We start from the raw sequence: 57,671 nt of genomic DNA on the forward strand, positions 1-57,671 counted from the left end.
GAGACACTTAAAACCCTCATTGAAGCGGTGGTAACAAGTGAATCACCCGTTCTGGATACAACGCTTGTGCAACGCATCGCACGTATACACGGCTTCACTCGCGCTGGCAGACTGATACGTGAACGCGTAATGGAAATTGTGGATCAACACTATCACCTTGCAGCCGATCACTCAGGTGAAAACTTCGTCTGGCTGTCCGCTGAGCAACGTGCTGACTGGAATGCGTTTCGTTTGCCTGCCACGGATAACGACATTCGCCAGGTTGACGCGATCCCTAGTGAGGAATTGCGCGCACTGGCGCTGAGTATTAAAGGTGACAATAAGATACAGGAAATGACCCGCTCGCTTGGAATTAAGCGCCTGACCAGTCAGGCAAAAAAAAGGATTGAATCAATACTTAATGTTGTTTGAAGGTCAACCGTGTGGAAAACCACTTTTAGAGACTAATAGTCTGAAATATAGAGTCTTAATCGACCATTTTGAGACCGGATGTATTAAAGTCGATTTCTGACACCTCTTATCGTGGTTTTCCACATCACCAACATCGACCAGTTGGGCGTAATTAAGGAGTACTAACCTGCTCCCCGTATTTTCACACAGACTGCTGTTAGTTACTTCCGCTTTTGGCACAAAGCAGACGTTAAGACTTACAGCATCGGGAAACTTCTGGATGCCGCGTCAGCGGCATGGAGGCGCCAGATGAGGTTACATGTGTCTGTGGAGTCAAATGGCGCCGAAAGCCCGGCGTAGCCGGTTACCTGGCTATAAACTCTGCCACCCTACCCCCTGCCCTGATTAGCCTTAACCCGCTTACAGCAATGAAGAAGTAAAAGTAATCCCTTTTAACCCCGGTGAGCGGGCTTTACGGCGTTTACGACGTAAAGGGCGTGATTTCCGGGGCCTTAGTGGCGGCAGCTTGCTGCTGACGCTTAGGGGGATGTTCTTCAGTTATTTCAGCGACACCAGGGAACTTAACACGGTAGCTGGCAAAGCCATACCCGCTTAAAACATCACAGAAGCCTCTGTACGCGGTCGGAGTGGACCCGACAAGGCGACAGCCGCAGTCGGGGCGTATCTCCGCGTTAGTGCCGTCAGGCGCTTACGAGCGTATACCCCGGGATTACAGCAGCACGACTTACAGCGATGAAGAATAAATAGTTACAACACCCATCATTAAAAGCGACATCACTCCCGGCCTTCGGCCGGGGGCGGCGGCGCTTTTCAGTGGTGGGATGAGTTATGTAGTTACCGCTGTGCACGGAACTGAATAGTGGTCTGAGAGGGGCTCAGTGTTGCAGGACGGCGCCGGAGGTTTGTTTAAATGGTTAATTGAATGCTGTAACTAAAGTGTTTGCTGGTGCTGTGCCCGCCGTTTGCCGGCGGGAGGTACTTCTCGATTCTGAGCGGCGCGGGCGTTTGCGACCGCTGCCAGCGAAGGCCTCATTGAGACTGTCCACAGGACAGACGGCGAACAGGTTTTCCTTTGAGATGAAAGAGATTCAGATCTTTAAAAGAAGTACAGAGCAGGTATTTAAAGGGAACCATGCGGTCTGTAATTCTTTCGACGGGCACCCAGGAAACGTGTCGGGTGTAGCCTTGTGAATAGTTCCCTTGCAGTTAAATGTGTATAAGTAAAATCCGGTCAAAAAACCGGGGCCGGAGACCTGAAATTTCATCCACGGAAAGGAAAAATCAGGAGGTGGCCGTGGTGGCTGTTACAGGAATGGTCAGAAATCAGGCAACTGCAGAAGACGGGCGAGCGAAAGTCTCCGGCGTCGGCCGGATAAAAAAGTGGGAGGTTTATATGGGCTCGGGGTACGGCGCCAGGCGGGTATAGTTATTGCCCCGGGATATCAGCATTCGTTCCGTCACACGTCGCTCCACCTCACGCTTCAGCGCGTCATGATCGCCTCTGAAGCGGCCGGTGGCATATTCACGGGTCAGCTGCTGACGAACGCGCGTCTCTATATCCTTACGCTGGCGTGAAGCATCCCGGCGAGCTGTCGCTCGCTTCTGGCCATGTGATTTACGCTCAGCCTGGTAGCTACGAAAACGCTCGCGTACAAAACGCCAGGATTTAGCGATCAGCTCGTCCATTTCCAGTTGTGGCAGGCTCTGCTTTTTACGCTGTTTGTTTTCCCACTCCACACGGCTACGACGCGCGGCCACGACAGCGACATCTGACACATCCAGAGCCTGAAAAAGAGCCGGCGTGAACGTCATGTCGGTCGGGATGTTACAGCCAATCTGCGGGTCATATTCCGTGGTGTAGGTGATCAGGCACAACTCGGACATAAAGCGCAGCGCACGGGTCGCCCGCGAGATAGAGAGATTGCCACTTGCGGATTCCGTGGCCAGCCCGCACTCGATGGCCATATTGGTAATCGAGCGCTGCACGCGATTGGCCAGCGGATCATAATGGAAGCACATTGCCTGCAGGAGCGCGTCAATTGCACGTCGACGCAGTATAGGAGGCATGCGGCGGCGCTTACCCAGTGAGCGGGCAAAGGCAACATGGATTGAAAAATCAAAGGTAGCGGTGAAGCCTTCGGCTTTGGCCATCAGCTTACGACAGAACGGCAGTGTCTTTTTGCCTTCACGCGCCATAAAACGCGGCTCGGCATTTTTAACCTGAACGTAATGAAATGAGTTTTCTGAATTCTGGTCAGCCACCGCTTCCTGCGCTTATGTTGCACGGAAGGAGTGAGCACAGAAGGTCTTGAACTTTTCTGAGCATGAATCTATACTCCCTGCATAGAGCAACAGCTTCTATGCAGTTTTGAAAGGCCCCGTTAATCTTTTCGCTCCGCCAAGAATGAAGAAGATTATCGGGGTTTTTGCTTTTCTGGTTCCAGGTAAATTCCCCATCCGAACCAGTTCCCTGCCACCTTGCGGCGTGGCCAGCCAGAAATCTCTAAACGATCAGTAATCTAGCACTCAAAGCCGGATGGATCAAGAATGTGACGTCGTTACATCAATTCCAAGCTTCGCGGACTCCATTTCAATAAGCCTTTCAATCATTTCTGCCTGAGTAATTCCTTCACTCTCACACATGATTTGAAGCTGATTTTTAAGTGAATCGCGCACAAACACCCTCACCTCTTTGTGCGTCGTTTTTTTACGCGCAACAGCCTTCTGCTGCCGTTCTGCAGCAGAAAGTGGTTTCCCTTTTCTGTAGGGGCGTTTAGATGAGGAAGTAACTGCGTTTATGGCCTGTGACATCTCTGCCTCCTCAAGCATTTAACTAAATACCTGAACAAAGATACTACAGCTGGCCTGATGCGGCGAGTGGCTATGTTATTTTTTGTTATATAACCTAATCTCCGTTGGCGCGAAGTTCAGGTTAAAAAACGTAACGATTTTCAGTACGTACTCTGCCAGTCCGTTCCCTGTGCCCAGCGGGATGCCCAGTGGTTCAGGTAACTGTGGGCGACAACCGGGTCATCCCACACGACCAGCACATTCTCTGAATTCGAACGGTCCGCAGCCCGACTGAAATTGAAAGAGCCGACCTCGGTATTGCGTTTGTCTGCGACGATCACTTTGTCATGAAGGATCGTATATACGTCGACGGTGCGGACAGGGATACCCGCGCTGACCAGCACGTTCATGGCGGCCACGCTGGCTTTCCCGGTATTCGCCTTCTGGTCCAGTACTACCCTGATATCCACTCCACGCCGTTTTGCCGCAATAAGCGAGCGAGTCACCTCCGGCGACGTGAAGGAGTATCCCATCAGGCGGATTTCCTGCTGCGCTGAATCGATGGTCTTCAGGACCAGCTGCAGGGCCGTTCCTTCCGGGGAAAAGCCGGTCTCGATGGACGCGGCGTTGACTGCCGGCACTGGCGTGTAAAGCGCCAGACTGAGCAGTCCGGGCAACCACCACCGGCTGGCTGGGGTTTGACGGGTCGTTCTTTTTTCTATACTCATACGATTTCACTCCTGATGACATTCAGTGATGTCGTGTCGGTGCTTCAGAAAATCCCTCACACACCTGACCAGTTTCTCTGAATCCCGCTCCCGCAACAGCGGAATGCCGGCCTGGCGAAGTACCTCTTCCAGCAGAATATCCCGGCGTACCCGATGTTTTTTCAGGTGCGAGGCATCATCCAGTTCGACAGCGGCCACAATGGCAAAGGTCGTGATATCCACCACCACCACATCGCAGTGCCACTGTGAGGCCATCCGGAACAGCTGCCACCAGGTCCGGGAGCGAGGCCGGATATGAGGTGCCAGGCTGGCGATATCCGCCACCCGCACCTGCGGGCACAGAAGCCAGCGTTTCTGGTCGGTGTGCTTCAGCAACGCCCGGTAAAAATGCTGTTCCCGTGGCGTCATCAGCATGTCATTGCTCACCCAGGCCCGCTGACGACACAGTCGCTGTTCCGCCTCGGTGGTGCGAATACCCGCCGCTTTCAGTGCCTGCAGTACCGGAGAGGTCTTCCCCGTTGTTCGTCCCTTCACAAGCAAAACAAGAAAACCCAGCAGACCCAGTACTATGACGATGGCGCCCGTCATCATTAATATTTTTGCCATTCCGGGCCTCGCTTTATAACCATATCAATCCATATGTGTTTCTTTACTCTGTTCAGCATTCCACTCAGCCCTTCTGAAAGAATTTTCCCCGGAGATTTCTTTGCTGCAATAAAAAACCGCATATGAATTTCCTTAAATTTGTTTCAGCGCTATTGCCGCTGTCACAATAGCCTGCAGGGGATGCATCGGTAATTGATTGCTGTAATTTAGCCAGACACGACGTAAAACTTCTCCGTCTTTGATATAGTGCGGCCTTCGGCTTATTGACTCCTTATCAATACAAATGCCACGAAAAAGTGGCCTGGAACCGACTTTATAGAATTCATGCCGTTCTTCATTGCTCATTTTCATCACCAGTCGATTGAGATAGCGTGAAACCAGAGCAAATGAACGAAACGATGAAAAGTCACCGTTGAAATCCACGACACCACCTTTCAGTAATTTAAATTGCCCCGAAGTCATGACAAAAGCCCGGGAGGGTTTTACTGGTATCGTCCATGTCGCATGGTATTTGTATATCCCTCTCTCCTTTTCGATCCATGCCTCCCCTACAAAATCGACGTCTTCATTTAGTTCCCCGGAAAACATCACCTCTTTATATTTCCCTAAAAAATAGATGTCACCGACCCTCATATCTCTGACTTCACGCTGACACCATACGGGCATATGACAATAGCGCATTAAATCGCGAACAGTCTTCACAGCATCAAGCTTCATTAGTTCACCTTTTTAATTGGTCAATTCTTTTAATTGAATAACAAGCGTAACGAGCCAGCTCTTGTCAGTTCTGTTTATAACGGTATTTCCACGGCTGAACGGGATTCAGGCGTCGCCGGCAATCGCTCCCGATGAGTCTGATGCGCAGTCCCGTCAACGCTCAGTCCCTCTTCTGATGCACCAGGCATCTGCCGGCAACCGATCCAGCAACGCACGTCGGTATCTGTTCGGCACCCCCTGACCAGCCACGAGGTCAGCAATCAGGACCGATATGGCGGAAATCAACAGCACGTAGTGAAGGACGATGCCGGCCAGCTGCACAAGCTCTGTTGCGGGCATAGTTCGCAGGGCGGTCACCAGACGGATACCGTCCTGCGGAAATCCCCACACCAGAAGACCCGCACCTGCCAGTATCGCTGCTGGCGCATAAAGGCATCCCCGGGAGACAAGCCGGACCACCAGGTCGATAAGGTCACGCATCTGCTGGTGATAGGGGTTCGAGGTTCAATCGTGTAAAAAACCACGTTAAGGCAATAATTCATTGTTTGAATTGAAATTTAATGGCCTCAACTCTCCCTTCAGAATATTTTCCGGCAGCGTGAACGTATAATGTCCCAGCATGTTGATATGACCGTACATCAGTGGCGACAGGCGTGAGATATGCTCGTCTTCCGGGATCTCACCAGCGCTGCGCAAATGTGATAGCGCTTCCTGCATATAAAGCGTGTTCCACAATACAACTGCGTTAGTGACAAGCCCCAGCGCACCCAGTTGATCCTCCTGCCCCTCACGGTAACGTTTTCTAATCTCACCACGTTGGCCGTAACAGATCGCCCTTGCCACGGCGTGACGGCCTTCTCCCCGGTTAAGCTGAGTCAGTATCCTGCGACGATATTCTTCATCATCAATGTAGTTGAGGAGGTACAGCGTCTTGTTGACCCGTCCCACCTCCATAATCGCCTGCGCCAGCCCTGACGGACGGGAACTTTTTAAAAGCGAGCCCACAAGTTCTGAGGCGTGGACTGTACCCAGCTTCAGAGAACCGGAAACCCTCATCATTTCATCCCATTGGGTTTCTATCTTTGACAGTTCAACGCATCCCCGCGCCAGCTCATCCAGTACCCCGTAGTTCGCATTTTTATCTGCACGCCAAAATACCGCCTCACCGGCATCTGCCAGGCGGGGCGAAAACTGGTAGCCCAGCAGCCAGAACAGGCCAAAGATAATGTCGCTGGACCCTCCAGTGTCCGTCATAATCTCCACCGGATTCAGCCCCGTCTGCTGCTCCAGAAGCCCTTCCAGCACAAAGATAGAGTCACGCAACGTACCGGGGATAACGATGCCGTGAAAGCCGGAATACTGGTCAGAAACAAAATTGTACCAGGTGATCCCACGCCCTGAGCCAAAGTATTTTCTGTTAGGGCCAGAGTTCAGCGTTTTTACAGGAGTGACAAAGCGCATCCCATCTGCAGAAGCCACTTCTCCGCCGCCCCAGCGCTCAGACAGTTCCAGCGTGGACTGAAAATCGACCAACCGGGCATTAGCGCTGACCAGCGTTTCAGCCCGAATGTAGTTTTGTTTTACCCAGCTCAGACGGTGGCGGGTCAGTGCCGGAATACTGTGTTTGATCAGCGGTTCATGTCCGATATTGCAGGCTTCAGCGAGCAGTACGGCACACAGGCTGATGTTAAGATCCTGAGCACGGGCTTCAGACTCACTCACATGAGTGAATTCGCGGGTAAAACCAGTCCGGGCGTCAATTTCAAGCAGCAGCTCTGTCAGATCAACAGGGGGGACCAGCTGCCTGACGCGGCTGTTCAGAAGAATCAGCGGCTGCGGTTCTTCCAGTTTTTCCAGACTGCTGATGGTCAGGGACGGATATTTACCCTGATGACAGATGCTCACGGCAGCATTCAGCTCAAAGCGTGAGGCCACCGTTTTCCAGGTTTCGTCCAGTTCGGTTGCCAGCTGTTTAACGGCATTTCCACCATCGGTGGGGTGTCCAAGCGCCCGGCATACGGCGATCCGCTGAGCCTGCCATTCTTTCCCCTGAAGAAACTTCTGACGCGGATCGCCCCAGCGATCGCTGTTCTCCAGCCAGATATCGCGGCGACGCAGCGAATCCTGAAGGCGTTCCAGCAGGCACAATGAGTATCCTGCACGCTGTATCCGGCCTTCGGAGTCGTACACCAGACGTTTCCAGGGACCTGTAATGATCTGCTCAGGCGCATTCTCCAGGAGGCGTTTTTTCGAACCACTCAGTTCGGCCAGGTAATGTATGGCCGATAGCGTATTTTCGCCGGCAGGGGCAGACTGAAAATGTAAATCACGCAGCATCGCTGGCAGAAAGCGCTTAACCCGTCCATATTGCTCGACCATTTCATCCTGGAAATTTGTGTCCTGCGGGCGGGCAAGCTCATTGACTTTACCTACGGATTCCGCCAGCCGGTTCTTTGGTACGTGGCTGAAAATAGTCTGACGCAGCGCTGCGTCATCCATTTTATCATCCAGTAAAAGCGTACATGCATGTGCCAGAAGTAGCGCCGCGCGATCAAGATCTTTGAGCGTTCTGAGCCGTTTTTTCTGCCCGGTTTGCTTCGCTGAACGCGTGATATTGAGGATCAGCAGATCCAGAACATCGACAGCCTCATCGAGTGCCAAAATTTCCTGTGCTTTAACAAACGCGGTCAGGATGGCCAGCCGCCGTTCCTCCGGCATTCTGGCGATATATTTTACCGAAGCCATGCCAGCATAACGAGCCAGGTTGCGGAGTTGAATTGCAGGCAGCCCGGCAAAATTCAGCCGGGAAAACTCCAGGCTGCGCAGGCGTGTGTAGCGCTGAAGTGCGTCAGTAAAGGCCGGACCACTGACGTTGACGGGCCCTTTTCGTATCTGCTCCATCACGGAAACCCGCTGTCCTTCCGGTATGACAAGCAGACCGGCCAGTTGCTCAGTCTGCCAGCTGTCAGGTAATGCAGCCAGTCTGCGCCACAAACGCCTGCTTGCCCGCTCACGAATTTCGCCAATGAGCCTCGTCAGCGCTGAGGCTGCGGGCAACAATACTTTATTCTGGAGCAACCATGCCGTGGCAAAATCGAACATCAGACCGGGGCGCTCGTTACTGAGCCATGTGCGGATATAAAGCAGACGTTTCAGTCTGAACGACCAGGGGAAATCGCCAAAATCATGGTAGTCAGAGTGTTGCCTGATCAGCCTTTGATGCTCCCAACGGGTATTCTCTCTCTGGGCGTATCGGGCCATGATCTCAGGGCGATGAATGTTCAGCTGTAATGCAACGTAATTTCGGACGCCGGGAGGTATTTGCAAGGGATCGGTCTGGAAGGTTCCCAGAAAACGGGCCGTGGTTAGCTGAAGGGCAATCCCAAATCGGTTATGTTTCCCCCGGCGCTGATTAATAAAAACAAGATCGCGTTCATCAAGATGAAAATACCGGGCCAGCTGAACCTCGTTAGGCTCGGCGGCATACCGTCCGTAGTTTTCGGTCTGTTCACTGGTCAGAAAACCGTCACTCATCCCGCATCCTTTCGTAAGGGTATCGCTCTGCTCAAATTTTGATAGTCTCAGATATTATAAGTTTTGAGACCTTTTAAAGTGCGTGCTTACATGAGTATCAAAAATCGTGTTTTATGCTTTATGATACTACGCAGTATCAGTATCGATTTGTGAGACCAATATGGCATTACTGGGATATGCAAGGGTATCAACGAGCCATCAGAAACTGACGGCGCAGATCATGGAGCTGAAATCTTCAGGCGTCAGAGATGACCGGATTTTTACTGACATGATGTCGGGCGCCACGGACGAACGTGAAGGGTTACAACGGCTGCTTGCCCGTGCCGAAAAAGATGACATTATCATGTGTACCAAAATGGACCGGCTTGGCCGCAACACAGCGGATATGATCCACATTGTTGATGCCTGCTATAAAAAGGGAATAGCCATCCGGTTTCTGGAGAATGGACTGAGTACTGAAGGCACGATGGGTAAAATGGTCATTCAGATCCTTGCTGCCGTTGCTGAAGCTGAGCGGGAGCGGATCCTGGAGCGCACAAACGAAGGCCGGGTCATCGCCATGGCGGCAGGCGTCAGGTTTGGACGGAAACCTCATCACAAATCGGCCGCCGCACTGGAGCTTATCCGGCACGAAACGCCCATTAAACTGGTGATGGAGAAAACCGGCATATCCAGGGCCACCTATTTCAGGTTAAAAAAACTGGGCCCAGGCAGTTAACCCGACGCAGGCAGCGATTTTTTCCTGTGCCGGAAAGGGTTTCGCGGTTGATGCTGATGATCCCCTGCTTAAAAACAGAGTTAACATTGCCCACAATATTGCTGGTTTTGATGAGCCGTTAAAGGAGTTTTATGAATGGATGGATGTATCTGGTGATTGCCGGCATAGCCGAAGTCTTTTATGCCGCGTCAATGCTCCGGACTGAGGGATTTACCCGGATCTACCCCAGTATTTTTTGCCTGACATTTATCGGTGTGAGCATGTACTTTTTGTCCCTGGCAACACGGACTATTCCTGTAGGAACCGCTTATGCGGTCTGGGTCGGGATTGGTGCTTTAGGGACAGCAGCGTACGGAATAATTTACTTAAATGAAGATAAGGGCCTGTTACGCATTGCCTGTTTCGGACTGATTCTGGCGGGTATCATTGGCCTGAAAATTCTGGCAGGACACAAGCAGCTGTAGGTTCTCATCCATAAACAGAACTCCGGGGGCATTCTGATTTTAGACATCAGCATGCCTCTCCCTTTCCCCTTTTTGAAATGGGACATTACCCGCTACATTAATAACAGGCGAGAGAACCGACATAACCGGGGGCGGCCAGGAAAAGTTGCCATGATTGACAAAAAGACTGCTTTTTGTTTGTACCTGCATGATTAACGGTGCGAATTTTTTCGGCAAACTATAAATGCGGGCACCAGTGTGATGATAAGCACCTGAATAAATGCCGACGGTAATGAAGGTGGCCCTGTTGATTAATAAGTTTGCAGGGAAATAAAAATCCCCGTCATCACGGGGATTTTCCGGACCCGAATGCGTTACCGGGAAGGATGCGAAGGAGAAAAGCGCAGTATCAGCATACCCGCCAGTGCTGCCAGTACAGAGCCGGCAAGTACCCCCACCTTGACCTCGTCCACCAACAGGGGGCTTTCTGCAAACGCCAGGTTGCCGATAAACAGGCTCATGGTAAACCCTATTCCGCACAGGACCGATACGCCGTAAACCTGCAGCCAGGTACTTTTTTCAGGCCGTTTTGCCAGGCCCAGGCTGACGGCCAGCAGCGACAGGCCGAAAATGCCCGCCTGCTTGCCAACAAACAGGCCCAGCGCAACGCCGACCGGTACCGGCGACATCAGGTCATCAGCCGTCATACCGGAGAGCGCGACCCCCGCATTTGCGAAGCCAAACAGCGGCAGTATCAGAAACGTCACCCACGGATTGATGCCGTGCTCCAGCCGGGCAAGAGGGGATTGTTTATCCGGATCGGTTACCCGCAGCGGGATAAAGAGCGCCAGCAGGATACCCGCGATGGTGGCGTGCACCCCGGACTGAAGCATGAAAAACCACAGCACGCCCCCCGCCAGCAGATAGGGAAACAGCCGGGTAATCCCGGCACGGTTCATGATAAACAGCAGAGCAACCGTGACCGCCGCACCGGCCAGCATCAGAAACGAAATATTACTGGTATAGAAGAGCGCAATAATAGCCACTGCGCCCATGTCGTCCAGAATAGCCAGCGCCGACAGGAAAATTTTCAGCGAGGCAGGTACGCGACTGCCCAGCAGTGCCAGTACCCCGAGCGCAAAGGCAATGTCCGTGGCGGCAGGAATTGCCCAGCCAGCGAGGGTTTCATCGCTGCCCGCATTAAACCATACGTAAATGGCCGCAGGCACGGCCATCCCGCCCAGCGCGGCAAATCCCGGCAGCGCGCGCTGGCCCCAGGTGGCAAGCTGACCGGTGAGAAGCTCGCGCTTGATTTCCAGGCCGACCATCATGAAGAACACGGCCATCAGGGCGTCGTTTATCCAGTGCTCAACGGAGAGGCCGGCGGCGTTGTATTTCAGGAATACCTCATATCCCTCCCTGAGCGGAGAGTTAGCCACGATGATAGCGGCTGCTGAGGCGATGATGAGCACGATGCCGCCGGCTGCGGGCGAGCTGAAAAATGCAGATGGCACTTCTGACATCCTCTTTTTATTTCTGTCTGGGATTTCTGACACACTCCCTCCCTTTATTCAAAAAAAACAGGCCTTCCCCTGATATACAACCGCTGGTTATCAGAGGATAAGCCGGCTGAGCTACGCTGAAGATATAAAAAATACGATAATTAATTGCTGATAAATTAACGAATTAGCGTGACGTTAATTTTATCATAACGTCCGGCCCGCTTCAGGCGGAAGAGGTAAAGCCCTGTAAAGCTGCCGCAGGCAGGGGCATTTTTATCCGTCATCAGCCACACGCTCACAGCAGCCATGTGACGACAAAAAAACCCAGGGCAGTCATCAGAATGGAGCCGGTTACGTGTACCAGCAGTGAAGTAAACGCCCAGAAATAATTACCGGACTGCAGCTGTGAGAATATTTCCAGGGAAAACGTGGAAAACGTGGTCAGCCCACCGCACAGCCCGGTGATAACAAGTAATCGCCAGGCCGGATCCAGGTCAGGATGGCGCATGAACCAGGCCAGCGACGCACCAATGATAAATCCGCCCGCAAGGTTCACTACCAGCGTGCCCGGTGGCAGGTCAGGAAACAGGCTGTTCAGGCGTGCGCCAAGCAGCCAGCGGATCAGGCAGCCAGCGGATCCACCAATGATAATGGCCAGATAAGATTTCACGGGGTTTACCTCTGTGTCAGAGGGAGTATGCAGGCTGATGATACGGGGCGGCCTGACATACTCCCGGTTAAAGGGGAGTAATATCAGGCGTCATCAGCTTCTCAGGGGAAGCGGTTGGGTAAGGTGGAACGCCATCACCTCGCCGCAATTCTGGCCCGGTCACGGGCGTTAATCAAGCGGCTATCCACTGTTTTTGTGCGACTCCCCCTGCGGCGGGCATGAGGAGCCCGTTTTCAGGCTTGACCTGAAGAGCATTAAAAATTATCGTTTCGGCAGCATTTTATATCTGACTGTGAGTCATGCACATTACGCCACCCTGAGTTTCTCTTCGCCCGTCCTTTATCAGAGAGCCTGCCGCGACAGCCAGTCCGCGCCGGGTACCGTTCTCTCATATCCGTTACGGGACTGCCACCTTTCACGGTGAACCCGCGTGTACCTGCTTCAGGGACGCAGGCGCCGTGTCCGCAGCAGCCGGTACGGACACGTCGTGATTAATCGGCGGGCTGCAGCCCGCCTTCAGGGATATTCATGCGTCAGCTTTTTCGGTTTATGTTTCATCACGCCTCTCACCTTACGTTCGGTGCGATGCTGATGGCCATGTCCAGCTTTGGACAGACCTATTTTGTCTCACTTTACGGGCAGGATTTTCGTGAGGCCTTTGGGCTCACCGACGGCGGACTGGGCGGCCTGTACGCAATCGGAACGGTGATGAGCGCCATCACGCTGACCTGGGCCGGACGGCTGATTGACTACACCACGACCCGCCGCTTCACGCTGGCGGTCACCCTTTTGCTGCTCACGGCCTGCCTGCTGGTTTCCGGCGCACAGGCGGCGTGGATGCTGTGCATCGGGTTTTACTTTCTGCGCCTCGGCGGCCAGGGACTGATGGTGCATACTGCGCTGACCGCAACGGCGCGCCAGTTCCCCCTTGATGCAGGCAAGGCGCTCGGCGCCATCGCGCTGGGGCTCTCGCTGGCGCAGGCCGTTTTTCCTGTGATTGCGGTGCAGATAAGCGCGCTGACGGGATGGCGCGCTGCCTGGGGCATCAATGCCGGAATGCTTGTTGCCGGCGTGGGGGTCGCGCTGATGTTTTTGCCCCGCGGGAAAGAGAAGCCGCTGCGTACGTTCAGAAAGCGGGGTGAGGAGAAAGAAAAAGAGGCGCCGGTATGGCGAAACCGCAACCTGCTGCTGGCGCTGCCTGTCGTGCTGGCCTCCCCCTTTATCACCACCGGCTTCTTCTTCCACCAGGCGAGGCTGGCACAGGAGAAAGGCTGGGAGCTGTCGTGGGTGGCGGTATGGTTTATTGCCTATGCCATTACCCAGGCGGTATCGCTGCTGTCGTTTGGCCCGCTGATTGACCGGCTCTCACCACGCAGGCTGCTGCCGTGGTTTCTGATGCCACAGGCCCTGGCCATGCTGGCGCTATGGCTCAGCAACGGTCAGTGGGTGACGCCTTTTTACCTGATTATGACCGGCGTATCGTCGGCCATTGCCTCAACGCTTGCCACCGCGCTCTGGGTACAGCTGTTTGGTCCGGCGCAGCTGGCCAGGGTGCGCTCGGCGGTTGAGGCAGGGACGGTGATTGCCAGCGGGGCATCCCCGGTAATCATGGGCGTGCTGATAGATAACCATGTCACCCTGCATCTTCAGGCCCTGTTCTGCCTGGTCTACATTCTTGGCGCCAGCCTGCTGGCCACCGGTATCAGGACGGATGCGCCGCAATAACGCGCCTTTACCTTCATACCCGTCATCCTCTTTCCCCTGTGAAGGCGGGCCTGATATCAGGCCCGCCTGTTTCATCGCAGCATCAGCAGGGGCTGACGGCTTTCAGACAGCATTTCCGTGGTGTGGCTGCCAATAAAGAATCGCCGTAACCGGGAGTGCCCGCAGGCCCCCATTACCGTGAGGTCGATATCATGGGCGTCCGCGTAGCGGCACAGCGCCCCGGTTACGGACTCGTCTTCCAGCAGGCGTGTCTCGGTCGTGATACCGGCTTCCTGAAGAACAGCCTGCGCATCCTGCAGGGCTGACATGTCACCGTTGACCATCACGATATGACAGCTCAGGCCGTGCAGCAGCGGGCTGACCGTCAGGCGCGTCAGGTTTTTACGGCTCTCACTGCTGCCGTCGTACGCAAACATCACCCGCGCCGGCGGCGTAAACGTCTCCGGCACAATCAGCACCGGGTTTTTCTGCAGGCGAATGACGCTTTCCAGATGGCTGCCTACCTGATTCTGCGTCCCGCGGCGCCCCAGCACCATCAGCCGGACTTCGCCCAGCTCCGCCAGGATTTCGTCCAGTGCGCCGTGCTTTTGCAGCAGCTGTGCGTCCGGCTGTCCGGTCTGCTTCAGGAGCTCCGCACAGCCGGCCAGCACGGCCTTGCCCTGCGCCATCAGCAGCCGGCTGCGCTCACCCTCGACGCGGACCAGCGCTTCGGTCAGCTGCTCCCGGCTGTCAATACCAATGCTCCCGGTCAGGTCAGACACGGCGGGAGTCTCACTCTTTTCGAGCACGTGCAGCAGCGCCAGCGGCGCGCCAAGTTTACCGGCTGCCCAGGCAGCATACTCACAGACCGGCCGGGTTGACGGCGAGCCGTCAACGCAGGCAATAACGGTGTTATTCATGATGCTTTCTCCAGTAAATTAATGGCCACCCATCAGCTTTTCCACTTCTTCAGGCTTGTCATGCACTCCGAAGCGGTCAACGAGGGTGCGGGTCGCGTCATTCATACCCTTGATCTCCACTTCCGTGCCTTCGCGACGGAACTTGATAACCACCCGGTCCAGCGCGCTCACGGAGGTGATATCCCAGAAGTGGGCGTGCGTTACGTCAATCACCACGCGCTCCACCGCTTCACGGAAGTCGAAGTGGCTCATAAAGCGATCGGATGAGGCAAAGAATACCTGGCCGGCTACGGTATAGGTGCGGGTGTCGTCCTTCAGCTCAGAGGAGACCGCCATAAAGCGGGCGACCTTGGTGGCGAAGTTCAGCGAGGCAATCAGCACGCCGGTGAGCACGCCAAACGCCAGGTTATCGGTCGCCACCACCACCACCACGGTGGCCAGCATCACCACGCTGGTTGACAGCGGATGGCTGCGCAGGTTGCTGATGGAGCGCCAGGAGAAGGTGCCGATGGAGACCATGATCATCACCGCCACCAGAGCCGCCATGGGTATCCGGGACACCCAGTCGCGCAGGAACACCACCATCAGCAGCAGCACCACGCCGGCGGTGAGCGTGGAAAGCCGCCCGCGCCCGCCCGATTTGACGTTGATCACCGACTGGCCAATCATCGCGCAGCCCGCCATGCCGCCGATAAAGGAGGTGCAGATGTTGGCCACGCCCTGCGCCTTGCACTCGCGGTTTTTATCGCTCGGCGTGTCGGTCATGTCGTCCACGATGGTGGCGGTCATCATCGACTCCAGCAGCCCCACCACGGCAAGTCCTGCCGAGTACGGCAGAATAATCATCAGCGTGTCGAGGTTAAGCGGGATATCCGGGATCAGAAACACCGGCAGGCTGTCCGGCAGTTTGCCCATGTCACCCACGGTGCGCACGTCCAGGTGCAGCCACATGGAAATGGCGGTCAGCACGATGATGCAGACCAGCGGCGAGGGAATGGTTTTGTTCAGATACGGGAAGAGATAAATGATGCCCAGGCCCGCAGCGGTCAGGGCATAAACGTGCCAGGTGACGTTAGTCAGCTCCGGCAGCTGCGCCATAAATATCAGGATGGCCAGCGCGTTCACGAAACCGGTGACCACCGAGCGGGAGACGTAGCGCATCAGGCTGCCCAGCTTCAGGTAGCCGGCCGCCAGCTGCAGTACGCCGGTCAGCGCCGAGGCCGCCAGCAGATACTGCAGGCCGTGGTCTTTTACAAGCGTGATCAGCAGCAGCGCCATCGCACCGGTGGCGGACGATATCATTGCCGGACGGCCGCCGAGGAAGGCCATAACCAGGGGAATACAGAACGCAGAGTAGAGCCCGACCTGCGGGTCGACTCCGGCGATGATGGAAAAGGCGATCGCTTCGGGAATAAGCGCGAGCGCGACCACAATACCGGCAAGGACGTCACCACGGACGTTACCCAGCCAGTCCTTACGCGTCGAGGACAGCAGCATAGTCATTTCTCAGTTTTTGATTACGGTCAGCCCGTGAGGGCAAAAATTTTACGTACGAAAAAGCACATCCGCAGACGGGATGTTTTTGAGTGCGCGCCGAAGTTTATTCAGTGCGACAGAGGAGGGGTACGACTCAGGGTGGCGTAAGACGCATGGTGGTGTTTATCACTCCTTCACGGCTGACAGAGCAGCGCGGGTAATCAGAAAGACCGGATGAACAGACGTTCAGTACCGGCCACAAATGCCCGCCGGGCAGATGAACCACGGCAAAAAGCGCTTTTTACTCTACACGAATTGTTAACGGGGTCAACGCGCAGGGCAAAAACGCTGTTCATGGAATGCCGGTCAGGCGCATCCGGACGGAAAGTCCTTCTGCATGCTCAGGCTCGTCCGGCGTTCGCACATACATATGATTAAGTGAATATAAATTTGACGGAGAAAGTTTCACAGGTACACTCAGGTCAGTCACAATAAGGAGTCACCATGCCACCCGTGTCCCCCCTGCAGCTTTTTAAAAGCCTTTCCGACGAAACCCGACTCAGCCTCGTGCTGCTGCTACGCGAAAAAGGGGAGCTCTGCGTCTGTGAACTTACGTCCGTGCTGAAAGAAACTCAGCCCAAAATCTCACGGCATCTGGCTCTGCTGAGAGAAAACGGGCTGCTTACCGACCGGCGGGACGGAAAATGGATCCACTATCGTCTGTCGCCTCATATGCCGGCGTGGGCAGCGGCGGTTATCGAACAGGCTTATCTCTGCCAGCGGGATGATATCCGCCAGCTCAGCCGGCAGGCTGAACGCGATAACGCCACCACCAACGGCAAGCCTGTCTGCATTTAAAAATTTACCGGTATATATCTGGATTATCGAATATATTACGCATCGAAAATTTATCAGTCCGGTTTAACAGGCATTTGTATTCAATAGGAGCGGGTATGTTTCTGGCAGGTGCGATTTTCATCCTGACGCTGGTACTGGTCATCTGGCAGCCGAAGGGGCTGAGCATTGGCTGGAGTGCCGTCATCGGTGCGGCGCTGGCGCTGCTGACCGGCGTGGTGCACATCGGTGATATTCCGGTGGTCTGGCAGATTGTCTGGAACGCCACGGGCACGTTCATTGCGGTCATCATTATCAGCCTGCTGCTCGATGAGTCCGGCTTTTTTGAGTGGGCCGCGCTGCACGTTTCCCGCTGGGGAGGCGGCAGGGGCCGGCTGCTGTTCACGTATATCGTTCTGCTGGGTGCCGCAGTGGCGGCGCTGTTTGCCAATGACGGAGCCGCGCTAATTCTGACGCCGATCGTTATTGCCATGCTGCTGGCGCTGGGATTCACTCCCGGCTCCACGCTGGCGTTTGTGATGGCAGCGGGCTTTATCGCTGACACCTCCAGCCTGCCGCTCATCGTATCGAACCTGGTGAACATCGTAACGGCTGACTTCTTTACGCTGGGCTTCAGCGAGTACGCATCCGTCATGGTGCCGGTGAACATTGCCTCCATTGCGGCCACGCTGGTGATGCTTCATCTCTTTTTCCGCAGGGACATCCCGGTCACCTATGACCTGGCGAAGCTGAAGGCACCGCGGGAAGCCATCCGGGATGCACGAACCTTTAAGGCTGGCTGGGTGGTTTTGGTTCTTCTGCTGGTTGGCTTTTTTGCTCTGGAGCCGCTCGGCGTGCCGGTCAGCCTGGTGGCGGCGGTGGCGGCGTTTATTCTCTGGCTGGTTGCCCGCAAAGGACACGTGATTGACGCCGGCAGGGTGCTGAAAGGCGCGCCCTGGCAGATCGTTATCTTTTCGCTGGGCATGTATCTGGTGGTATACGGACTGCGTAACGCCGGACTGACTGATTACCTTTCCGCCGCCCTGAACCGGTTTGCAGAGCACGGCGTATGGGGCGCAACGCTCGGCACCGGCTTCCTGACGGCGGCACTCTCGTCCGTCATGAACAACATGCCCACCGTGCTGGTTGGCGCGTTGTCGATTGACGGTAGTAGCGCACAGGGCGTGGTGAAGCAGGCGATGATTTACGCCAACGTCATCGGCTGTGACCTCGGCCCGAAAATAACCCCTATCGGCAGCCTCGCAACCCTGCTGTGGCTGCACGTGCTGGCACAGAAAAACATCACCATCAGCTGGGGCTATTACTTCCGCGTGGGCATCGTGATGACCCTGCCGGTGCTTTTTGTCACGCTGGCCGCGCTGGCCCTGCGCCTGTCTGTTTAACTTTAACCCCGGGGCTGCGCCCGTGCAGCCCCTTTACGGAGTACCGCTTATGACTGACATTACCATTTACCACAACCCGGCCTGCGGGACATCCCGCAATACCCTGGCGCTTATCCGTAACAGCGGCGCCGAACCCACGGTTATTCTGTATCTGGAAACGCCGCCGTCACGCGATGAGCTGAAGAAGCTGATTGCGGATATGGGCATCGGCGTGCGCGACCTGCTGCGCAAAAATACCGAACCGTACGAACAGCTCGGCCTGGCAGAAGACCGCTTCAGCAATGACGAACTGCTCGATGCCATGCTGGCTCATCCGATCCTCATTAATCGCCCGGTGGTAGTGACACCGCTCGGCACGAAGCTGTGCCGTCCCTCCGAAGTGGTTCTGGACATACTGCCGGACCCGCAGCAGGGCGCGTTTACCAAAGAGGACGGCGAAGCCGTCATTGATGGGGTCGTCTCAGAAAACGGAAAATAAAGCACGCTAAGCGTGCGTGGAGGCTGGCACCCAGCGGTACAGCGTCGGAATGGACACGCCGAGGTTCTTGGCCACGTCCTTGGGCGGCACCCCGCTGGCCAGCAGCTTCTTGGCCGACTCGATCTTGCTGTCGGTCATCTTCGGCTTGCGGCCGCCTTTGCGGCCGAGCTGCTTGGCGACTTCCAGCCCGGCGCGGGTGCGCTCGACGGTCAGCTCGCGCTCCATTTCGGCAAGGCTCGCCATGACGTGGAAGAAGAACCGCCCGGATGGTGTGCCGGTGTCGATGGAGTCGGTGAGGCTCCTGAACTGGACACCGTGCTTGTGCAGCTCGCCGACCAGATCGACCAGTTGCTTGACCGACCGGCCCAGCCGGTCGAGCTTCCAGACGACCAAAGTATCGCCTTCGCGCAGCATTTCGAGCGTCTTGGCCAAGCCAGGCCGGTCTGCCCGCGTGCCACTCACCTTGTCCTCGAAGACCTTTTTACATCCGGCCTTGCTCAAGGCTTCGCGTTGCAGCTCCAGGTTCTGATCCTGCGTCGAGACGCGCGCATAGCCAATCAACATGGCTTGTCTCGCGCCCGGTCGATGCGTTCCTGCATCGCCTGCATCACTTCTTCGTGGGTGTACGATCTGGCGTTGGCGTCGGTGGCTTGCCGCAGGGCTTCCTCAACCTCGCGCGTCATCCGCTCGTAATCCTCCGGCCACAGCGCTTGCTCCATGCGCAGCGACGCCTGACCCAGCAGGTGCAGCAGGCTGAACAGCCGCATGTCGTTGGTGGCGACGATGCGCTCCCGAATCTGCTCCTGAATAGCTTCGCTAGCCCGATGCGCTTGTGGTGTGGCAGTCCCCTCGTAGTCAGCGGGGAATTCCGCTTCCTCGGCAATCCTTGCCCAGGCGCTGGCCAGCGCCTCGATGGTTGACGTGCTCATTTCCGCCGCTCCTGTGCTCTTTGGCGAATCAACCGGCCAAGGGGCCTCGACGCGAAAACCAGCAGCATCACGCCTATCGGATACCAGGTCGAGAAGACCACCAAGGCATCGAAGGCTGGCCGTCCGGTGTTGGTAGGCAGTACGGCGGTCACAGCCATCAACCCGCCGACCGTCCAGATGATGCGCCACACGTAGGGCATCACGCGGGGCACGTAGCCGTCATCGAAAGCGGTCTGGTAGTAGCGGCGCAGGCCGCGCTCGGCAAGCGCCTGGCGCTGCCGCTCCGACAGCGCATCCGTCCGGCCATACCAGCGCCGGAATGGTGGACAGCGCAGCAGCAAAGGGGTGAAGAGGATCATCACCGCCACGATCGCGACACCCCACGCCATGACGGCGCCGGCATCGGGCCGCTTGGCGTTCTCGATCACGGGCGCGAAGACGCCCGGAGCACCGATCATCCAGAACAGCGCAATGTGCTGATGGAAGGAGAGCTTCATTTGCTCATCCACTTGCGCAGCAGGCGCTTTTTCAGGGAGGCGCGTTCTTGCGGGTTGCGTCCCTTGTGATTGGCGATGCGATCCGCCGTGGCGGCCTGGCGCTTGACGGGCCAGTAGGAGCGGCCATCCTTGCCCATCGACCAGACGCTGCTGGCCTGGTTTTCCAGCAGGGGCAGATGGGCGCTCAGGGCTTCGGGCGACGCGCTGGTCAGCGCCGTGCGCTCACGGGTGCGCCAGCGCTGATGCCAGAGCTTCTTGTCCTCGCGCTCGCTGCCGCAGGTCGTGTGCCCGACGATGGGTGTTTTGCGGCGGCTGCGGCTCATAACGTAGTGGTCTCCAAGAACATTCAGGACTGATCCCAGGCGTCGATGGTCAAGACCTGATCGGCAGGACAGGCGGCTACGCGGTCGGGAACTGGATGGTGTTCAGTCTCATGCCGACCCCATTCGATTGATCGCGTCGCTTGCGGCACGCTGCGACGCAAGGAGGTTTGCGACCTGGTTTAGCAGCCGTGTCCGCTGCATGTCTGTTACCTATCTCCCCGACCGCTCATTGGACCAACTCCAGAGATTGGGCTCTATCGCTCAGCCAATACGAAACCGGCATTGGCTGATGCCACAACCGAGACTAACACAAATGGCTCGGTACCTGTATTTCGCGCCCCGTGCACTTGGCCCGGTCTTGCCACGGCTATCTCACCTTCCCTGAGGGCACGAACAATCCCATTGCCCTGAAAGTAATCAGCCATTCCCGACAAAACAGTCCACGTGTCTTGGCCGTGAGGATGAATGTGAGCCGCAATTTCCTGCCCGGGATGGACATGCCAAACCACGATAATTGAGTCTCGGGTTTCAAGCACAACGGAACGAATAGGCTCGCCTTCGGACGGCTGAACATACTCGGCTACAGAAAATATTCTCGATTCAACAGTCATCGGAGATTCCTCTTTCACAGTTGTCGTTACGGTCTTCATCGTCGGCATCCTGACGCACGGCGGGCAATTGCTGGAGCAACGCCGGCAGCCATTCCTGTACCGTCTCCCACACCACATCGAGGTTGATGTCGAAATAGCCGTGAGCCATGCGATTACGCATATTGCGCATGCTGCGCCACGGCACGTCGGCATGCGCCTGGGTGAACTCGACGTAGCCATCCATCACCTTTGTGGCCGCCTCGCCGATGACGATCAGGCTCATGATGACGGCCTGCTGGGTGCGCTTGTCGGCCAAGAAGTCGTCCTTGGCCATCCCTTCCACGAAGCTGCGCGCATCGGTTGCGGCCTGCTGAATGTGGTCGAGGTAATCGGGCAGGCGGTTCTCGCTCATATCGGTTGCGCCTCCGCGAGCACCTTGGCCCGGAACTTCGGCGGCAGGTCGCCGGGAGTCAGCAGATCGACGTCAACGCCGAGCAGCGATTTCAGTTCTTCTTCCAAATCGCCCAAGTCCAACAACGTGGCACCGGGCAGCGCATCGACCAACAGGTCGAGGTCGCTGCCATCCCGGTCGGTGCCATGCAGCACCGAGCCGAAGACGCGCGGGTTCGCGGCGCGAAAGCGGCCTACCGCTTCACGCACTGCGCTTCGCTTCATGTCAAGCACAACAGACGGTCGCATGCGCATCCTTTCTTATCGAAACTCGTTGAGATGATATGCAATCAAGAATAGAATTTCAAGAACTATTTTCGAGAATCGCAATGCCTTGATTCCCGTGCCGCGCCGGTTGCCTTGGCGGGCTTGTCACAAACCTACGTTTTCAAGAAGAAGGAAACCGCATGCCCCGCCGTTCGATCCTCTCCGCCGCCGAGCGCGAAAGCCTGCTGGCGTTGCCGGACACCAAGGATGAGTTGATCCGTCACTACACGTTCAGCGAAAGCGACCTCTCCATCATCCGGCAGCGGCGCGGCCCGGCCAATCGGCTGGGCTTCGCGGTGCAGCTCTGCTACCTGCGCTTTCCCGGCGTCATCCTTGGCGCTGATGAGCCACCGTTCCCGCCATTGCTGAGACTGGTCGCCAACCAGCTCAAGGTCGGCATCGAAAGCTGGGACGAGTACGGGCAGCGTGAGCAGACCCGACGCGAGCACCTGGTCGAGCTGCAAACGGTGTTCGGCTTCCAGCCGTTCACGATTGGCCACTACCGGCAGGCTGTCCAGTTGCTGACCGAGCTGGCCATGCAAACCGACAAGGGCATCGTGCTGGCCAGAGCCTTGATCGAGCACCTGCGGCGGCAGTCGGTCATTGTGCCCGCCCTCAACGCCGTCGAGCGGGCGAGCGCCGAAGCGATTACCCGCGCCAACCGGCGTCTCTACGACGCCTTGGCTGAGCCGCTGACGGACGTGCATCGCCGTCGCCTCGACGATCTGCTCAAGCGCCGCGACAACGGCAAGACGACGTGGCTGGCCTGGCTGCGGCAATCCCCGGTCAAACCGAACTCGCGGCACATGCTGGAACACATCGAACGCCTCAAGGCGTGGCAGGCGCTCGACCTGCCCTCCGGCATCGAGCGGCTGGTTCACCAGAACCGGCTGCTCAAGATCGCCCGCGAGGGCGGCCAGATGACGCCCGCCGACCTGGCGAAGTTCGAGCCGCAGCGGCGTTACGCGACCCTGGTGGCGCTCGCCATCGAGGGCATGGCCACCGTCACCGACGAAATCATCGACCTGCATGACCGCATCCTGGGCAAGCTGTTCAATGCCGCCAAGAACAAGCATCAGCAGCAGTTCCAGGCATCCGGCAAGGCGATCAATGCCAAGGTGCGGCTGTTCGGGCGCATCGGCCAGGCGCTGATCGAGGCCAAGCAAGCGGGCCGCGATCCGTTCGCCGCCATCGAGGCCGTCATGTCCTGGGATGCTTTCGCCGAGAGCGTCACCGAAGCGCAGCGGCTCGCGCAACCCGAGGACTTCGATTTCCTGCACCGCATCGGCGAGAGCTACGCCACGCTGCGCCGCTACGCGCCGGAATTTCTCGACGTGCTCAAGTTGCGGGCCGCGCCCGCCGCCAAGGACGTACTCGACGCCATCGAGGTGCTGCGCAGCATGAACAGCGACAACGCCCGCAAGGTGCCCACCGACGCGCCGACCGAGTTCATCAAGCCGCGCTGGCAGAAGCTGGTGATGACCGACACCGGCATCGACCGGCGCTACTACGAACTGTGCGCGCTGTCGGAGCTGAAGAACGCGCTGCGCTCCGGCGACATCTGGGTGCAAGGCTCGCGCCAGTTCAAGGACTTCGAGGACTACCTGGTGCCGCCCGCGAAATTCGCCAGCCTCAAGCAGGCCAGCGAATTGCCGCTGGCCGTGGCCATCGATTGCGACCAGTACCTGCATGACCGGCTGACGCTGCTGGAAACGCAGCTCGCCACCGTCAACCGCATGGCGCTGGCCAACGAGCTGCCGGACGCCATCATCACGGAGTCGGGCCTGAAGATCACGCCGCTCGATGCGGCGGTGCCCGATACCGCACAGGCCCTGATCGACCAGACGGCGATGATCCTACCGCACGTCAAGATCACCGAATTGCTGCTGGAGGTAGACGAATGGACGGGCTTCACCCGGCACTTCGCCCACCTGAAGTCAGGCGACCTGGCCAAGGACAAAAACCTGTTGCTGACCACGATCCTCGCCGACGCGATCAACCTGGGCCTGACCAAGATGGCGGAATCGTGCCCCGGCACGACCTACGCCAAGCTGGCCTGGCTGCAAGCCTGGCACATCCGCGACGAAACCTACGGGGCGGCACTGGCCGAGCTGGTCAACGCGCAGTTCCGACATCCCTTCGCCGAGCATTGGGGCGACGGCACCACGTCATCGTCGGACGGCCAGAACTTCCGCACCGGCAGCAAGGCCGAGAGCACCGGCCACATCAATCCGAAATACGGCAGCAGCCCAGGGCGGACGTTCTACACCCATATCTCCGACCAGTACGCGCCGTTCCACACCAAGGTCGTGAACGTCGGCGTGCGCGACTCGACCTACGTGCTCGACGGCCTGCTGTATCACGAATCCGACCTGCGGATCGAGGAGCACTACACCGACACGGCAGGGTTCACGGACCACGTCTTCGCGTTGATGCACCTGCTGGGCTTCCGCTTCGCCCCGCGCATTCGTGACCTGGGCGACACCAAGCTCTACATCCCGAAGGGCGATGCCACCTACGAGGCGTTGAAACCGATGATCGGCGGCACGCTCAACATCAAGCACGTCCGCGCCCATTGGGATGAAATCCTGCGGATGGCCACCTCGATCAAGCAGGGCACGGCGACGGCCTCGCTGATGCTCAGGAAGCTTGGCAGCTACCCGCGCCAGAACGGCCTGGCCGTCGCCCTGCGTGAGCTGGGACGCATCGAGCGCACACTGTTCATCCTGGACTGGCTGCAAAGCGTCGAGCTGCGCCGCCGCGTGCATGCCGGGCTGAACAAAGGCGAGGCGCGCAACGCGCTGGCCCGCGCCGTGTTCTTCAACCGCCTGGGGGAAATCCGCGACCGCAGCTTCGAGCAGCAGCGCTACCGGGCCAGCGGCCTCAACCTGGTGACGGCGGCCATCGTGCTATGGAACACGGTCTATCTGGAGCGGGCCGCGAACGCCTTGCGTGGCCACGGTCAAGCCGTCGATGACGGCCTGTTGCAGTACCTGTCGCCGCTCGGCTGGGAGCACATCAACCTGACCGGCGATTACCTCTGGCGCAGCAGCGCCAAGATCGGCGCGGGCAAGTTCAGGCCGCTACGGCCGCTGCAACCGGCTTAGCGTGCTTTATTTTCCGTTTTCTGAGACGACCCCTAGTCCACGAATCCGCGCCTGACCTTAGCGTTACGGCGGTTGGAGGCATAGGTTTTGGTGAACACAATCTGACCCACGGCGTAGAATCCTGCCGCTTTCCATGCCGCCATAAAACGATCGACGCGGTTCCAGCCATAGAAACTGACCATCAGCGCGTCTTTTTTGAGGACGCGGTACATCTCCAGCGTGGCCGGTTGCAGCCATTCGTCCGTCACATCCCCGGCAATAGCCCGTCCGGAACGGTCCTTAAAACCGACCAGGTAAGGCGGATCGGTCACAATGAGATCAACTGCGCGGTCGGGGAATCCGCGCATCACATCAATACAGTTTCCGAGAATGAATCTGGACATGGCAGCACTCCTGTAGTCAGAGGGGGCAGGAGGCATCACCGCGATACCGTTCCCTGCCGCACGCTGCCTGTTCATCGCGTCCGGTCACGGGTCAGGCCGACCGTGGAATACCGCAGCCGTCAGTTTTTATGGCGGCAAGGATATGCCGCGAAAGCGGCTTGAAGGGCGTTCCTTAACGTGGCGAGGGGCTGGCGCAAAATACCAGCGGCGCCGGGCCGGAGCGGAAAAACCGCCCGTCCCGTATCAGACCGGACGCGAGACACTGGCAGCGGGTGGCAGGTTCATCCCCCGCGCCGCATGGCGGTCGCGGATAAAAGCGGAGCCTGAAAAGGCGATGGCATGAGAAAGCGAAAAACCGGACCAGGTGCCCGGTCAGGAACAGGTCAGCGAGTGATATCCCGCCAGTCATTGCCCCACTCATCACACAGTAAAGGAGCATCAGGCATACCGGTGCCTGTACGCCGCGGCCGGTAACGGGTCAATGCCGACCGTGGAATACCGCAGCCGTCAGTCGTTTCGACGGCGAGGCTATGCCGCGAAAGCGGCTTGAAGGCCGATCCTTAGAATGGCGAGGGACTGGCGCAAAATACCAGCGGCGCCGGGCCGGAGCGGAAAAGCCGACCGTCCCGTGAACAGCCGGACGCAGAACACTGGCAGCGTGCGAAGGAAGGATCATCAGAATACCTGTCCACAAACGCAGGGCTTAAGGCTGTGGCTAATTATGTAAGAAGGCCAGTGAGTGTTACGCAATTACCGCGCTTATATCCCCGTCCGCATTGGGCGAGGTTTTACGCGCAATTTGATAACCTGAAGGCAGAAGCCTGAGAGGCACGGGAAGACAGGCGCCACCAAACCTGTTCTTTTTTTGTACAATCAAAAACAAAGCATCAGCGATTCCGGGAGTTATCCCCGGCCACGGACAGGCCGATATATACGCCCGCCCCCCAGATAATCTGCGATAAAATGAAAACCCACTGCGGGACGTCGAACACCAGGAGCGGGAGCAGGCAGAGCGTCACAATCCCAATCATGCGACTGCCATATTTTCTGCGGACAGGTTCAGCGCTGTCCACGGGCACGCCGGCGAACCGGAGCACATTTCTGAAGCCTGGTGACATGAGTATCTCCTGAAGGGATGAAAACCAGATGATATCAGTATATTACAGCATATCCGGGTCAAAGGGGCCCGGGACTCTCTTTCTGCAACCACGGCCTGTTTTCGCTCTGGCAGCAGAGCCTTAGCGATTTCGATGTGAAAGAGGCTTGCAAAAAAGCGCTGCAGATAAAATAATTACTGTATATAAATACAGTAATAAGGAGCGAAACGGTGGAATTCACACCTGCAGCACTCAACCCCGGAACACTCACCCTGCCGCTTTTCACTGAACGGTGTGCGGCCGGTTTCCCCTCTCCGGCCGCGGACTACACCGAATCGGAGCTGGACCTCAACGAATACTGCATTCGCCGGCGCCATTCGACCTATTTTGTCCGGGCCATCGGAAACTCCATGACGGATATCGGTCTTTACTCCGGTGACCTGATGGTCGTTGATAAAGCGGAAAAACCCCGGCATGGCGATATCGTCATTGCCGAGATTGAGGGGGAGTTCACGGTTAAACGCCTTCTGCTGACCCCCCGCCCTGCCCTGCAGGCGATGAATCCGGCTTACCCTGTCCTGTATCCGGACCCGGAGACGCTCCAGATTTTTGGCGTGGTCACCGCGTTTATTCACAAAACACGGGGCACGGACTGATGTTCGCTCTGGCCGATGTCAACTCATTCTATGCCAGCTGCGAGAAAGTATTTCGCCCGGATTTAAGAGGAAAACCCGTCATTTGCCTGAGTAATAACGACGGCTGCGTGATCGCCAGAAGCCCAGAGGCCAAACGGCGATTGGGCATAAAAATGGGTACGCCGTGGTTCCAGCTGAAAGACGTACAATTCCCGGAAAAACTGTTCGTATTTTCAAGTAATTATGAGCTTTATGCGAGTCTAAGTAACCGCGTGGTTGCCCTGCTTGAAGAGTTATCTCCCCGTGTTGAGCAGTATTCTATTGATGAGTGTTTCCTCGATGCCCGGGGCATTGGCCACTGTATGGATCTGGAAGAATTTGGCAGGCAGCTGCGCGGGCACGTCCTGAATGGTACGGGGCTCACAATCGGTGTCGGTTTCGGCGCCACAAAGACACTGGCGAAATCGGCACAGTGGGCATCGAAAGAATGGCCACAGTTCCGGGGAGTGCTGGCGCTGTCGCCAGATAATCCTGGCAGGACAGCAAAATTACTCAGCCTGCAGCCGGTGGAGGAGATCTGGGGGGTGGGAAACCGGATAGCGAAGAAACTGAAGGCGATGGGGATCACAACAGCCCTGCAGCTGTCGCTGACTAACCCGACGTTTATCCGGAAGAACTTTAACGTTGTGCTCGAGCGAACTGTCCGGGAGCTGAACGGAGAGAGCTGTATTTCGCTGGAGGAAGCACCGCCGCCCAAACAGCAGATCGTCTGCAGTCGCAGCTTCGGGCAGCGGATCACCACCTATGATGAGCTCCGCCAGGCCATATGTCAGTATGCTGAGCGGGCAGCAGAAAAGCTGCGTGGTGAACGACAGTACTGCCGGCATATCTCAGCCTTCATCAAAACTTCGCCATTCGCCGTCAAAGAGCCGTACTACGGGAATATCTCGACGGAAAAACTGAGTACGCCAACGCGAGACTCCCGGGATATTATCGCCGCTGCAGTTAACGTACTGGACAGGATCTGGGTACCTGGTCACCGCTACGCAAAAGCGGGAGTCATGCTGAACGATTTCTGTCCCAACGGGGTCTCTCAGCTGAACCTGTTCGATGAGATACAGCCGCGGCCGCACAGTGATGCTCTGATGAAAGTCCTCGATGGCATTAATCACTCAGGGCTTGGGAAGATCTGGTTTGCCGGCAGAGGTATTGCTCCTGAGTGGCAGATGAAGCGGGATATGTTGTCACCGGCATATACAACCCGCTGGAAAGAGTTACCGGTCGCCAGGTTTTAACCCGGAGTGGCTCAGCCCGGGTCTGGCTTGCATGGCTACCAGGATGGGTACGAGCACCAGTACCCTCGCCCTCCGGATATTTTGCACACCTACCGTTTAAAAGACTTGTTAACTGGTCATGTGAGGGCTATATTTGAGACCTGTTAACAAGTCTTAAAGGTGCACTATGCCCAACATTATTCTGAGTGACACAAGCGCGAGCATCAGCGAACTTAAAAAAAACCCGATGGCGACGGTCAGTGCCGGCGACGGCTTCCCGGTCGCTATTCTGAACCGTAATCAGCCCGCTTTTTACTGCATCCCGGCAGAGCTTTACGAGAAGATGCTCGATGCCCTGGATGATCAGGAACTGGCAAAGCTGGTTTCAGAACGCAGTAACCAGCGGCTGCTTGACGTGGATCTGGACACGTATCTATGACTTATACGGTCAAATTCAGGGAAGATGCGCTGAAGGAATGGCAAAAGCTGGATAAGGCCATTCAGCAACAGTTTGCGAAGAAGCTGAAGAAGTGCTGTGACGAACCACATATCCCCTCAGCAAAGCTGAGAGGGATAAAGGACTGCTATAAAATTAAACTTCGCGCGTCAGGCTTTCGTCTGGTCTATCAGGTAATAGATGATCAACTGATTATTGCTGTTGTGGCTGTCGGAAAGCGTGAACGTAGTGACGTGTACAATCTGGCCAGCGAACGGATGAGGTAATACATGAGAAATAACAAAAAAACTGAACAAAAAACCAATACAAACCAGAAAAAACTATTCACCGATGAACTCTGGACTGCTCATGCAGCTTTCCCTGTAAAGAAAAAGAATCCATCGTTCAAAAAACCGGGCCCCACTGTTTTGTCAAATATTTTAAAAACCGAGGCAAAAAATGTGTGATGTAGAAAAGTTAAGTATCAGCTACATTGAACTGAAAGAAATTACAGAAAAGCGTCTGCTTAACCGAATAAACAGCGGCAGCAGATGCTTGTTGTAGTGGCTCCGTGGGAAGGGAAAGTATGAATCGCCACGGATAATCTAGACACTTCCGAGCCGTTGATAATACTGTTTTTCATATTCTGTCGGTGACATCTGTTCGCTAGAACCATGCCGACGCTTACTGTTATAAAACATTTCGATGTAATCAAAAATATCACTGCGGGCTTCTTCTCGCGTTCCGTAGATCTTTTTCTTTATCCGTTCACGTTTCAACAACTGGAAAAAACTTTCTGCAACCGCATTATCATGGCAGTTACCGCGACGGCTTATGCTACCCTCCAGGCCGTGTGATTTCAGGAACGACTGCTACTCATGGCTTGTGTACTGACTGCCCTGATCCGAATGAACCAGCACCTGTTTTTCGGGATTACGCCGCCATACAGCCATCAGCAGTGCGTTCAGGACAATGTCCTTTGTCATCCGGGATTGCATGGACCAGCCGATAATTTTGCGTGAGAACAGATCAACAACAACGGCAAGATACAGCCAGCCTTCGTGGGTCCTGATGTAGGTTATGTCCGTTACCCAACGCTCATCAGGAGCATCCGGATTGAACTGTCGCTGGAGCCTGTTGGGTGACACGATACTGGCCTCGCCTTTACGTGCCCGCGGGCTTCGGTATCCGACCTGAGCCTTTATTCCGACACGTTTCATCAGTCTCCAGACTCTGTTTACTCCGCACTGTTGCCCGCTGTCACGCAGATCCAGATGGATTTTGCGATAACCATAGACGCATCCCGATTCCAGCCAGAACTGTTTAATCTGTCCTGTCAGTCTCCGGTCTGCCTGATGGCGTTGTGAATGCGGCTGCTGAAGCCAGGCGTAAAAACCACTGGGATGAACATCCAGCACCCGACAGAGCAGGCGAACAGGCCAGCAACAGGAGTTGTCACGGATAAAGGCGTACCTCAGTCGGACAGCTTTGCGAAGTACGCCGCAGCTTTTTTTAATATGTCCCGTTCGTCGGTAACCCGTTTCAGCTCTTTCTGGAGACGGCGGATCTCGGCCTGAGCATCTGACTGTTCTTTATTAGTGGAAGAATCCGGACCGTACTTCTTTATCCAGGCATAAAGGCTGTGGGTGGTGATATCGAGACGTGTTGCAACGCTGGCAACAGAATAACCGCGATCAACAACCTGTTTGACTGCTTCAATTTTAAACTCTTCGGGATAACGCTTACCGCTCATGGGCACCTCTCTTTAAGCCATCTTAAATGACTCTGAGGTGTCTGTTAAACCCGTGGCGATTCAATAGGCGGTATCCATTTTAGCAGCAATAATTATAGCCAGACTCCCAATGGGTGTTAAATACCTTATTGGTGCAATTTATTAACCCTTTATTGTTAATCTCTCAAATCTTCGCGCGATAATATAGCTGTTTCTCTATGATATATGCACAGTTAGCACGCGTGTTCTCATGGGCTATTGTTGTGCAACTGCCTGCCCCGAGTTAGTGCAATACTTTCCAGACGCCACTTTATTTTTATTGGAAATTACTAGTTGACAATGCTCAGAAATAATTACTATAGTGATGCTGACTTCTCCGCAAGAACGCCAACGTTGTCGGCTTGTGGTTATGGCAATAGAGCCCTCGCAATGTCATTTGACTTTGCTGGGCTTTTTTTTGGCTTTTTTTCAGGTCTATCTATTAACTGAACCAGGGGTACTTATGTCCAGAATAAAATGTCATTACAGCATGCTATCAATCGCAATTGCTACTGTATTTACCGTAACCACTTCAGGAATGGCAACCGCGGCAGAACAACCAATAAAAATTGGTTTACTGGAAGATGCTTCAGGTAATTTTGCTTTACCGGTTATTCCTAAAATTCATGCGACTGAGCTTGCAATAGACGAGATTAATGCTAAAGGCGGAATACTCGGGAGAAAAGTTGATTTAATACAATACGATACGCAATCCGACAACACGCGTTTTCAACAAATGGCCCGTCGTCTGATTAAAAACGATAAAGTGGATGTGATTTTTGGGGCATTTTCCAGCGCCTCGCGTGAGGCTATCCGGCCGATTATGGATCGTGAAAAACAGCTTTACTGGTATAACAATCAGTATGAAGGTGGCGTGTGTGACTCTAATGTTTTCGTCACTGGCGCGGTTCCTGAACAACAATTTTCTACATTAATTCCATGGATGATGGCGAAGTATGGTAAAAAAGTTTATACCATTGCTGCCGATTATAATTTCGGGCAAATATCGGCCGAATGGGTCCGCAAAATTGTGAAAGATAATGGTGGTACCATGGTGGGTGAAGAGTTTATCCCACTGAGCGTCTCGCAATTTGGTCAAACGATTCAAAATATCCAGAAAGCCAAGCCCGATTTTGTGATGACATTATTGGTTGGGGCGAATCAATCTTCCTATTATGAGCAACAAGCGGCGGCAAAACTAAATTTACCAATGGCGAGCTCCGTCAACGTTGGCCAGGCTTATGAGCATAAACGCTTTAAAGCCCCGGCGCTGAAAGACATGTATGTCACGACTAATTACATAGAAGAAGTAGACAGCCCGGCCAGTAATGACTTCAAACAACGCTACCATGCCAAATTCCCGAATGAATCCTACATCAATCAGGAAGCTGCTAATGCTTATGATGCGGTTTATCTTTACAAAGCGGCAGTAGAGAAAGCCGGCACGACTAATATGGATGCTGTTCGTAAATCGCTGGAAAGTGGTGATATCTGTACTGATGGACCGTCCGGAAAAGTATGTATTGATCCCAAAAGTCACCATTTGAGCCATACCATCTATCTGGCCCATGTAAAAGATGATCATTCTGTCGAGATACCTAAGGTATGGGAAAATATCAAACCTTACTGGCTAGGAGAAGCTGGCTGTAATTTGCCGGTAAAACCGGACCACAGCCAGTACACCCCATCATCACCACCTAAAAAATCGTAAATCAAACCACGTGCCAGGGAAGTGCTCGAGTACCGGGAACTTCCCTGTTATATCCATTTTAAATCGTGTCAATCAGGACACCGGGGATTGCCAACGATGTTAGCGCTTTCTTTTATTTACTCAGTGATTTATCAGTTTGGCGATAACTTCGCTTATCTGGTGCTGGCAGCATTGGGGCTGGCGGTTATCTTCGGCATGATGGGGGTGATAAATCTGGCACACGGTGAATTCATTATGTGCGGTGCCTATGTCACCATACTGATGAACAAATCGGGTTTGCCGCTTCCGTTCGCCATGCTGTGCGGTACATTAGCCGCGGCATTCTTCGGCGGAGTCATCGAGCGTCTCATCGTGCGCCATCTTTATGGGCGTCTTTATGACTCGGTAGTCGCAACCTGGGCTATTAGCCTGATTGTGCAACAAAGCATGTTACTCATCGCCGGTCCATCACTGGAAGGGCTCTCAACACCTTTCGGCTCTTTCACTCTCGGCGAATATTCTTTTGCGACTTACCGTGCACTGCTGCCTTTCTTCGCCATCGCTATATTAATGATGCTCTATTGGCTGTTTTTCCACACCAACTACGGAGTCTGTGCCAGAGCGACTATTCAAAATGCCCGTATGGCCTCCTGCCTGGGGTTAGAAACTGACCGTATTTATACCTTAACTTTCGCGCTGGGTGCTGGATTGGCCGGGCTGGCCGGGGCTATTTATGCCCCAACGTTGACTGCCGTCCCTACCATGGGGAGCAGCTTTATTATCCAGGCCTTTGTTTCGGTCGTCGTGGGCGGCGCAAATGTCTTGGTTGGCACTATTCCTGCCGCAATTGCCCTGGGCGCAATACAGACCGGGTTAAATTCCTGGTATGGGCAACTTGCTGGCCAAATTGGCTTACTGGTCACCGCCGTACTGGTTATTCGCGTACTACCGAATGGTGTTGGCAGCCTGTTTACCCGTAACCGCTAGGAGCTGAATGTGACAACAACCTTTCTTAATTTATCGGCGAATGGTATGAAGAAACACAGACAATCCTCGAGCTGGCTGGCGACATTGTTAATTTTAGCTGGTGCTCTCTTGCTACCGTTAGTGGTCGATAGCACCACGATCGGTGACTTTTCCTACTTTCTTCTCTGGACCTTCGGTGCCATCGGATTAGCAGCGATGTGGGGACATGGCGGTATTTTATCTTTCGGCCAAACGGCGTTCTTTGGTCTGGCGGGTTACGCCTATGGTGTGATGACATTAAACTTCGGCGCTGGCGTGCTCTCTACCTGGTCCGGTTTAATTGTCGCATTGCTGCTTGCCGCTGCAGCGGCTGCGGCACTGGGTTACCTGATGTTTTACGGCGGGGTAACCGGTATTTTTGTTGGTATCGTAACCCTGTCCTGCACTCTGGTCCTGGAAACCTTTATGTCACAAACTGCAGGTCCACAATGGGCTATCGGCAGTGCGCGTTTGAATGGTTTCAACGGTATGTCAGGGATGCCCCCCTTGTCCATACCATGGGTTAACGGTGACTTGCCACTGGAAGACAATGGCTTTTATTACCTGATTATCTTGCTGCTCGCGGGTGTTTATTGGGGGGTGAGGACGTTGTTACGCTCCAATTTTGGCCTGACGTTAGCCTCAATTCGTGAAAATCCTCATCGGGCAGAGATGCTCGGCATTGATATCCGCCGTTACCAATTACTGGTGTTTGTGCTGGGAGGCGTACTTTCTGGCCTGTCCGGAGCACTTTATACCCTGTGGGGATCATATATTACCCCGTCATCAATGGGTTTATCCGCCGCTGCAATGCCGGTCATCTGGGTTGCCACCGCTGGGCGGAAAAACATTTTTGGCACGGTGATCATTACGGCCATCCTGGTGTGGCTATCCCAATGGTTAGCTGTTTATGGCAGCGAATATGCCTTGATTCTACTGGGCGCCATCTTGCTGTTAGTGGTATTAGCGGCGCCCAACGGACTTTTATCCTGGCTGGCTGAGAGCATCACCCGCTTGCTCTCCTCACGCCGGAAAAAGGAGGACTCGCTATGAATCAGGTCTCGCAGGAACCGATCCTCAAAACACGGGGATTAAGCAAACACTTCGGTGGTGCTCAAGTTATCAATCAAGTTGATTTACAAATACGTCGTGGCGAAGTGCGATGTGTTATTGGCCCAAATGGTGCCGGCAAAAGTACCTTTTTCAAATTACTCACTGGCGAGCATGTACCCAGTAATGGAGATATCCACTTTTTCAATCAGCGGATAAATACCTTAGCGCCTTTTCAGCGTATTCAAATGGGAATGAGCATTAAGTTTCAAATTCCCGGGATCTTTCCTGAACTGACAGTTGCGCAACATTTGCAATTATCTCTCAGCCATTTACGCCCGGAAGTTCGCTCACAGGCAGTCAGTGTGGATGAGTTATTAGAGCGTTTTAAGCTTACCGCTGAATGTCGTCAACTCGCGGCTAATCTATCCCACGGCAAAAAACAGTGGCTAGAAATTGCTATGGCGGTGTCGCTGCAACCAACGTTACTCATGCTCGATGAGCCAGTCGCAGGCTTGTCAATTGATGAAACCTACCTGACTGGCGAGTTAATTAAGCAAATGCAACATGACGGTCTGACATTACTGGTGGTGGAGCATGATATGACATTTGTCCGGCAAATTGCTTCACAGGTCACGGTCCTTCATGGAGGGAAAGTTTTTGCAGACGGCAATGCCGGCGAAGTGCTGGCTCGCGAGGATGTAGCAGACATCTATTTGGGGAAAACCGTATGACTAACATTGTTTTACAAATGCAGGAGCTGGCCGGTGGCTATGGCGGTGGGCAAGTTCTCAATGGCGTAACACTGCAACTACATGCAGCCGAGGTATTGGGTTTGATTGGCCGCAATGGCGTAGGCAAAACCACATTGATGCGCACATTAATTGGCGTTGTTCCGGCAAAGCAAGGCCAAATTTTATTGGGCGAAATTGATATTACTCAGGCCTCACCGCAGCGCCGCGCTCGTTTAGGCATTGGCTACGTCCCGCAAGGGCGTGAAGTTTTTACCGGGCTGACAGTGTCGGAGAATCTGCAAGTCGGAATGCAATTTGTCCGTGAACATCGCGAATTTGCAAAAGAGATGCTGGATCGGGTACTGGATTACTTCCCCATATTGCGGCAAAGGCTCAAGCAAAAAGCCGGAACTATGAGTGGCGGTGAGCAACAGCAATTGGCGATTGCCAGAGCCCTGGTGGGCTCACCAAAGGTCCTGCTGCTGGATGAACCGTCCGAAGGTGTCCAACCTTCTATCGTCAATATCATTGCCGATACCCTGGTACGCATCGCCCGAGAACTCCATGTGGCCGTGATCCTGGTCGAGCAGGATATTGCGATGATCCAGCGGGCCGCACAGCGCTGTGCGGTAATGGATAAAGGCCTGGTTGTAGAAACGCTGACCCAACAACAGCTCTCTGATGATCTTTTAATGCGTCGTCATCTGGCTCTGTAACCAAACGCTATAAATTACGTGGAGAATAACATATGAAATGGTTGGAAGAATCCATTATGGCCAAACGCGGTGTTGGTGCCGGGCGTAAACCGGTAACACATCACCTGACGGAAGAAATGCAAAAAGAGTTTCATTACACCATTGGCCCTTATTCCACACCCGTCCTGACCATCGAACCCGGTGACCGGATTATTGTCGACACTCGAGATGCTTTTGAAGGTGCTATCAATTCGGAACAGGATATTCCGAGCCAGTTGCTCAAAATGCCCTTTCTCAACCCACAAAACGGACCGATCATGGTCAATGGCGCGGAGAAAGGTGATGTGCTCGCTGTCTATATCGAATCCATGTTGCCCCGGGGCGTTGATCCCTACGGCATCTGCGCCATGATTCCGCATTTTGGCGGACTGACCGGGACCGACCTGACGGCCATGCTCAATGATCCGCTGCCAGAAAAGGTGCGTATGATTAAACTCGACAGTGAAAAGGTCTACTGGAGCAAACGCCATACACTTCCCTATAAACCCCATATTGGCACCTTGAGCGTATCGCCAGAAATTGACTCAATCAATTCACTGACGCCAGACAATCACGGCGGGAATATGGATGTGCCGGATATAGGACCAGGGAGTATTACCTATCTGCCGGTACGTGCGCCTGGAGGCCGCCTGTTTATTGGTGATGCCCATGCTTGTCAGGGTGATGGTGAGATTTGCGGGACCGCAGTAGAGTTTGCCTCAATCACCACCATCAAAGTCGATTTGATCAAGAACTGGCAGCTTTCCTGGCCACGAATGGAGAATGCCGAAAATATTATGAGTATTGGCAGTGCACGTCCGCTGGAGGATGCGACGCGAATTGCATATCGCGACTTAATTTACTGGCTGGTAGAAGACTTTGGCTTCGAACAATGGGATGCCTACATGCTTCTGAGTCAATGCGGCAAAGTGCGGCTGGGCAACATGGTCGACCCCAAATACACCGTTGGCGCGATGCTGAACAAAAACCTGTTAGTTTAGTAGGAATAACTAACTGGTGAATATTACCCCGATGTAGATCGGGGTAATGTGTAAGTTCAAACAATCGCTATTTTTAACAGCCTAAGCAGGTGCATATGGGGCCAGATACACCCATCAATATTGGTTTACTTTACTCCTTCAGCGGAGTGACGGCGGCACAAGAGTTGTCACAATGGCGCGGAGCAACCCAGGCTATTGCCGAAATTAATCAAAATGGCGGCATCAACGGCAGACCACTCAATGCAATTCATTTGGATCCGCAATCTGACGATGTACTGTTTCGTGCCATGGCCGAGGAATTAATTACCGAACATGAAGTAAATGTGATTTTTGGCGGCTATACCTCCAGCAGCCGAAAAGCGATGTCACCGATTGTTGAAAAATATCGTCGGTTGCTGTTTTATTCGCAACTGTATGAGGGCTTTGAGTTTTCAGAAAATATTTTCTATGGCGGTGCCGCGCCTAATCAGAATTGTGTACAGCTGGCTGACTACCTCGCGGCTCAGTTTGGGGCACGGGTTTATTTGATTGGTTCCCGTTATATTTATCCCTACGAATGTAACCGCAACATGCAGGAATTAATTCTGCAACGGCATGACGGAGCAGTTATTGGTGAGCGTTATCTTGATTTGAATGCACCCTATGAAGCTTTTCTACCTATTATTGATGAGGTCATGAAAAAGCAGCCAGATTTTATTTTCAGCACTGTTGTCGGGCAGACCGTTCCTTTCCTGTATCAGGCTTATAAGGCTGCAGGTTTAGATCCTGCGCGTATGCCTATTGGTAGCTTAAATACCTCAGAAACTGAGATTGCCATTATGGGCGCGGAGGCCGCAAAGGGGCATTTTACTTCCGCCCCCTATTTTCAAAGTATTAACACCAAGGCAAATCAATCCGCACTCAAACAATTCCGTAAGCAATTCGGACCGGAAATGAGTACGGACATGAATTGGGAGGCCACGTACAGCCAGGTACACCTTTTTGCAAAAGCCATGGCCGAGTGTGGTAGTGATCATATCTACCCGTTATCAACCGCGCTGGGGGGTAGCCAGTTTGATGCTCCCCAGGGGCGTATTCGTATTGATCAGCTTAATCAGCATACCGGGCTATATCCGCGCATTGGTATGGCAAATGAAAATGGGCAATTTACGATTGTCCAGGAGTCTCGCCGTATTGTCGATCCCGATCCCTATATGACCAATCAGATTCAGGGCGATTGGGTAACGAAGCTAACAACTGTGGGGTATCCATATGCGCCCTCACGATAGCAGACTTAGCACAACAGCCATATTACTGAGTCGGGGGATTCGTTGCGTAGTGTTACACCCCGATGATGATGACGGTGCAACACTCACTAATCATTTACGCCGCATGGGATTTAAGGTTCAGGCCTTCTGGCCTATTCCTGAACGACTTCCCGCTGATACGGACCTGATTTTCTATGCATTACAGTCAGATAACCCAGAACCAGACGTGTCGTGGCTTAATCTGAGTAAACATGTCCTTATCGCGGTTATCGCCTATGAAAATCCAACGTTTATCGATCAAACCATCAGCATGGGTGCGGGAGCCACGATAACAACTCCAATTCGCTCTTCAGGCTTACTCTCTGCGATGGTGTTTGCTTTGCACCATGCTCAACAACAACGGCAGATGAGCGATCGAATAGAACGACTGGAGAAAAAAATGCTCGGTATCCGTCAGGTTAGTGAAGCTAAAGCCATCCTGATGAGAATGCACAGCATTGGCGAAGAACAGGCTTATGAGATTCTGCGCCATCAGGCTATGGACAAACGTATTACTGTCGAAGAGATCTCATGTTCGTTAATACAGGCCAATGACATTTTCTCCTGGACTACGCCCGGGGCGCCAGCATCCGGAAAAATGAAGTAAGCCTTACCTGGGCTCCCTGAATATCGCATTTATTAATCGTGAGGATCATCATGCCGATAGCCCCTTATCTTGCAGCCGCAATTCAATTCGAACCCTTAATGTTTGCCAAAGAAGCCAATTTACGTCAATTACTTATATTGGTTGAACAGGCGGCACAGAAAGGTGCACGCTTGATTACAACCCCGGAAATGGCAACAACGGGATACTGTTGGTTTGACCGGCAGGAGATTGCTCCGATGGTAGAAACCGTCCCTGGCGAGAGTACAGCACTTTTTGCTGAGTTAGCGCAACATTATCAATGCTATATCGTTTTGGGAATGCCTGAACTCGACCCCAATACATCGCTGTATTACAACAGCGCCGTATTAATTGGGCCTGAGGGTGTTATCGGTTGTCATCGTAAAACCCACCCCTATATTTCAGAACCCAAATGGGCTGCGGCGGGCGATACTGGACATCAAGTCTTCGATACTCCGCTAGGACGCATTGGTATGCTGGTTTGCATGGATATTCACTTCCCTGAAACAGCCCGCTTGCTGGCCCTGGACGGTGTTGACGTCATTTGTCACATCAGCAACTGGTTGGCAGAACGCACCCCCGCGCCCTACTGGATTAGCCGGGCAATGGAAAACGGTTGTTATCTGCTGGAGAGTAACCGCTGGGGACTAGAACGTGGAGTTCAGTTTAGCGGCGGTAGTTGTATTATTGAGCCTGATGGCAACATTGCCGCAGTGGTCGATAACGGTAATGGGATAGCGTATGCCGAAATAGATATCAACCGTAGCCGCCTGCGCCAGGTATTAGGGGAGCCGGTTTTTTATCAACGCCGTCCTGATTATTATCACTTACTATTAAGCGACAGTTTTTTATGGAACCCGCAGGATTTCTTTGGGCTGTATGGACATCTGCCACTCCCCCCAGGCAAGCAGAGCCGTATCACCGTGGCGCAGTTATCTCCCAGTGAGCAGGTTGAAGATAATCTGGCGGCGATAATCGCCATGACAAAAGAAGCTGTTTTGGAGCAAGGTAGCGAGCTGATCGTCTTCCCTGAATTAGCCTTGACAGGTCATTACGACAATGCGGCTCATGCTCAAACGTTAGAAAGCCCGGCAGTGCAGACGCTGGCTCGCCTGGCTATACAGCTAAGAGTCTACCTTGTGGTCGGAATGGCAGAAAAGCAACATGATAAAAACTACATTGCACAGATGCTGTTTGGGCCAGAAGGGATAATCGGCAGTTACAGGCAAATCCATCTTTCGCAGGAAAGCCAAAAATGGGCCAGCGCGGGAGAACACTGGCGAGTGTTTGATACCGCGCTTGGCAGAATTGGATTGTTGTCAGGTCACGATGCCCTGTTTCCCGAATCAGCACGAATTCTCGCTTTAATGGGATGCGATATTATTGCGTGTTCTGCTGCGCTTTCGGCAGGATTTACCGCCGCCCACGCGGGCAGCTCTGTGACACAGAATTTCCCTATCCCAACAGGGGCCGATCCGCTGCATTGGCACTTATTCAGAACCCGTGCGGGAGAAAACAATCTTTATCTGGTTTTTGCTAATGCACTTGATGGTATAGATGGGGCGGGAGGATTTAGCGGAATCTTCGGACCAGAAACCTTCACTTTTCCACGGCAAGAACGGCTGCTTTGGCAGGAAACGCTGGTCACAACACAAATCGTCGACACACGCTCTCTTGCTGACAGCCCTTATCCAACCAATGTGGTACGGCGTAAAGATCTGGTTGCCATGCGCCAACCCCATCACTATAAACCGCTGCTGTATTAAGCCCTTTCGTTACAACCCGGGTTAATAATTGCGCCCTTCATCACCGATGAGAAGCAATGAAAAACCCCAGACTATTAACTAGTCTGGGGTTTAGATTGGGCGGAAGCGTAGTCCGCCATAATAGCGTTCAATAACATCCGCGATAATATTATTTTTTATAGTAAAAACAATATATTGTCATTATTGTTTGTTCGGTGGTGTATTGCTAGCATTAAAAAAATCTGTCATTTTATGCAGTACCTTATGCATGGCGGTTTGTATGACAGTGACCTGCTCCCCGTTGATTAATACACCGCGATGTTAGTAATGTCTTCATCAGTCACATGAGGACATCCCCATGAAGAAGCGTTTTTCCGACGAACAGATCATCTGTATTCTTCGCGAGGCCGAAGCCGGCGTTTCTGCCCGTGAGCTCTGCCGTAAGCACGCCATTTCAGATGCCACGTTTTACACATGGCGTAAGAAGTATGGCGGTATGGAGGTGCCTGAGGTTAAGCGCCTGAAGTCGCTTGAGGAAGAGAACGCCAGACTCAAGAAGCTGCTTGCTGAAGCCATGCTGGATAAGGAGGCGCTTCAGGTGGCTCTTGGGCGAAAGTACTGACGACAGACCAGAAGCAGGAAGCCGTGGAAGTCATGTGCGAGGATAAGGGTCTGTCGCAACGACGTGCCTGCAGGCTGGCAGGTCTGTCCCTGTCAACCTGCCGTTATTCAACTCAGCGTCCGGCTGCTGACGCGCAGCTGTCTCTACGCATCACAGAGCTGGCACTTGAACGCCGCCGTTTTGGTTACCGGCGTATCTGGCAGATTCTGCGACGTGAAGGTCTTTGCGTTAACCACAAGCGGGTTTACCGCATCTATCAACTTAATGGCCTGAGTGTAAAACACAGACGACGTCGTAAAGGGCTGGCAACAGAACGTCTGCCGCTGCTCCGCCCGATGGCGCCCAATCTGACCTGGTCAATGGATTTCGTCATGGACGCACTGGCCACAGGCCGCAGGATCAAGTGCCTGACCTGCGTGGACGGCTTCACGAAGGAGTGTCTGACAATTACCGCCGCCTTCGGGATTTCAGGCGTTCCGGTCACGCGTATTCTGGACAGCATTGCGCTGTTTCGCGGCTATCCGGCTACGATAAGAACTGACCAGGGGCCGGAATTTACCTGCAGAGCACTTGACCAGTGGGCTTATGAGCATGGTGTGGAGCTGCGTTTAATCCAGCCGGGCAGGCCAACGCAGAACGGATTTATTGAGAGTTTTAACGGACGCTTTCGTGATGAATGCCTGAATGAGCACTGGTTCAGCGATATTGTTCACGCTAGGAAGATCATTAATGACTGGCGACTGGATTATAACGAGTGTCGACCACATTCATCACTGAATTACCTGACGCCGGCTGAATTTGCAGCGGGCTGGCGAAACGGGAAATATGAAGAAAAACCAACCGACATTACTAACTGAAGGTTGTATCTAACTCTGGGGGCAGGTCAGCCAGTCTACTGCTGGCAAAGAAACTTCTCCCTGAAGTTAATGACAGCCATCGATCTTCTAATTTTCGACTCATCAAGGAAGTCGTTAAAAAGCTTCACAATGCGCACAGGCTAGTAACGGATTTGCGTTATGCCCGGAGAAATGACGACACACGGAGCTTTGAAGGAATTCAGGATGTCAACACCAGTTGCTTTAGAGAAAAATGGAAACGGCTTCCTATTCACTAGATGCAATAGATAGCGGTCCTCGGTATCTGCTGAAGCAAATATTGGAATTGCATTCAACCCTCAACGACTTCTGATTTTCAAGACAGTGTCTACTTGTACATAACACATATCTGCAGCACTGTGCTGAATTAGGGCCAGATGGCACTCCAGCCCCCTGAGGTAGGGACACATCTTCAAAGATTCCAGGTTTTTTCTACTACTTTCATCAATGCCATCTCTGGAAGGCGCTGAGTAGTTATCCGCAGCAACCAGCAGAGTTATGTTGCAGACGAATAATGCTGTCTACCGGATACTGGCAGCCCCGACTCCTCTGTACTATGAGACAAAGCTCGCTCATCTCAGTAAATATTACATTCGGTGTTCCGTGTTTTTGCATCAAATCACATCCTGGTTTCTCTGTTATTTAAGCAGTTCAGAACGACTTTTCAGTAACGCTTTCCCCTGCGCCAGCAGCAGGTGATTACACTGCCCTTCAATTTCTACCAGCTGATCGGCAAGCAATTGCTGAGTGTTTGCGCTGAAAGTGCCGGTCAGTTCAATTCCCGGATGGTAAGTTTTCTCGCTTCTTCCAGCGGAAGCGCTCTGGAGTAATACCAGCCCTGAGCATAACTCTGTGGCCAGAACGTCTTCAGATAGTTCACCTGCTCCTGAGTCTCTACACCCTCAAACACAATCTTATCTGCAATGGAGCGGAACATCTCATGCAGTCCGGGAAGAAGATCATATCGTAAAGATTCAGTACCAATAGCACTAGTTAGCGATTTGTCTATTTTTATTTCATCTACATCAAGCGCAGCTACCAGATTAAGATTAGAATATCCTGTCCCAAAGTCATCGATGGCAAACCTGACACCATGATTTTTATATTTATCAATGTGAATTTTCATACCTTCAAAATCCCCTCCTTGACGCTCCGTAATTTCAAGAAGGATTGTTTTATATGGGATGTTATATTCAGAAATTAATCCTAGTAGTTTATCCCTGAATTTTTCTGAGTCAAGATCGCTTGGATTAATGTTTACGCTCAAAAATATTTCATTCTGAATAGCAGTATGGATAAATTCTCGGATAGCATGGTTAATGACGAATAAAGTCACATCCTCCTGCAACCCTTCCCTTTCAGAAAGCGGTATAAATACTTCAGGGCTAATATTCCCGAGTCTTTCATCTTTCCATCTGAGCAAGGCCTCAAATCCGCAGATCTGTCCGTCTTCAATTCTGTAAATAGGTTGATAGACCAGCGACAGGGCTTCATTTTTCAAAGCCTTTACAAACCTTGCAGATAGTGAACTATTGAGTTCTGCTCTGTTCATAATGAGAATATAAATCATTAAACCGGAAAGTAGTGACACTGTTACTAATAACATTTGTATGCTCCAGTGCTCTGAAAATATCCCCGTAAAATACCCACCTCCTGCAACACAGAGATCATAATGTAGGCTACATGCCCTAAACACTCTAAACCTTAGTGGAACGCTATCATGCCGATCAAGAAGAGGAGCATCAGGTCCTATATTGAAGTAATGCCTGTCATGCTTACTATTTCCGACAACAGCGCTAAAGTTTTTTGAATACATATCAGTTTCGAATCGTCTGAAGACAAATGGTGATAGGGTCACCATAATACCTTCAGAAATATATCCATTGACGGATATATCATCCATAAGCTTAATACCAAAAAGCCACACTCCTTCCCGCGAAGGCCATTTTTTATCAAAATGTTCCAGACTTAAGGTGGGACGTAAACTCCCCCACAGAGCACTACAGGCTAATTCTCCTTTTATGATGTAGCCAACATCTTTAATCAACGGATAGGGCCATACTACAACCCGAAGATGTAGGATATTTTCATTAGTACATGGACTGTCTCCTATATTCACATGTGACTTTGCAGCAGTCTTGACAGTTTCAGTCTGAACTAGGAGCGATTCAGAGCGAACAAGCACATCGGAAGTATAGTCTTTAATTTTATCCCGAAAAATCAGGTAAGCTACGCTCTCAGATAATACAAAAAAAAATATACCAGCTGAAAGAATCGATAAAGAGAGGACTGATAGATTATGTATCCACTTTCCAGGGCTAATCAAACGTTCCAGCTTACGACTAACCATGCAGATCTCCCCTCAAATTGAAAAGATATAAAGCTATATTTTCGCCAACTTCACTGACCGATTAGCTGGCACTGAACATACTATTCCAGTATACCTATTCTTGCCTTACTCATCACGGGTATGAATCAAATAATGTGACATGGTTCGGATAGATACTGGTTATGATTTACAGAGATAATTCATGCGTTATTAATAGCCTTGTGAAGGCTCCAGATTTATTGCGCAACTTTTAAGCAATGCATGTAATGCGGTTTTTTACTCGCTATTATAGAACGAATATTGATTTTTTGCTGGGCGATCGCTGCCTAAGGTGTGCACCAAAACAAAGGTACTCTTTTTTTTAAAAAAACAGAGTAAAATGTTGTGTGGTGCCGGCATTACAAAACGAAAGATTATGTTATAATCGGGTTATTATTGATAATGTTTCGCATTACAATGTGTAACCAGATATCTGCATTTGGGTGGAGATAGCTTAAGATGGATAAAAAATATGATTTTTCGCTCAGCTATGAAGCCTTGACACGAGTATGTGAAAATGCAATATGTGAACATATTCGCAGAGCAGGTTCTCTGGAAGCGTTAGGTTTCGCACTTGAATATACCAAGGCCTATGCCATCCTGGAAGTATGGTCTCTGCTGGCAGCTACTGGCGATACATTTCCAGCTCTCATTGAGAAAGACAGAATATATCTGTTGCAGCTAATTTCCGGGAAAAATAATATAGAGCTACATTAGATCATATATTATTTGGCAGATCTTCTCAGTTTTTACTTAACGCACGTCAGAATCAGTGAAGTGAGGAAAAGAAAATTTGTTGTGCAATAATAATTCTGATTATTCTGGTCAGTCGGATTGGCCGTAGATTTTCAGTATTCTTGTGCAATGACAAGACGGGATAACTACCGTCATCGCGCCCTGTCTGGAATCAATGACTTCAGTTTTAGATATAAAGACACATTAGATAAAAGTGAGAACAACTCGTCCTGTATAACATGAGGTAAAGTATTTATCATTAACTTACTGAAGACGGAATAACTACATTTATACCCGAAAGCTATTCTCTTTGAATCTACTTTAGATTTCTATTATTCCTGATTGCCATAGGCTTTTTTACAGTGCCCTGTGATTTCCTTGATTTCACTTTATATTTTATTATCATCCCATATAATAAAACCAGCGAAATAGATAAAACAACATAGAATAACATAAAAATACCTGTGTTAACAATTAAAAAGGGATATTAGGTCGAGTCCGTGAGGGATTTTAACATATGCGCGAATTGATACAACTCATATGTGCTAGCCAGTTTCATCTTTTTCTTTATTTCTTTTATATGATATTTTATAGTATTGACAGTAACTTTGTTTAGTGAAGATATTGTCTTAAGATCTAGTCCATTCGCCAGTTGAATAGTAATTTTTGACTGTTTTTTAGATAAATTAATGCGTACACGTTTTTCAATCTTTTCTTCCTGAATGGAACAAGATTGCGAATGTGTGTAATTTATCAAACCATGTTTGATAGTAATCATTAGTTGCTCAACAGTATTATTTTTCATTGAGAAAGTAAAAGTGTTATTCTCAAATCGTTTTACATCATCAAAACAAAAGCCATCAGTATAATCATGCAATATAAACAAAATCCTGGCTGGTTTACATTTCATAAATTTGGCATTAGGTAAGAATAATTCACCCGACACGGTCTCATAAAACACAACATCTTTACCGAGCAGGTAGTTATCATTTTTTTTGATTATGAATTGAATGTGCGGGATTGCTATTTTTTTTAAAAATGTTAATTATTGCTTCATAAATGAAAGCATTCTTAGTAATGACTGATACTTTTACTTCAAACATCTTTCGAAATGATTCGTTGCCAAGGTTATTGGATTTTACTATTTACAGCCAGATAATCCTTTTGATGAATTATCACTGATTCCAGAAGGTCGTCGTCGAATGAAACATCCATGTAATCCAAATAATGTCCTCATCAATACGTAATCGATTACATGACCTATTTAGTGAATAAACCATGTTTGAAATTGAGATACTCCACACTCCTTTCGCTTAAGCATTCGCCTTCATTAATTTGAATGTGACAATGTATTCCTGCATCGTAACATTTCTGATACCATTCGCCAATTTGTAATGCGTCTCCTTCAAGTTTCACTATTTTCCTGGTACTAGTCCATAATTGTAGACAGTTTGTTTTATTCAAACGAATTACGTATGCACAGCGAAATACAGAATATGTTTTTCCATCTATCTCGATACTATGCGCAACTTCGCTCCATGAAGCCATGGTGTGGGGTAATACATGACACTCTCTAATCCTTTTTTTATCCAGCTCATCATTCTTCTCCTTCTCAAGTAAAGGCTGTGCTATAAGTTTACCCGTTTCAGTTAGTTCTACAGCAAGTTGCAAATTCCGTGCTCTCAGTGTATTGAGAAATCCTGCTTCTTCGAGCTTTCTGCATGCAGCTCTTAAGTTTGAACCATATACCGGTTTTTCCCCTCCTTGTGCTAGCACTCGTTCAATATCCTTAGTGGCTACTGGCATATGCTTACGCTCATCCAAAGCGGCAAGTACAATGAGTATTCTTTTCTGTAACGCAGACATTCTACGTCCAGATTTACCGATATCTGGCATACTATGTAATATCCTTCTCCAGCGTAACTATAGGCGAGTGTTGCCTATTAAAAACACATAATCGATAGAAGCCTAATCATTATAAAAAGAATGTTAAAATTGCAAATAATTTATTTTAAATTTACTGCAACAGATGTCATCGATATAAAAAATTATGCTGATCGTTATAAACCCGAAGTGGTTGATTAGAGTTTTGGTTTCTTAATTCAATCCTTGATTTTATTGGTTTTTGTTATTATTAAAGATGCAGTGGCTGAATTAATCCTTACCACCTTATTCATGTCTTGCGGGTTATCTTCTTTTACTTATGAATGCCCTTTTGATTCTCCTTCTGTCTCTTATGTATGAGCACAGGGATACAATTGAAACAACGAAAAGAACGATAGCAACCCCCAGGAAAAACAGAGTTTCCATTTTATCCTCACATGATGATGTTGTAGATGTTGTTGTTTTTCAAAATACACAGCGGGGGTAATATACAACAGGAGTAAGAAAAATCCTATTGCCTGTGGAATGAAATGTGATAATTATTTCACTATTCAAAATCATTTGGCTAAAAAACAACCAGCCAGTCTAAATTTTTCTCAGATGGGCTAAATATGCCCTATGCAAGCTATAAAATATCATTTTTATCAAAATCATTGCGGTGATAGTTACTGTTCTGTTATAAAAAAATAATACTTTTCACTATCTGGTAATACTTTCTGAGTAATTCAGGGCATGAATAGATAATTTGATTCTTATCCATTCAGCGTCATGGTGCATGAATAATAAATTAAAATTCTTATTCATTCATCATACTTTATTACCTTGCTGATGTGGATTTGTAACCATTATAAATGGTAATGAAGTGAATAGTTTACACATGTAATATTACCCTAATGAATTTATTCTTGCATCGTTAGTTTTACTATAAGGTTTGGTTATGGGCCCTCTATCAATTATTAATAAAGTTAATGAAGAAAAAAATGACTGCATTGTTTGTTTTTTGATTTTATTATTATCATCAATATTACTTTTATTGTGCTTTTTTTCTGAAGATTTAAGTCGGGCAACACAATCATCTTTTTTACTAACACAGATTCTGGTTAATTTTTTAGGTTGCTACTGGTTAGCAAAACGTCGAATAAAAAAAGAGTTAATTGATAGTTCATATAAAAATTTACTTTCCTTCAAAGAACATAACTACAATAATTCAATATCAAAAGGTATCATATATATTAAGTTAAATAACAAATTTTTAATAAATTCATTTTATAGTGATTCGAATATATTTTTAAGTGCTAGCCTGTTTGAAGGAAAAAAGATAACTGATATATTATACAGCCCAGTTATCAGTATAGATAATTGGCTTTCAGAACTGAAAGATGGTTTAATAAGAAACAGCAGTGATTGTTTTTTCTCACACGATAAATCTATTGATTTTAAAGTTGATATGATAGCGTGTAAAACGTACGTTCGACGAAATGATTTTATTTGTTTATTATTAATCGTTACAGACGATCATATAAAAAATAAATCTGTCATCATTTCTAGTGAAGATAATGAAGTAAGAGATAAAGAAAATATTTGCAAAAATATTGAGCAGTCTTTATCAAAAATAAACTTTAGAGATACTGTACTAATTATATCACAGATTTCTGTACGAAACATCTCACTGATCAGTGAGGTTTACGGAAGGGATGTCATTACTTCAATTATTGAAAACCTCTGTAAGAAATTGTCTGCAGTATGCTCAGAAAATGATTTTGTTATTAAAAAAGACAACGATACTATAATTTTCTCGTTGCAATTGAAGCGTGTTGAATATCACACAAAAGATATTATTCAAAACAGAATTGGATTTTTTTTCCAGGGATTACAAAAATCCATCACAAGTAATGATTCATTAGTTAAACCGATCATATGCGCAGGTTGCGTCATAGTTAACAACTGTAATATTTCAGGATCAAATATAATAAGTCATGTTCAAATTTCCTTCTCTCAAACTTACAGAATAGATAAAGAAAATGTAATATTTGGTAGCGAAAGCTTATATAAAGAACACGAAGAGAGAATTATTATGCTTGGTCTGCTAACTGAAGCAATTCGCGAAAACCAATTTGTTGTTTATTATCAACCTAAATATAGTTTTATTAATTCTGATGTATCCGGCGCAGAAGCATTAATACGATGGTATCATCCAAATTATGGTTTCATCCCACCAGACAATTTTATTCCTTTTGCTGAGAAAGTAGATCTAATACATTCTATAACTGCAATGGTTATCACAACGGTCTTCAGTTTCTCACAACAGGTGAATAGCATTTCTTTCTCGATTAATTTATCTGGTAAGGATTTTGAAAATAGTACCCTTCTTAATCATATAGACAAAATGGCTGAACTATATGAAGTCAATCCTTGCAGAATAATTTTTGAAATTACTGAGAGCGTAATGATAACTAATCCAACTTTAGCTTTAAACAACCTGACTAAACTTAAAGAAAAAGGATATAAAATTCACATTGATGATTTTGGGACTGGATATTCCTCTCTCAACTATCTTAGAGAATTTCCATTTGATGCGATTAAGTTAGACAGAACTTTCATTAGTGGTATTGCTTACGATGCACGGGACTTATCTATTGTAAGAAGCATAGTGTCTCTTGGAAAAGCTTTCAGTTTAGGTATAGTAGCAGAAGGTGTGGAAAATAATGAACAGTTTGAATTGCTTAAAAATATGAATTGCGATGAATTTCAAGGTTATTATTATTCGAAGCCTTTGTCAGGTGATCAACTGATTGATTTTTTGAGGGGCCAAAAAAAATAGGGCTGTATGCCCTATTTTTTCATATACTATCGTTTTCCCTTTTTAATTTCATACATTCTTTCGTCTGCATCCCGCATGATAGCAGAGCGTTCAGTATGAATTTTCTCATCATATTCAATAATCCCTGCAGAAAAATCTATGTTGTATTTTTTTTGAGAATTAAGATTGTAGCTGGTAATCCCGGCCCTCAATTTATGAAGGAATTCTTCTGCTTCTTTATAGGTTGACTCGGGTAATAGAACACCAAATTCATCACCTCCTAATCTTGCAACAACGCTTTTTGAACTACTAAGATCTTCCAGCATATCTGCAAAATTGCAAAGTACTTCATTACCTTCTGAATGACCGAAGTTATCATTGATTGGTTTAAAATTATCGAGATCTATGATCAGAACACAGAATGTTTTTTTCTTTTTTTTGGCTTTTCTTAACGATTCATCCGTCATTAGGGCGAAAGAACGCCGGTTACATATACCTGTCAAAGGATCAGTAGTTGCTTCGTTTATTATTCTAAACTCATCCTCTACGATTTCTGCTAAATCTTTAAGCAATAAGAAGTCATCTCTTGTTAATACTCTTGGTTCTGTATCAATAATACATATTGTTCCAGCTATCTCACCATCTGGCAGTCTTACGGGATGCCCTGCATAAAACCGGATATAAGGATCATTTTTAACTAATTTATTTTCTTTGAATCTTGGATCAAGGCTTGCATCGGGCACTATTAATGGTTCACTAAGATCTACTGCTATTGTACAAAATGAATCACTTCTATCTGTCTCTTTTATCTTCAGCCCATAACATGACTTAAACCATTGCCTGTCTCTATCAATTAATGAAACAAGTGCTATTGGTACATCAAAGAGTTTGGTGGCAATCCTCGTCAATCTGTCAAATCGTTCTTCAGATTTTGTATCAAGGATCCCCATAGAATATAATGATAATAACCTGTTCTCTTCTTTATGGTTTGTCATAATTTTCATCTTGAGTGGTTATTGCAGGGTAGTGTTGGTTATCGCTATCTTATCAGAATTGTCCTGGAACTCAATAATCCCAATATCTCATAATCATATAAAACTTAACAAGTTTCCAATACATCATGATGAATAGTGAACTGTTACATCTAATCATCTGTGACCTGAAGCGCTCATTATACACTTCCATGTATTCAGAATGCATAATGATTTGTATATTAAAAATCTCCATAACTTACAATGACTTATTTTTTGTGGCACAATTAAAGCGCATCTGTTCAAATAAATGTAAAGACATTAATGCTTGATCTACATGGTTTCTTATGAAAACCAGTGGCTGAAGAAACGTATGGCAGTTCTGAATCTGAACAAGACGAAACGGCATGAAAGGCTCAAGAAAATTGTCCAGGAAGGTGCATAGTTTCCTTATCCAATATTTTCTACTGAGGGTATATTGTATCAGCTTAAGACAGGAACTGTTGATACAGAACAGAAAAGTTCAACACAGCCTGAATCTGCGCGACGCTAAATTTTTTCCTTCTGGCGAACCAACAAACAGCCCGTTTATAGATAGATTCTGCAGACGACAAAAGGATTAACCCCTGAAATTGCACTGAATTGTCACCTGAAGATGTGCAGGACAAGCCAGATTACTCTGACAAGGGATACCATCGTAATTTAGCAAAAACACCTAAGACCTAAACGACAGCTAAGTACATAGTGCCGGACGGATCATGATTTTTTATTTAACTTACGGACTTCATTTTTCAGCAAATATCTTTTCTCTTCTGTTGTAAACTTATGAAAGCGTTACGCGAAATCCCGCAAGGTTACAGGGGTGTACCAGGCCGGAAATCGCGTAGCGCTCTCTTCTCTTCTTTTTCCTGCCTAACATGTACATCCTGGCATTACTCCAATTCTCCCAAAAACCGTAAAACAGCCATCAACCCGCGTCATTACTGGCTTCATGGAGGATCTGAGCAGAAAAAGGATCCTTTACGTATTTGGTTTTACCCGCAATAATGCGGGATAAGACAACAAAAGGATCCGCGCGCTGCGATTTATTGTCATGGCAGGATCGGCCCGTCAGGTGCAAAATACCTGTATCCATAAACAGTGCGTGCGCTACGTGAAAAATAACTCATGAACAGCATCATTCCCTTGCAGAATTCACCAGAACGCGTCTCCCTGCTGCCGATCGCCCCGGGCGTTGATTTTGCGACCGCGGTGGCACTCCGGCGGATGGCCACCTCAACAGGTGCCACGCCGGCTTACCTCCTGGCGCCGGAAGTGAGCGCCCTCCTCTGGTATATGCCTGACCAGCGTCACCACATGTTGTTCGCCACCATGTGGAATACCGGGATCCGTATCGGTGAAGCCCGGACGCTCACCCCGGAATCGTTCGACCTGGATGGTCTGCGCCCTTTTGTTCGGGTGCTGTCGGAAAAAGTGCGGGCACGTCGTGGCCGGCCACCAAAAGATGAAGTGCGTCTGGTACCGCTGACGGATGCCAGTTTTGTGCGTCAGATGGAAAGCTGGATGGTCACCACCCGCCCCCGCCGGCGTGAGCCGTTATGGCCGGTCACGGATGAGACAATGCGCAACTGGCTGAAACAGGCGGTGAAGCGGGCTGAAGCTGACGGCGTGCATTTTTCGATCCCCGTGACGCCGCATACTTTCCGTCACAGCTATATTATGCACATGCTTTATCACCGGCAGCCCAGGAAGGTCATCCAGGCACTGGCCGGGCATAAGGATCCGCGCTCGATGGAAGTCTATACCCGGGTATTTGCGCTGGACATGGCTGCCACCCTGGCCGTTCCCTTTACCGGTGATGGGCGAGATGCCGCGGAGATCCTTCGCTCCCTGCCCCCGGCCGGCTGAGATTGACGGCCCTGGCATGACGTCCTGTATTCCGCTAATACGAAATACAGGAGCAGAGCGCATTCAGTGCCCCTCCCTGCTCCAGCACACCAGGACATCATTCGGATGACTGAACAGCCGTGGTCTTGCACGGTGACCTGCAAGCCTGCAGGCATCGACATACCGCAGACAAGACAGGACACAGGCCGTACATCCCACAGTGTATTGTTTCCTGAAAGCTCAGTGAATCATCCCGTTAATTGCGAAAGTCATTCACCCCTGTGGCTCACTCCCTTCTGCCATCGGTCTCCTGTTCGCATTTAGCAGTGTGAAGCTGGCGCCGGGTTATACAGACAGCTGCAGTCTCATCCTGCCGGGCTAAACCTGCAATACACAGGGGAACGGATACCGTCAGGTAACATGACCGTCTCAGCATCCGATTGAGATTTTCGTAAGGGGTATAGAGCTTTACTGAAAAATTGACTGTGGCATGTTAACACGTGTGGAGCAGTGCACAGACCTGGGAATATCGCCGTTAAACCCGCATACCGTAGTCAATATCTGCGTATCACGGCCTGAAATCACATATGACAGTCAATATTGTTCGATCATGGCAGACATGATGGAGAACACATATTGACTGCGGTATGCGTGATGCATATCACAGTCAATGGAATGTCCTTAGCGGCATCCGGCAGTCATGTTATGCATATCGCAGTCAATTTTCTGGCTTCATCGCTGAGAGAGCTTCGGCCAGTTTAAGGGGATCGATGCCAGCAGCCTTCAGCGCCTTAATGACTTCGTCATAATTTTGCTCTGGCGCCTTCTCTTCTTCCTCTTTGCGCGGAACCTTCACAGGACCACTGATGAGTTTGGGGTTGCGATAATGCACGCTGAAATAGGTGGCTCGGCCACGTTTAAACTCAGTGTAATCCAGATAACCAATATCCCGCAGCTGCTCCATCGCCTTACGCACCGTGTGGTTCTGCGTATAGACATTTGAGGTGAGATTCAGCCGGTCACGCATCCGTTTCATGGAAATAGGTGCAGGATTCTGGGGAAGACTTTCGATGTAGGTATAAAGCGCCTGGGCTGATTCCTTGCGCTGCAGGGCATCAATGGCTTTCAGCCGCAGCAGTACCCTTCTGTCCATGTGGTAAAGCTCAAACAGCTTAGGTTCAGCCTTGATCTCAACGATATCCTCGTTGATATCATAATAGGCTGACTGCACCAGATGGGTGGTCCATCCTTTGGTCTCGCTCTGGAACTTCAGCGTAACCGAGGCGAGTTTAAACAGGGAATTACTGATGCGATCGCGCATTTTTTTGTTTGAACGACGGGAGTCAAATCCGCACATCTTAACGAATTCGACGAACGACAGTTCCAGGGTGTCACTTTTTACCCCATACTCCGACATGGAGCGAATTATCCCCAGCCAGACTTTAAAATCCGTGTCCATATCAAGACGCGAACCGGTGATCTTAACGTCAGTGTATCCTTCGCTTTTGGCAATGGACAGCTGTACAAGCTCCTCAGTCGCGTCTGTAACGTTTTTCCGGTTCGCCTTGCTCTTCCCTGTTGATTTCAGAGTTGGGACGAAGAGACCGAGTCTCATGAGCGCTACTGGCTGCACGGTACTGGTGCTGTTGACATCCAGCTTAACAACTTCACCGGTTGTCTTATCAACCTCCTGAAGGTTCAGAAGTAAGCTGTTATTTTCGCTCGTCATCTTGATCCTCAACGGTTATCCACAAAAGGATGTAGTAATACGTATCGCAGTCAACGGATATACATACCTCAGTAAATACCGTTGCATATCACAGTATTAGATTATGCATATAACAGTCAACATTTTACATTCCACAGTCGATCCAGACAGACGTTAAAGCCAGTTACAGCGCATGCTGGAGCGATCCGGGGATCTCTTTTGGATCTCATTATGATCTCCTTGGGATCAATTATTGGATCGAGACCATGAATAACCCAGATACAAGCCCGGAAGCGCCACACCAGATATCCAGAACCCTGGCCTTATTTTCCTGAATACGCTCTGGAAGATTGAGATCTACAGGTACAACAATGAAACATTGACTGCGGTATGCTGAGTCGTCTTTCCTCTTCCTCGACACAGATGCGGTAAGCATCATACCATAGTCAATATATTACATACCGCAGTCAATTTAATTATAACTGGCTGATCCCGAGCCATCTTTAGCAACCCGACGTACGTGCAATCTGTGAATTCTGTGATTTTCCGCTTCCTCGCCGCTTTCTCACTGTGTGAGATCGCTTACTGCGGCGAGCGGCAGTGATTAATATTGACTGCGGTATGTACTCTTTTGTAATCCCCTGCGTTCTTTCATTACCCAATGTGGTTCACTTTGCACTTTTTCGTGTACTTTGCGATTTTATTGTTGCTTTGCAATGAATTCCAAGATTTAATAAAATAATGCAAAGTGATGATTAAAGGATGTTCAGTATGGGACTCATGGATACACTCAACCAGTGCATAAGTGCTGGTCATGAAATGACGAAAGCAATCGCCATTGCACAGTTTAATGATGACAGTCCGGAAGCCCGGAAAATAACCCGGCGCTGGAGGATTGGTGAAGCGGCAGATTTAGTTGGCGTGTCATCTCAGGCTATCAGGGATGCCGAGAAAGCTGGCCGGCTGCCGCACCCTGATATGGAAACCCGTGGGAGAGTTGAGCAACGCGTTGGTTATACCATCGAACAAATCAATCACATGCGGGATGTATTTGGTACACGACTGCGCCGTGCTGAAGATGCGTTTCCGCCGGTGATTGGCGTTGCAGCTCACAAAGGTGGTGTTTACAAAACCTCAGTATCCGTTCACCTGGCTCAGGATCTTGCTCTGAAAGGACTCCGTGTTCTGCTTGTTGAAGGCAATGACCCACAGGGAACTGCTTCTATGTATCACGGATGGGTGCCCGATCTTCATATTCATGCTGAGGACACTCTCCTGCCCTTTTATCTTGGGGAAAAGGATGACGCCAGCTACGCTATAAAGCCCACCTGCTGGCCTGGCCTTGATATCATCCCGTCCTGTCTGGCACTGCACCGCATTGAAACCGAGCTGATGGGGAAATTTGACGAAGGCAAATTACCTGCTGACCCGCACCTGATGCTCCGTCTGGCCATTGAAACTGTCGCTCATGATTATGACGTGATAGTTATCGACAGCGCACCCAACCTTGGTATCGGTACGATAAATGTTGTATGCGCTGCTGATGTTCTGATTGTCCCTACTCCGGCAGAGCTGTTCGACTACACCTCCGCACTGCAGTTTTTCGATATGCTTCGTGACCTGCTTAAGAACGTGGATCTTAAAGGCTTCGAGCCAGATGTCCGTATTCTGCTTACCAAATACAGTAATAATAATGGCTCGCAGTCCCCGTGGATGGAAGAACAAATTCGGGATGCCTGGGGAAGCATGGTCCTTAAAAATGTTGTGCGCGAAACGGATGAAGTCGGCAAAGGTCAGATCCGTATGAGAACCGTTTTTGAACAGGCTATTGATCAACGTTCTTCAACCGGTGCCTGGCGTAATGCCCTCTCTATCTGGGAGCCTGTTTGCAATGAGATTTTTGATCGTCTGATTAAACCACGCTGGGAGATTAGATAATGAAGCGTGCTCCTGTCATTCCAAGACATACCACACATACTCAATCGACTGAAGATACTTCATCACCGGCGCCGGCCGCGCCGATGGTGGATTCATTAATTGCGCGCGTGGGTGCTATGGCCCGCGGTAATGCAATCTCTCTTCCGGTAAGTGGACGGGAAGTAAAATTTACCCTTGAGGTGCTCCGGGGAGACTCTGTTGAGAGCGCTTCACGCGTATGGTCAGGCAATGAGCGCGATCAGGAACTACTTACCGAAGATGCTCTGGATGATCTCATTCCTTCATTTTTACTGACCGGTCAGCAGACTCCAGCTTTCGGCCGCCGGGTTTCTGATGTCATAGAAATTGCAGATGGCAGCCGTCGCCGTAAAGCCGCAATCCTGACGGAAAGTGATTATCGCGTTCTGGTTGGTGAACTGGACGATGAGCAGATGGCTGCATTGTCCCGACTGGGTAACGATTATCGGCCGACGAGTGCTTATGAACGTGGCCTGCGTTATACAAGCCGGCTGCAGAATGAGTTTGCAGGAAATATTTCTGCGCTTGCCGATGCGGAAAACATTTCTCGTAAGATCATTACCCGCTGTATTAATACGGCCAAACTGCCTAAATCCGTTGTTGCCCTGTTTGCACATCCTGGAGAACTGTCTGCCCGGTCAGGTGAAGCCCTTCAGAAGGCTTTTGCAGATAAAGAAGAATTACTGAAGCAGCAGGCTGAGACTCTCCACGATCAGAAGAAAGCGGGACTAATCTTTGAAGCTGAAGAGGTCATTAGTCTTTTAACATCCGTACTGAAACAATCTCCCGCATCAAGAGTTAATCTGAGCTCACGTCATCAGTTTGCTCCAGGGGCAACAGCATTGTATAAGGGCGATAAAATGGTGCTTAACCTGGATAAGTCCCGCATTCCTGCGGAGTGTATAGAGAAAATAGAAGCCATTCTTAAGGAGCTTGAGAAACCAGGAGTCTGATGCGGACACGCATTAGTCTACGGTGATCTCCCTTTACTTCATTTCCTTTCTCACAGGCCAGAAAACATAACTGGCCTGAATATTCTCTCTGGGACCACGGTCCCACCTGCATCGTCGGTCAGCTTATCTGCCTGGGACCACGGTCCCACCTGCGTCATCTGTCAGCTTATCTGCCTGGGACCACGGTCCCACCTGCATCGCCGGTCAGGTTATCTCCCTGGGACCACGGTCCCACCTGCATCGTCGGCACATTATTAGTTAGGGATAACGGTTCAATCAATGCCTGTCACGAACAGGTATTGGCTTGTCGCCAGCAACCCGATGAGCGGAGTAATCACGCAGCAGGGCG

At 50.7% G+C, this 57,671-nt stretch carries 53 protein-coding genes, 5 pseudogenes and 1 riboswitch; of the genes and pseudogenes, 29 read left to right on the forward strand and 29 right to left on the reverse strand.

The features are described from left to right. Positions 1-411, forward strand: a 411-nt coding sequence (locus AC007G_RS26550) for a DUF3320 domain-containing protein (protein ID WP_479466731.1), incomplete at its 5' end; no start/stop codon positions are given. 1,389 nt (positions 412-1,800) lie between these two features. Here AC007G_RS26550 and repA read toward each other — a convergent pair. Continuing rightward, a complete protein-coding gene (repA, locus tag AC007G_RS26555; RefSeq protein ID WP_074173330.1) occupies positions 1,801-2,673 on the reverse strand; it encodes an incFII family plasmid replication initiator RepA in 873 nt (290 codons plus the stop codon). Then, positions 2,666-2,737, reverse strand: coding sequence for a RepA leader peptide Tap (tap, locus tag AC007G_RS26560; protein WP_071887233.1), 72 nt, complete (start codon positions 2,735-2,737; stop codon positions 2,666-2,668). Before tap ends, repA begins: the two co-directional genes overlap by 8 nt. Before the next feature lie 78 nt (positions 2,738-2,815). Here tap and AC007G_RS26565 point away from each other — a divergent pair. Beyond that, a pseudogene (locus AC007G_RS26565) lies at positions 2,816-2,929 on the forward strand (replication protein RepA). Between the two features lie 23 nt (positions 2,930-2,952). Here the strand turns inward: AC007G_RS26565 and AC007G_RS26570 are convergent. The 6 genes and pseudogenes from AC007G_RS26570 to AC007G_RS26595 all read right to left on the reverse strand — a co-directional run bounded on the left by AC007G_RS26570 (position 2,953) and on the right by AC007G_RS26595 (position 8,786). After that, a complete protein-coding gene (locus tag AC007G_RS26570; RefSeq protein WP_040118434.1) occupies positions 2,953-3,222 on the reverse strand; it encodes a replication regulatory protein RepA in 270 nt (89 codons plus the stop codon). Between the two features lie 140 nt (positions 3,223-3,362). Beyond that, positions 3,363-3,929: a phospholipase D family nuclease gene (locus AC007G_RS26575; RefSeq protein WP_051800686.1), complete on the reverse strand. Its 567-nt coding sequence runs from the start codon at positions 3,927-3,929 to the stop codon at positions 3,363-3,365. 6 nt (positions 3,930-3,935) lie between these two features. Further along, positions 3,936-4,535 carry a DUF2726 domain-containing protein gene (locus tag AC007G_RS26580; protein ID WP_063923534.1) on the reverse strand — a complete coding sequence of 200 codons (600 nt, stop codon included), beginning with the start codon at positions 4,533-4,535 and terminating at the stop codon, positions 3,936-3,938. Between the two features lie 132 nt (positions 4,536-4,667). After that, complete coding sequence (locus AC007G_RS26585; protein ID WP_064406706.1) at positions 4,668-5,252, reverse strand: hypothetical protein; 585 nt, start codon at positions 5,250-5,252, stop codon at positions 4,668-4,670. A 153-nt stretch (positions 5,253-5,405) separates the two neighbouring features. Then, a pseudogene (locus tag AC007G_RS26590) lies at positions 5,406-5,744 on the reverse strand (hypothetical protein); the annotation flags it as partial. 33 nt (positions 5,745-5,777) lie between these two features. Next, positions 5,778-8,786: a Tn3 family transposase gene (locus AC007G_RS26595; RefSeq protein WP_004118541.1), complete on the reverse strand. Its 3,009-nt coding sequence runs from the start codon at positions 8,784-8,786 to the stop codon at positions 5,778-5,780. A gap of 160 nt (positions 8,787-8,946) precedes the next feature. Here AC007G_RS26595 and AC007G_RS26600 point away from each other — a divergent pair, with 160 nt between their 5' ends. Both AC007G_RS26600 and AC007G_RS26605 read left to right on the forward strand, forming a co-directional pair. Further along, on the forward strand, positions 8,947-9,504 hold the full coding sequence (locus AC007G_RS26600) for a recombinase family protein (RefSeq protein ID WP_004118540.1): 558 nt from the start codon (positions 8,947-8,949) through the stop codon (positions 9,502-9,504). Positions 9,505-9,635: 131 nt separating this feature from the next. Beyond that, entirely contained in the window at positions 9,636-9,968 is a 333-nt protein-coding gene (locus AC007G_RS26605; protein ID WP_004118538.1) for a DMT family transporter, read from the forward strand. Between the two features lie 353 nt (positions 9,969-10,321). Here AC007G_RS26605 and nhaA read toward each other — a convergent pair whose 3' ends face one another. After that, entirely contained in the window at positions 10,322-11,470 is a 1,149-nt protein-coding gene (gene nhaA, locus AC007G_RS26610) for a Na+/H+ antiporter NhaA (RefSeq protein WP_011977829.1), read from the reverse strand. 274 nt (positions 11,471-11,744) lie between these two features. After that, complete coding sequence (gene crcB / locus AC007G_RS26615; protein WP_004118534.1) at positions 11,745-12,119, reverse strand: fluoride efflux transporter CrcB; 375 nt, start codon at positions 12,117-12,119, stop codon at positions 11,745-11,747. 77 nt (positions 12,120-12,196) lie between these two features. Further along, a riboswitch (Fluoride riboswitch) is annotated at positions 12,197-12,267 on the reverse strand. Positions 12,268-12,647: 380 nt separating this feature from the next. Between crcB and AC007G_RS26620 the strand changes: the two genes are divergently transcribed. Then, positions 12,648-13,844 (forward strand): MFS transporter, encoded by a 1,197-nt coding sequence (locus AC007G_RS26620; protein ID WP_001549953.1) that lies wholly within the window; start codon positions 12,648-12,650, stop codon positions 13,842-13,844. A gap of 71 nt (positions 13,845-13,915) precedes the next feature. On the opposite strand, the gene AC007G_RS26625 is transcribed toward AC007G_RS26620, so the two are convergent. Together AC007G_RS26625 and AC007G_RS26630 are read right to left on the reverse strand one after the other, a co-directional pair. After that, positions 13,916-14,743 carry a universal stress protein gene (locus AC007G_RS26625; protein WP_004118529.1) on the reverse strand — a complete coding sequence of 276 codons (828 nt, stop codon included), beginning with the start codon at positions 14,741-14,743 and terminating at the stop codon, positions 13,916-13,918. Between the two features lie 18 nt (positions 14,744-14,761). Continuing rightward, positions 14,762-16,240 carry a SulP family inorganic anion transporter gene (locus tag AC007G_RS26630; RefSeq protein ID WP_001549885.1) on the reverse strand — a complete coding sequence of 493 codons (1,479 nt, stop codon included), beginning with the start codon at positions 16,238-16,240 and terminating at the stop codon, positions 14,762-14,764. A gap of 483 nt (positions 16,241-16,723) precedes the next feature. Here AC007G_RS26630 and AC007G_RS26635 point away from each other — a divergent pair, with 483 nt between their 5' ends. The 3 genes from AC007G_RS26635 (at position 16,724) to arsC (ending at position 18,934) form a co-directional block, all read left to right on the forward strand. Beyond that, positions 16,724-17,077, forward strand: coding sequence for a metalloregulator ArsR/SmtB family transcription factor (locus tag AC007G_RS26635; RefSeq protein WP_001549886.1), 354 nt, complete (start codon positions 16,724-16,726; stop codon positions 17,075-17,077). A 95-nt stretch (positions 17,078-17,172) separates the two neighbouring features. Then, positions 17,173-18,456, forward strand: a complete 1,284-nt coding sequence (locus tag AC007G_RS26640; protein ID WP_001549887.1) for an arsenic transporter — start codon at positions 17,173-17,175, stop codon at positions 18,454-18,456. 49 nt (positions 18,457-18,505) lie between these two features. Then, entirely contained in the window at positions 18,506-18,934 is a 429-nt protein-coding gene (gene arsC / locus AC007G_RS26645) for a glutaredoxin-dependent arsenate reductase (RefSeq protein WP_004118526.1), read from the forward strand. Between the two features lie 6 nt (positions 18,935-18,940). On the opposite strand, the gene AC007G_RS26650 is transcribed toward arsC, so the two are convergent. The 7 genes from AC007G_RS26650 to AC007G_RS26680 all read right to left on the reverse strand — a co-directional run bounded on the left by AC007G_RS26650 (position 18,941) and on the right by AC007G_RS26680 (position 21,972). After that, positions 18,941-19,498 (reverse strand): recombinase family protein, encoded by a 558-nt coding sequence (locus AC007G_RS26650; RefSeq protein WP_004118524.1) that lies wholly within the window; start codon positions 19,496-19,498, stop codon positions 18,941-18,943. Continuing rightward, complete coding sequence (locus tag AC007G_RS26655; protein WP_003100853.1) at positions 19,492-19,863, reverse strand: hypothetical protein; 372 nt, start codon at positions 19,861-19,863, stop codon at positions 19,492-19,494. The genes AC007G_RS26650 and AC007G_RS26655 overlap by 7 nt, the downstream gene beginning before the upstream one ends. Further along, positions 19,860-20,360 carry a hypothetical protein gene (locus AC007G_RS26660; protein ID WP_003100856.1) on the reverse strand — a complete coding sequence of 167 codons (501 nt, stop codon included), beginning with the start codon at positions 20,358-20,360 and terminating at the stop codon, positions 19,860-19,862. Before AC007G_RS26660 ends, AC007G_RS26655 begins: the two co-directional genes overlap by 4 nt. Further along, on the reverse strand, positions 20,357-20,683 hold the full coding sequence (locus tag AC007G_RS26665) for a hypothetical protein (protein WP_003100858.1): 327 nt from the start codon (positions 20,681-20,683) through the stop codon (positions 20,357-20,359). The genes AC007G_RS26660 and AC007G_RS26665 overlap by 4 nt, the downstream gene beginning before the upstream one ends. A gap of 254 nt (positions 20,684-20,937) precedes the next feature. Beyond that, entirely contained in the window at positions 20,938-21,294 is a 357-nt protein-coding gene (locus AC007G_RS26670) for a cupin domain-containing protein (RefSeq protein WP_000215515.1), read from the reverse strand. Then, positions 21,284-21,685 (reverse strand): HepT-like ribonuclease domain-containing protein, encoded by a 402-nt coding sequence (locus AC007G_RS26675; RefSeq protein ID WP_001293886.1) that lies wholly within the window; start codon positions 21,683-21,685, stop codon positions 21,284-21,286. The genes AC007G_RS26670 and AC007G_RS26675 overlap by 11 nt, the downstream gene beginning before the upstream one ends. Continuing rightward, positions 21,682-21,972 carry a nucleotidyltransferase family protein gene (locus tag AC007G_RS26680; RefSeq protein ID WP_001247892.1) on the reverse strand — a complete coding sequence of 97 codons (291 nt, stop codon included), beginning with the start codon at positions 21,970-21,972 and terminating at the stop codon, positions 21,682-21,684. Before AC007G_RS26680 ends, AC007G_RS26675 begins: the two co-directional genes overlap by 4 nt. A gap of 158 nt (positions 21,973-22,130) precedes the next feature. Here AC007G_RS26680 and AC007G_RS26685 point away from each other — a divergent pair, with 158 nt between their 5' ends. Further along, entirely contained in the window at positions 22,131-25,097 is a 2,967-nt protein-coding gene (locus tag AC007G_RS26685) for a Tn3-like element ISPa38 family transposase (RefSeq protein ID WP_479466732.1), read from the forward strand. A 35-nt stretch (positions 25,098-25,132) separates the two neighbouring features. On the opposite strand, the pseudogene AC007G_RS26690 reads toward AC007G_RS26685, so the two are convergent. Together AC007G_RS26690 and AC007G_RS26695 are read right to left on the reverse strand one after the other, a co-directional pair. After that, positions 25,133-25,480: pseudogene (locus AC007G_RS26690) on the reverse strand (DNA methyltransferase); the annotation flags it as partial. Positions 25,481-26,367: 887 nt separating this feature from the next. Further along, on the reverse strand, positions 26,368-26,598 hold the full coding sequence (locus AC007G_RS26695; protein WP_032693967.1) for a hypothetical protein: 231 nt from the start codon (positions 26,596-26,598) through the stop codon (positions 26,368-26,370). 209 nt (positions 26,599-26,807) lie between these two features. On the opposite strand from AC007G_RS26695, the gene umuD reads away from it, so the two are divergent. From umuD to AC007G_RS26720, 5 genes are all read left to right on the forward strand, one after another. Next, positions 26,808-27,233: a translesion error-prone DNA polymerase V autoproteolytic subunit gene (umuD, locus tag AC007G_RS26700; protein WP_032693966.1), complete on the forward strand. Its 426-nt coding sequence runs from the start codon at positions 26,808-26,810 to the stop codon at positions 27,231-27,233. Next, complete coding sequence (locus AC007G_RS26705; RefSeq protein WP_032693965.1) at positions 27,233-28,507, forward strand: Y-family DNA polymerase; 1,275 nt, start codon at positions 27,233-27,235, stop codon at positions 28,505-28,507. Before umuD ends, AC007G_RS26705 begins: the two co-directional genes overlap by 1 nt. Positions 28,508-28,673: 166 nt before the next feature. Beyond that, positions 28,674-28,925 (forward strand): type II toxin-antitoxin system Phd/YefM family antitoxin, encoded by a 252-nt coding sequence (locus AC007G_RS26710; protein ID WP_032693964.1) that lies wholly within the window; start codon positions 28,674-28,676, stop codon positions 28,923-28,925. Further along, complete coding sequence (locus tag AC007G_RS26715; protein WP_032693963.1) at positions 28,922-29,209, forward strand: type II toxin-antitoxin system RelE family toxin; 288 nt, start codon at positions 28,922-28,924, stop codon at positions 29,207-29,209. The genes AC007G_RS26710 and AC007G_RS26715 overlap by 4 nt, the downstream gene beginning before the upstream one ends. Before the next feature lie 3 nt (positions 29,210-29,212). Then, positions 29,213-29,389: a hypothetical protein gene (locus AC007G_RS26720; protein ID WP_158657247.1), complete on the forward strand. Its 177-nt coding sequence runs from the start codon at positions 29,213-29,215 to the stop codon at positions 29,387-29,389. 138 nt (positions 29,390-29,527) lie between these two features. Here AC007G_RS26720 and AC007G_RS26725 read toward each other — a convergent pair. Then, a pseudogene (locus AC007G_RS26725) lies at positions 29,528-30,675 on the reverse strand (IS3 family transposase). A gap of 508 nt (positions 30,676-31,183) precedes the next feature. Between AC007G_RS26725 and AC007G_RS26730 the strand changes: the two are divergent. From AC007G_RS26730 to AC007G_RS26775, 10 genes are all read left to right on the forward strand, one after another. Next, on the forward strand, positions 31,184-32,404 hold the full coding sequence (locus AC007G_RS26730; protein ID WP_032694000.1) for an urea ABC transporter substrate-binding protein: 1,221 nt from the start codon (positions 31,184-31,186) through the stop codon (positions 32,402-32,404). Positions 32,405-32,500: 96 nt separating this feature from the next. Further along, entirely contained in the window at positions 32,501-33,370 is an 870-nt protein-coding gene (locus AC007G_RS26735) for an ABC transporter permease subunit (protein WP_023328873.1), read from the forward strand. Positions 33,371-33,379: 9 nt separating this feature from the next. Then, a complete protein-coding gene (locus tag AC007G_RS26740; RefSeq protein WP_032693961.1) occupies positions 33,380-34,441 on the forward strand; it encodes an ABC transporter permease subunit in 1,062 nt (353 codons plus the stop codon). Further along, a complete protein-coding gene (locus AC007G_RS26745) occupies positions 34,438-35,172 on the forward strand; it encodes an ABC transporter ATP-binding protein (RefSeq protein WP_032693959.1) in 735 nt (244 codons plus the stop codon). Before AC007G_RS26740 ends, AC007G_RS26745 begins: the two co-directional genes overlap by 4 nt. Then, positions 35,169-35,888, forward strand: a complete 720-nt coding sequence (locus AC007G_RS26750; protein WP_032693958.1) for an ABC transporter ATP-binding protein — start codon at positions 35,169-35,171, stop codon at positions 35,886-35,888. Before AC007G_RS26745 ends, AC007G_RS26750 begins: the two co-directional genes overlap by 4 nt. A 32-nt stretch (positions 35,889-35,920) precedes the next feature. After that, complete coding sequence (locus AC007G_RS26755; RefSeq protein WP_023328877.1) at positions 35,921-36,907, forward strand: acetamidase/formamidase family protein; 987 nt, start codon at positions 35,921-35,923, stop codon at positions 36,905-36,907. Positions 36,908-37,002: 95 nt separating this feature from the next. Then, positions 37,003-38,175, forward strand: a complete 1,173-nt coding sequence (locus tag AC007G_RS26760; protein ID WP_032693957.1) for a transporter substrate-binding domain-containing protein — start codon at positions 37,003-37,005, stop codon at positions 38,173-38,175. Beyond that, a complete protein-coding gene (locus tag AC007G_RS26765; protein WP_032430981.1) occupies positions 38,159-38,800 on the forward strand; it encodes an ANTAR domain-containing response regulator in 642 nt (213 codons plus the stop codon). Before AC007G_RS26760 ends, AC007G_RS26765 begins: the two co-directional genes overlap by 17 nt. A gap of 50 nt (positions 38,801-38,850) precedes the next feature. Then, positions 38,851-40,584 carry a nitrilase-related carbon-nitrogen hydrolase gene (locus AC007G_RS26770; protein WP_032693956.1) on the forward strand — a complete coding sequence of 578 codons (1,734 nt, stop codon included), beginning with the start codon at positions 38,851-38,853 and terminating at the stop codon, positions 40,582-40,584. Positions 40,585-40,921: 337 nt separating this feature from the next. Then, positions 40,922-42,042, forward strand: a protein-coding gene (locus AC007G_RS26775) for an IS3 family transposase (protein WP_148673437.1) whose coding sequence is annotated in 2 segments (ribosomal slippage) — positions 40,922-41,180 and positions 41,180-42,042 — 1,122 coding nt in all. Because the reading frame shifts where the segments join, the coding sequence is not laid out codon by codon here. Between the two features lie 787 nt (positions 42,043-42,829). Here the strand turns inward: AC007G_RS26775 and AC007G_RS26780 are convergent. Further along, positions 42,830-43,666, reverse strand: a complete 837-nt coding sequence (locus AC007G_RS26780; protein WP_032693954.1) for an EAL domain-containing protein — start codon at positions 43,664-43,666, stop codon at positions 42,830-42,832. Between the two features lie 18 nt (positions 43,667-43,684). Then, a pseudogene (locus AC007G_RS26785) lies at positions 43,685-44,410 on the reverse strand (CSS-motif domain-containing protein); the annotation flags it as partial. A 477-nt stretch (positions 44,411-44,887) separates the two neighbouring features. On the opposite strand from AC007G_RS26785, the gene AC007G_RS26790 reads away from it, so the two are divergent. After that, positions 44,888-45,145, forward strand: a complete 258-nt coding sequence (locus tag AC007G_RS26790; RefSeq protein ID WP_032693952.1) for a hypothetical protein — start codon at positions 44,888-44,890, stop codon at positions 45,143-45,145. Between the two features lie 505 nt (positions 45,146-45,650). On the opposite strand, the gene AC007G_RS26795 is transcribed toward AC007G_RS26790, so the two are convergent. The 3 genes from AC007G_RS26795 to AC007G_RS26805 form a co-directional block, all read right to left on the reverse strand. Further along, positions 45,651-46,073, reverse strand: coding sequence for a helix-turn-helix transcriptional regulator (locus tag AC007G_RS26795; RefSeq protein WP_128206210.1), 423 nt, complete (start codon positions 46,071-46,073; stop codon positions 45,651-45,653). A gap of 350 nt (positions 46,074-46,423) precedes the next feature. After that, the gene (locus AC007G_RS26800) at positions 46,424-47,059 is read right to left on the reverse strand and encodes a hypothetical protein (RefSeq protein WP_071993388.1); all 636 of its coding nucleotides are present in this window, start codon (positions 47,057-47,059) and stop codon (positions 46,424-46,426) included. A 291-nt stretch (positions 47,060-47,350) separates the two neighbouring features. After that, positions 47,351-47,473, reverse strand: coding sequence for a small membrane protein (locus AC007G_RS26805; protein ID WP_142394567.1), 123 nt, complete (start codon positions 47,471-47,473; stop codon positions 47,351-47,353). Positions 47,474-47,984: 511 nt separating this feature from the next. Between AC007G_RS26805 and AC007G_RS26810 the strand changes: the two genes are divergently transcribed. Beyond that, positions 47,985-49,868: a putative bifunctional diguanylate cyclase/phosphodiesterase gene (locus tag AC007G_RS26810; RefSeq protein ID WP_221918746.1), complete on the forward strand. Its 1,884-nt coding sequence runs from the start codon at positions 47,985-47,987 to the stop codon at positions 49,866-49,868. A gap of 26 nt (positions 49,869-49,894) precedes the next feature. Here the strand turns inward: AC007G_RS26810 and AC007G_RS26815 are convergent, their stop codons facing one another. Then, on the reverse strand, positions 49,895-50,842 hold the full coding sequence (locus AC007G_RS26815; protein ID WP_077266142.1) for a sensor domain-containing diguanylate cyclase: 948 nt from the start codon (positions 50,840-50,842) through the stop codon (positions 49,895-49,897). Between the two features lie 1,143 nt (positions 50,843-51,985). Between AC007G_RS26815 and AC007G_RS26820 the strand changes: the two genes are divergently transcribed. Next, positions 51,986-52,726 carry a tyrosine-type recombinase/integrase gene (locus AC007G_RS26820; protein WP_001515717.1) on the forward strand — a complete coding sequence of 247 codons (741 nt, stop codon included), beginning with the start codon at positions 51,986-51,988 and terminating at the stop codon, positions 52,724-52,726. A gap of 697 nt (positions 52,727-53,423) precedes the next feature. Here the strand turns inward: AC007G_RS26820 and AC007G_RS26825 are convergent. Next, a complete protein-coding gene (locus AC007G_RS26825; RefSeq protein WP_000200070.1) occupies positions 53,424-54,434 on the reverse strand; it encodes a RepB family plasmid replication initiator protein in 1,011 nt (336 codons plus the stop codon). 750 nt (positions 54,435-55,184) lie between these two features. Between AC007G_RS26825 and sopA the strand changes: the two genes are divergently transcribed. Together sopA and AC007G_RS26835 are read left to right on the forward strand one after the other, a co-directional pair. Beyond that, positions 55,185-56,351 carry a plasmid-partitioning protein SopA gene (gene sopA, locus AC007G_RS26830; protein WP_000523812.1) on the forward strand — a complete coding sequence of 389 codons (1,167 nt, stop codon included), beginning with the start codon at positions 55,185-55,187 and terminating at the stop codon, positions 56,349-56,351. Further along, complete coding sequence (locus tag AC007G_RS26835) at positions 56,351-57,322, forward strand: ParB/RepB/Spo0J family plasmid partition protein (RefSeq protein WP_004206785.1); 972 nt, start codon at positions 56,351-56,353, stop codon at positions 57,320-57,322. Before sopA ends, AC007G_RS26835 begins: the two co-directional genes overlap by 1 nt. Positions 57,323-57,671 lie beyond the last annotated feature (349 nt).

The sequence above is a fragment of the Klebsiella sp. CSG-1 genome (genome assembly GCF_056521145.1).

Excerpts from the sequence above, each read along its gene's own strand:
- AC007G_RS26680 (WP_001247892.1), bottom strand. The coding sequence starts at position 21,972 with ATGCGACCGTCTGTTGTGCTTGACATGAAGCGAAGCGCAGTGCGTGAA.
- AC007G_RS26670 (WP_000215515.1), bottom strand. The coding sequence starts at position 21,294 with ATGACTGTTGAATCGAGAATATTTTCTGTAGCCGAGTATGTTCAGCCG.
- AC007G_RS26720 (WP_158657247.1), top strand. The coding sequence starts at position 29,213 with ATGAGAAATAACAAAAAAACTGAACAAAAAACCAATACAAACCAGAAA.
- AC007G_RS26595 (WP_004118541.1), bottom strand. The coding sequence starts at position 8,786 with ATGAGTGACGGTTTTCTGACCAGTGAACAGACCGAAAACTACGGACGG.
- AC007G_RS26685 (WP_479466732.1), top strand. The coding sequence starts at position 22,131 with ATGCCCCGCCGTTCGATCCTCTCCGCCGCCGAGCGCGAAAGCCTGCTG.
- AC007G_RS26805 (WP_142394567.1), bottom strand. The coding sequence starts at position 47,473 with ATGGAAACTCTGTTTTTCCTGGGGGTTGCTATCGTTCTTTTCGTTGTT.
- AC007G_RS26665 (WP_003100858.1), bottom strand. The coding sequence starts at position 20,683 with ATGAGCCGCAGCCGCCGCAAAACACCCATCGTCGGGCACACGACCTGC.
- AC007G_RS26760 (WP_032693957.1), top strand. The coding sequence starts at position 37,003 with ATGGGGCCAGATACACCCATCAATATTGGTTTACTTTACTCCTTCAGC.
- AC007G_RS26800 (WP_071993388.1), bottom strand. The coding sequence starts at position 47,059 with ATGCCAGATATCGGTAAATCTGGACGTAGAATGTCTGCGTTACAGAAA.
- AC007G_RS26655 (WP_003100853.1), bottom strand. The coding sequence starts at position 19,863 with ATGAGCACGTCAACCATCGAGGCGCTGGCCAGCGCCTGGGCAAGGATT.
- AC007G_RS26825 (WP_000200070.1), bottom strand. The coding sequence starts at position 54,434 with ATGACGAGCGAAAATAACAGCTTACTTCTGAACCTTCAGGAGGTTGAT.
- AC007G_RS26715 (WP_032693963.1), top strand. The coding sequence starts at position 28,922 with ATGACTTATACGGTCAAATTCAGGGAAGATGCGCTGAAGGAATGGCAA.
- AC007G_RS26575 (WP_051800686.1), bottom strand. The coding sequence starts at position 3,929 with ATGAGTATAGAAAAAAGAACGACCCGTCAAACCCCAGCCAGCCGGTGG.
- AC007G_RS26695 (WP_032693967.1), bottom strand. The coding sequence starts at position 26,598 with ATGTCACCAGGCTTCAGAAATGTGCTCCGGTTCGCCGGCGTGCCCGTG.
- AC007G_RS26640 (WP_001549887.1), top strand. The coding sequence starts at position 17,173 with ATGTTTCTGGCAGGTGCGATTTTCATCCTGACGCTGGTACTGGTCATC.
- AC007G_RS26710 (WP_032693964.1), top strand. The coding sequence starts at position 28,674 with ATGCCCAACATTATTCTGAGTGACACAAGCGCGAGCATCAGCGAACTT.
- AC007G_RS26630 (WP_001549885.1), bottom strand. The coding sequence starts at position 16,240 with ATGCTGCTGTCCTCGACGCGTAAGGACTGGCTGGGTAACGTCCGTGGT.
- AC007G_RS26730 (WP_032694000.1), top strand. The coding sequence starts at position 31,184 with ATGCTATCAATCGCAATTGCTACTGTATTTACCGTAACCACTTCAGGA.
- AC007G_RS26750 (WP_032693958.1), top strand. The coding sequence starts at position 35,169 with ATGACTAACATTGTTTTACAAATGCAGGAGCTGGCCGGTGGCTATGGC.
- sopA (WP_000523812.1), top strand. The coding sequence starts at position 55,185 with ATGGGACTCATGGATACACTCAACCAGTGCATAAGTGCTGGTCATGAA.
- AC007G_RS26835 (WP_004206785.1), top strand. The coding sequence starts at position 56,351 with ATGAAGCGTGCTCCTGTCATTCCAAGACATACCACACATACTCAATCG.
- AC007G_RS26650 (WP_004118524.1), bottom strand. The coding sequence starts at position 19,498 with ATGTTGATTGGCTATGCGCGCGTCTCGACGCAGGATCAGAACCTGGAG.
- AC007G_RS26635 (WP_001549886.1), top strand. The coding sequence starts at position 16,724 with ATGCCACCCGTGTCCCCCCTGCAGCTTTTTAAAAGCCTTTCCGACGAA.
- AC007G_RS26620 (WP_001549953.1), top strand. The coding sequence starts at position 12,648 with ATGCGTCAGCTTTTTCGGTTTATGTTTCATCACGCCTCTCACCTTACG.
- AC007G_RS26820 (WP_001515717.1), top strand. The coding sequence starts at position 51,986 with ATGAACAGCATCATTCCCTTGCAGAATTCACCAGAACGCGTCTCCCTG.
- AC007G_RS26815 (WP_077266142.1), bottom strand. The coding sequence starts at position 50,842 with ATGACAAACCATAAAGAAGAGAACAGGTTATTATCATTATATTCTATG.
- AC007G_RS26810 (WP_221918746.1), top strand. The coding sequence starts at position 47,985 with ATGGGCCCTCTATCAATTATTAATAAAGTTAATGAAGAAAAAAATGAC.
- AC007G_RS26625 (WP_004118529.1), bottom strand. The coding sequence starts at position 14,743 with ATGAATAACACCGTTATTGCCTGCGTTGACGGCTCGCCGTCAACCCGG.
- arsC (WP_004118526.1), top strand. The coding sequence starts at position 18,506 with ATGACTGACATTACCATTTACCACAACCCGGCCTGCGGGACATCCCGC.
- AC007G_RS26705 (WP_032693965.1), top strand. The coding sequence starts at position 27,233 with ATGTTCGCTCTGGCCGATGTCAACTCATTCTATGCCAGCTGCGAGAAA.
- AC007G_RS26780 (WP_032693954.1), bottom strand. The coding sequence starts at position 43,666 with ATGTTATTAGTAACAGTGTCACTACTTTCCGGTTTAATGATTTATATT.
- AC007G_RS26745 (WP_032693959.1), top strand. The coding sequence starts at position 34,438 with ATGAATCAGGTCTCGCAGGAACCGATCCTCAAAACACGGGGATTAAGC.
- AC007G_RS26600 (WP_004118540.1), top strand. The coding sequence starts at position 8,947 with ATGGCATTACTGGGATATGCAAGGGTATCAACGAGCCATCAGAAACTG.
- AC007G_RS26570 (WP_040118434.1), bottom strand. The coding sequence starts at position 3,222 with ATGTCACAGGCCATAAACGCAGTTACTTCCTCATCTAAACGCCCCTAC.
- AC007G_RS26675 (WP_001293886.1), bottom strand. The coding sequence starts at position 21,685 with ATGAGCGAGAACCGCCTGCCCGATTACCTCGACCACATTCAGCAGGCC.
- AC007G_RS26790 (WP_032693952.1), top strand. The coding sequence starts at position 44,888 with ATGGATAAAAAATATGATTTTTCGCTCAGCTATGAAGCCTTGACACGA.
- AC007G_RS26735 (WP_023328873.1), top strand. The coding sequence starts at position 32,501 with ATGTTAGCGCTTTCTTTTATTTACTCAGTGATTTATCAGTTTGGCGAT.
- AC007G_RS26660 (WP_003100856.1), bottom strand. The coding sequence starts at position 20,360 with ATGAAGCTCTCCTTCCATCAGCACATTGCGCTGTTCTGGATGATCGGT.
- AC007G_RS26795 (WP_128206210.1), bottom strand. The coding sequence starts at position 46,073 with ATGAAATGTAAACCAGCCAGGATTTTGTTTATATTGCATGATTATACT.
- AC007G_RS26605 (WP_004118538.1), top strand. The coding sequence starts at position 9,636 with ATGAATGGATGGATGTATCTGGTGATTGCCGGCATAGCCGAAGTCTTT.
- nhaA (WP_011977829.1), bottom strand. The coding sequence starts at position 11,470 with ATGTCAGAAGTGCCATCTGCATTTTTCAGCTCGCCCGCAGCCGGCGGC.
- AC007G_RS26755 (WP_023328877.1), top strand. The coding sequence starts at position 35,921 with ATGAAATGGTTGGAAGAATCCATTATGGCCAAACGCGGTGTTGGTGCC.
- AC007G_RS26765 (WP_032430981.1), top strand. The coding sequence starts at position 38,159 with ATGCGCCCTCACGATAGCAGACTTAGCACAACAGCCATATTACTGAGT.
- AC007G_RS26585 (WP_064406706.1), bottom strand. The coding sequence starts at position 5,252 with ATGAAGCTTGATGCTGTGAAGACTGTTCGCGATTTAATGCGCTATTGT.
- AC007G_RS26770 (WP_032693956.1), top strand. The coding sequence starts at position 38,851 with ATGCCGATAGCCCCTTATCTTGCAGCCGCAATTCAATTCGAACCCTTA.
- AC007G_RS26580 (WP_063923534.1), bottom strand. The coding sequence starts at position 4,535 with ATGGCAAAAATATTAATGATGACGGGCGCCATCGTCATAGTACTGGGT.